The organism is Streptomyces sp. NPDC021096 (genome assembly GCF_040641275.1).
Lineage (GTDB): Bacteria > Actinomycetota > Actinomycetes > Streptomycetales > Streptomycetaceae > Streptomyces.
Genome location: NZ_JBFADG010000012.1, coordinates 1 through 57,094 on the forward strand (window position 1 = coordinate 1; position 57,094 = coordinate 57,094).

Consider the following 57,094-nt stretch of genomic DNA (forward strand, 5'->3'; position numbering starts at 1 on the left):
GGGGCGGGGGAAACCCAATGGGTTTCCCCCGCCCCCGGCGGTTTGTATGAGGGCCGGACCGGGCGGTCAGGCGTCCTCGTGCTGGACGGCACGGCGCGCGTCGGCGTCGAGCACACCCCAGCTGATCAGCTGCTCGGTGAGCACCGAGGGCGACTGGTCGTAAATCACGGCGAGGGTGCGCAGGTCGTCCTGGCGGATCGAGAGCACCTTGCCGTTGTAGTCGCCGCGCTGGCTCTGGATGGTCGCGGCATAACGCTGGAGCGGGCCCGCCTTCTCGGCCGGGACATGGGCGAGACGCTCCAGGTCCAGGACCAGCTTCGGCGGGGGCTCGGCGGCACCGCCGGGCGTGGTGCCGGGCAGGAGTTCCTGCACGGGCACACCGTAGAAGTCGGCCAGCTCGGCCAGGCGCTGCACGGTCACGGCACGGTCGCCGCGCTCGTACGAACCCACTACGACGGCCTTCCAGCGCCCCTGGGACTTCTCCTCGACACCATGGAGGGAGAGGCCCTGCTGGGTGCGGATGGCGCGGAGCTTGGCCCCGAGCTGTTTGGCGTATTCGCTGGACATAAAGCTCCCCGGACGAAGACTGGTAACTCACTGTGAGGTTACGCAGCGTAATCTCGGTTCGTCAAGCCGAATGGTCCATGGCCTGGGCCGTCAGGGGTGGAGGCAAGAGTTCACCGGCGGTCCTGGTACGGTGAAACATGTAAATCCGACGTCCTTTAAAGTCCGTCCTGTGAGGCGGAGAAGGGGGTCCGTTTCGTATGGACGCAATTCCCAGCGCGCGTCCCGTGCTCGAAGCACCGGACATCGCCCGGGTTCTGACCCGTATCGCGCATGAGATCGTCGAACGCGCCAAGGGCGCCGACGACGTCGTACTCCTCGGCATTCCGACCCGTGGCGTCTTCCTCGCCCGTCGGCTGGCCGCCAAGCTCGAGGACATCACCGGTGGCAAGACGCCGGTCGGCTCCCTCGACATCACCATGTACCGCGACGACCTCCGGCTGCGCCCGGCCCGTGCGCTCGCCCGTACCGACATCCCCGGCGAGGGCATCGACGGCAGGCTCGTGGTCCTGGTCGACGACGTGCTCTTCTCCGGCCGCACCATCCGGGCCGCCCTGGACGCCCTGAACGACATCGGGCGCCCGCGCGCCGTCCAGCTCGCGGTCCTCGTCGACCGCGGCCACCGCGAGCTGCCGATCCGTGCCGACTACGTCGGCAAGAACCTCCCCACGTCGCTGCGGGAGACGGTCAAGGTCCACCTCACCGAGGAGGACGGCCGCGACAGCGTGCTCCTCGGCGCGGGCACGACCGCCCCGGCCGACGGGCAGTAGCACCCCTTCCGCGGGCCCGGCGTCCCTCCAGGGCCGCTCCCGCGCCGCCGCATGCCCGGCCACAGCCCCCGCATACCTCCTCAACCACGGAGCAACCGGATGAAGCGCCACCTCATCTCGGCCGCCGACCTCACGCGCGACGACGCCGTCCTGATCCTCGACACCGCCGAGGAGATGGCCCGGGTCGCGGACCGGCCGATCAAGAAGCTGCCCACCCTGCGCGGCCGCACCGTCGTCAACCTCTTCTTCGAGGACTCGACGCGCACCCGCATCTCCTTCGAGGCCGCCGCCAAGCGGCTCTCCGCCGACGTCATCAACTTCTCCGCCAAGGGCTCCTCGGTCTCCAAGGGCGAGTCGCTCAAGGACACCGCCCTGACCCTGGAGGCCATGGGCGCCGACGCGGTCGTCATCCGCCACCACGCCTCCGGCGCCCCCTACCGGCTGGCGAACTCCGGCTGGATCGACGGGGCCGTCGTCAACGCCGGCGACGGCACCCACGAGCACCCCACCCAGGCCCTGCTGGACGCCTTCACCATGCGCCGCCGCCTCGTCGGCCGGGACGCAGGTCTCGGCCGGGACCTGGCCGGCCGCCGGATCACGATCGTCGGCGACGTGCTGCACAGCCGGGTGGCCCGCTCCAACGTGCACCTGCTGCACACGCTCGGCGCCGAGGTCACCCTGGTCGCCCCGCCCACGCTGGTGCCGATCGGCGTCGAGGCCTGGCCGTGTGAGGTCTCCTACGACCTCGACAGCGTGCTGCCGAAGTCCGACGCGGTGATGATGCTCCGCGTCCAGCGCGAGCGCATGAACGCCGCCTTCTTCCCCACCGAGCGCGAGTACGCCCGCCGCTACGGGCTCGACGGCGACCGCATGGCCCGGATGCCGCAGGACGCCATCGTCATGCACCCCGGCCCGATGAACCGGGGCATGGAGATCACGGCCGAGGTCGCCGACTCCGACCGCTGCACCGCGGTGGAGCAGGTCGCCAACGGCGTCTCGATCCGCATGGCCGTCCTCTACCTGCTGCTCGGCGGCTCCGAGCCCGCCGTCACGAACTCCGCCCGTACCGAGGAGAGCAAGTAACCATGACCAAGATCCTGATCCGTGGTGCGAAGGTCCTCGGCGGCGAGCCGCAGGACGTCCTCATCGACGGCGAGACCATCGCCGCGGTCGGCACGGGCCTGAGCGCCGAGGGCGCCCAGGTCGTCGAGGCCGACGGCAAGATCCTGCTGCCCGGCCTGGTCGACCTCCACACCCACCTGCGCGAGCCCGGCCGCGAGGACTCCGAGACCGTCCTCACCGGCACCCGCGCCGCGGCCAGCGGCGGCTTCACGGCCGTCTTCGCCATGGCCAACACCTTCCCCGTCGCCGACACCGCCGGCGTCGTCGAGCAGGTCTGGCGCCTGGGCAAGGAGTCCGGCTACTGCGACGTGCAGCCCATCGGCGCCGTCACCGTCGGCCTGGAGGGCAAGAAGCTCGCCGAGCTCGGCGCGATGCACGAGTCGGCCGCCGGGGTGCGGGTCTTCTCCGACGACGGCAAGTGCGTCGACGACGCGGTGATCATGCGCCGCGCCCTGGAGTACGTGAAGGCCTTCGACGGCGTCGTCGCCCAGCACGCCCAGGAGCCGCGCCTGACCGAGGGCGCCCAGATGAACGAGGGCATCGTCTCCGCCGAGCTCGGCCTGGGCGGCTGGCCCGCCGTCGCCGAGGAGTCGATCATCGCCCGCGATGTGCTGCTCGCCGAGCACGTCGGCTCGCGCGTGCACATCTGCCACCTCTCCACGGCCGGCTCGGTCGAGATCGTCCGCTGGGCCAAGTCCCGCGGCATCGACGTGACCGCCGAGGTCACCCCGCACCACCTGCTCCTGACCGACGAGCTGGTCCGCTCGTACAACCCGGTCTACAAGGTCAACCCGCCGCTGCGCACCGAGCGCGACGTCATGGCCCTGCGCGAGGCCCTCGCCGACGGCACGATCGACATCGTCGCCACCGACCACGCCCCGCACCCGCACGAGGACAAGGACTGCGAGTGGGCAGCGGCGGCCATGGGCATGGTGGGCCTGGAGACCGCCCTGTCCGTCGTCCAGCACACGATGGTGGAGACCGGCCTGCTGGACTGGGCCCAGGTGGCGGAGCGCATGTCCTTCCGCCCCGCCGCCATCGGCCGCCTCGCCGGCCACGGACGGCCCATCGCCGCCGGGGAGCCCGCCAACCTCACCCTGCTCGACTCCGCTTACCGTGGTGTCGTGGACCCCGCGGGCTTCGCCTCCCGCAGCCGCAACACCCCCTACGAGGGCCGTGAGCTGCCGGGTCGCGTCACCCACACCTTCCTGCGGGGCCGGGCAACGGTCGTGGACGGGAAACTCGCGTGACATCTGCACTGATCAATCTGGCGGCCGAGCAGAAGTCTGCCGACGTCACGGACTGGGCCGCGCGCATCGGCTGGGTCGTCGGGCTGCTGCTCTTCGTCGCCCTGCTGTACTGGCTGATGCGCGAGGGCTGGAAGTGGCGCGGCACGCTCCAGGGCGATCTGCCCGAGCTGCCCGCCGCCCCCGCCGAGTCGGGCGAGCCCACCCTGACGATGAGCGGCCGCTACCACGGCTCGACCACCGCCGGGCAGTGGCTCGACCGCATCGTCGCGCACGGCCTCGGCACCCGCAGCCGGGCCGAGCTCACCCTGACGGAGCAGGGCGTGGCCGTCGTACGGCCCGGCGCCCAGGACTTCTTCATCCCCGCCGCCGCCCTGCGCGGCGCCCGCCTCGACAAGGGCATCGCGGGCAAGGTCCTCGCCGAGGGCGGCCTGCTCGTGATCACCTGGCAGCACGGCGAGAAGCTGATCGACTCCGGCTTCCGCTCCGACCGGGCGGCGGAGCACTCGGCCTGGACCGAGGCACTGACCACCCAGCACCACCTGAACCACGACACGGAAGGCGCACGATGACGACCTCCACCCAGGGGACCGGCAAGGTCCCCGCCGCACTCGTCCTGGAGGACGGCCGTACGTTCCGCGGCCGTGCCTACGGGGCCGTGGGGGCGACCTTCGGCGAGGCCGTGTTCTCCACCGGCATGACCGGCTACCAGGAGACGCTGACCGACCCCTCGTACCACCGCCAGGTCGTCGTCATGACGGCCCCGCACGTCGGCAACACCGGCGTCAACGACGAGGACCCCGAGTCCGGCCGCATCTGGGTCGCCGGCTACGTCGTGCGCGACCCCGCCCGCATCCCGTCCAACTGGCGCTCGCGCCGGTCCCTGGACGAGGAGCTCGCCCGCCAGGGCGTCGTCGGCATCAGCGGCATCGACACCCGCGCGCTCACCCGCCACCTGCGCGAGCGCGGCGCCATGCGCGTCGGCATCTTCTCGGGCGACGCCCTGGGCGACGACGCCGCCATGCTCGCCGAGGTCCGCCGGGCCCCCGAGATGAAGGGCGCCGACCTCTCCGCCGAGGTCGCCACCAAGGAGGCCTACGTCGTCCCCGCGATCGGTGAGAAGCGCTTCACCGTCGCGGCGATCGACCTGGGCATCAAGGGCATGACCCCGCACCGCATGGCCGAGCGCGGCATCGAGGTGCACGTCCTGCCCGCCACCGCCACCGCCGAGGACGTCTACGCGGTCGAGCCCGACGGAGTGTTCTTCTCCAACGGCCCCGGCGACCCGGCCACCGCCGACCACCCCGTCTCGGTGATGCGCGAGGTCCTCTCCCGCAAGACGCCGCTCTTCGGCATCTGCTTCGGCAACCAGATCCTCGGCCGCGCCCTCGGCTTCGGCACCTACAAGCTGAAGTACGGCCACCGCGGCATCAACCAGCCCGTGCAGGACCGCACGACCGGCAAGGTCGAGGTCACCGCGCACAACCACGGCTTCGCCGTCGACGCCCCGCTCGACGCGGCGACCGACACGCCCTACGGCCGGGTGGAGGTCTCCCACGTCTGTCTGAACGACGACGTGGTCGAGGGTCTCCAGCTGCTCGACCAGCCGGCATTCAGCGTCCAGTACCACCCCGAGGCGGCCGCGGGCCCGCACGACGCCGCGTACCTGTTCGACCGCTTCGTCTCGCTCATGGAGGGCCAGCGTGCCTAAGCGCACCGATATCCAGTCCGTCCTGGTCATCGGCTCCGGCCCGATCGTCATCGGCCAGGCAGCAGAGTTCGACTACTCCGGGACCCAGGCCTGCCGGGTGCTGAAGTCCGAGGGCCTGCGGGTCATCCTCGTCAACTCCAACCCCGCCACGATCATGACCGACCCGGAGATCGCCGACGCCACGTACGTCGAGCCGATCACCCCCGAGTTCGTCGAGAAGATCATCGCCAAGGAGCGCCCCGACGCGCTCCTGCCCACCCTCGGCGGCCAGACCGCGCTCAACACCGCCATCTCCATGCACGAGAACGGCGTGCTGGAGAAGTACGGCGTGGAGCTCATCGGCGCCAACGTCGAGGCGATCCACAAGGGCGAGGACCGCGACCTGTTCAAGGGCGTCGTCGAGGCCGTCCGCGCCAAGATCGGCCACGGCGAGTCCGCACGCTCGGTCATCTGCCACACCATGGACGAGGTCATCGCGGGCGTCGGGACGCTCGGCGGCTACCCCGTCGTCGTCCGCCCCTCCTTCACCATGGGCGGCGCCGGCTCCGGCTTCGCCCACGACGAGGACGAGCTGCGCCGCATCGCCGGCCAGGGCCTGACGCTCTCCCCGACCACCGAGGTGCTCCTGGAGGAGTCCATCCTCGGCTGGAAGGAGTACGAGCTGGAGCTGATGCGCGACAAGCACGACAACGTCGTGGTCGTCTGCTCCATCGAGAACTTCGACCCGATGGGCGTGCACACCGGCGACTCCATCACCGTCGCCCCGGCGATGACGCTGACCGACCGCGAGTACCAGATCCTGCGGGACGTCGGCATCGCGATCATCCGCGAGGTCGGCGTCGACACCGGCGGCTGCAACATCCAGTTCGCCGTCAACCCCGACGACGGCCGGGTCATCGTCATCGAGATGAACCCCCGCGTCTCGCGCTCCTCCGCGCTGGCGTCCAAGGCGACCGGCTTCCCGATCGCCAAGATCGCGGCGCGTCTCGCCGTCGGCTACACCCTCGACGAGATCCCCAACGACATCACCGAGAAGACCCCGGCGTCCTTCGAGCCCACGCTCGACTACGTCGTGGTCAAGGCGCCCCGCTTCGCCTTCGAGAAGTTCCCGGCCGCCGACGCCACCCTCACCACCACCATGAAGTCGGTGGGCGAGGCCATGGCGATCGGCCGCAACTTCACCGAGGCGCTGCAGAAGGCGCTGCGCTCGCTGGAGAAGAAGGGCTCGCAGTTCGACTTCACCGGCCCGGTCGGCGACAAGGCCGAGCTGCTGGAGAAGGCCGTCGTGCCCACCGACGGCCGCATCAACACGGTCATGGCGGCCATCCGCGCCGGCGCCACGGCCCAGGAGGTCTTCGACGCCACGAAGATCGACCCCTGGTTCGTCGACCAGCTGTTCCTGATCAAGGAGATCGCGGACGGGCTGGCCGCCGCCGAGAAGCTCGACCCCGAGCTGCTGGCCGAGGCCAAGCGCCACGGCTTCTCCGACGCTCAGATCGCCGCGATCCGCGGCCTGCGCGAGGACGTCGTCCGCGAGGTCCGCCACGCCCTCGGCGTCCGCCCGGTCTACAAGACGGTCGACACCTGCGCCGCCGAGTTCGCCGCGAAGACGCCGTACTTCTACTCCTCCTACGACGAGGAGTCCGAGGTCGCGCCGCGCGAGAAGCCCGCGGTCATCATCCTGGGCTCCGGCCCGAACCGCATCGGCCAGGGCATCGAGTTCGACTACTCCTGCGTCCACGCCTCCTTCGCGCTCAGCGACGCGGGCTACGAGACCGTGATGGTCAACTGCAACCCCGAGACCGTCTCCACCGACTACGACACCTCCGACCGGCTCTACTTCGAGCCGCTCACCCTGGAGGACGTCCTGGAGATCGTCCACGCGGAGACCCTCGCCGGTCCCGTCGCGGGCGTCATCGTCCAGCTGGGCGGCCAGACCCCCCTCGGCCTGGCCCAGGCGCTCAAGGACAACGGCGTGCCGATCGTCGGCACCTCGCCCGAGTCCATCGACCTCGCCGAGGAGCGCGGCGCCTTCGGCCGCGTCCTGACCGAGGCCGGGCTGCCCGCGCCCAAGTACGGCACCGCCTACTCCTTCGAGGAGGCCAAGGGCATCGCGGCGGGCATCGGCTACCCCGTCATGGTCCGCCCCTCCTACGTCCTGGGCGGCCGCGGCATGGAGATCGTCTACGACGAGCCCTCCCTGGCCGGCTACCTCGAGCGGCACGCGGGCCTGATCTCCGAGCACCCGGTGCTCATCGACCGCTTCCTCGACGACGCCATCGAGATCGACGTCGACGCGCTCTACGACGGCGAGGAGCTCTACCTCGGCGGCGTCATGGAGCACATCGAGGAGGCCGGCATCCACTCCGGCGACTCCGCCTGCGCGCTGCCCCCGATCACCCTCGGCGGCTTCGACATCAAGCGCCTGCGGGCCTCCACGGAGGCCATCGCCAAGGGCGTCGGCGTGCGCGGCCTGATCAACATCCAGTTCGCCATGGCCGGGGACATCCTCTACGTCCTGGAGGCCAACCCGCGCGCCTCCCGTACGGTCCCCTTCACCTCCAAGGCGACCGCCGTACCGCTGGCCAAGGCCGCCGCCCGCATCTCGCTGGGCGCGACCGTCGCCGAGCTGCGCGCCGAGGGCATGCTGCCCAAGGAGGGCGACGGCGGCACCCTGCCGCTGGACGCGCCGATCTCCGTCAAGGAGGCCGTGATGCCGTGGTCGCGCTTCCGCGACATCCACGGCCGCGGCGTGGACACCGTCCTCGGCCCGGAGATGCGCTCCACCGGCGAGGTCATGGGCATCGACTCCGTCTTCGGCACGGCCTACGCCAAGTCGCAGGCCGGCGCGTACGGCGCGCTGCCCACCAAGGGCCGGGCGTTCGTCTCCGTCGCCAACCGGGACAAGCGCTCGATGATCTTCCCGGCCCGCGAGCTGGTCGCCCACGGCTTCGAGCTGCTCGCCACCTCCGGCACCGCCGAGGTCCTGCGGCGCAACGGCATCAACGCCACCGCCGTACGCAAGCAGAGCGAGGGCGAGGGCCCCAACGGCGAGAAGACCATCGTCCAGCTCATCCACGACGGCCAGGTCGACCTGATCGTCAACACCCCGTACGGCACCGGCGGCCGCCTCGACGGCTACGAGATCCGTACCGCCGCCGTCGCCCGGGCGGTCCCGTGCCTGACCACGGTCCAGGCGCTCGCCGCCGCCGTGCAGGGCATCGACGCGCTGACCCGGGGTGAGGTAGGCGTGCGCTCCTTGCAGGAGCACGCGGAACATCTGACCGCCGCGCGCGAGGCGTAGGGCTCACGGAGGGGGACACCACGAGGTGTCCCCCTCTTCTTGAGCCCCCTCGCCCCGCTCCCTCGCTCAGAAGGCTGGAAATGTACCGTCTCTTCTTCGACCTGATCTTCAAGCGCATGGACCCCGAGAACGCCCACCACCTGGCCTTCCGCTGGATCCGCCTGGCCGCCCGCGTCCCCGTCCTGCGCACCTTCGTCGCGGCCGTCCTCGCCCCGCGCCACACCGCGCTGCGCACCGAGGCCCTCGGCCTGCGCATGCACGGCCCCTTCGGCCTCGCCGCCGGCTTCGACAAGAACGCCGTCGCCATCGACGGCATGGCCATGCTCGGCTTCGACCACGTCGAGATCGGCACGGTCACCGCCCAGCCGCAGCCCGGCAACCCCAAGAAGCGCCTCTTCCGCCTCGTGGCCGACCGCGCGCTCATCAACCGCATGGGCTTCAACAACGACGGCTCCGCGGCCGTGGCGGAGCGCCTGGCGGCCCGCAAGGAGGTCTTCCGGACCACCGTGGGCGTCAACATCGGCAAGACCAAGGTCGTACCGGAGGCCGAGGCCGTCGCCGACTACGTCACCTCCACCGAGCGCCTGGCCGCCCACGCCGACTACCTCGTCGTCAACGTCTCCTCCCCGAACACGCCCGGCCTGCGCAACCTCCAGGCCACCGAGGCGCTGCGCCCGCTGCTGAGCGCCGTCCGCGAGGCCGCCGACCGCACCGTCACCTCGCGCCGCGTGCCGCTGCTGGTGAAGATCGCCCCCGACCTGGCCGACGAGGACATCGACGCCGTCGCCGACCTCGCCGTCGAGCTGGGCCTGGACGGCATCATCGCCACCAACACCACCATCGCCCGCGACGGCCTGGGCCTGAAGACCCCCAAGCGCACCGTGGAGGCCATCGGCGCGGGCGGCCTGTCCGGCGCCCCCCTCAAGGAGCGCTCCCTGGAGGTCCTCGCCCGCCTGTACGCCCGTGTGGGCGACCGGATCACCCTGGTCGGGGTCGGCGGCATCGAGACCGCCGACGACGCCTGGGAGCGCATCCTGGCCGGCGCCACGCTGGTCCAGGGCTACAGCGCCTTCATCTACGAGGGCCCGTTCTGGTGCCGGGCGATCCACAAGGGCCTCGCCGAGCGCCTGGCCGCCAGCCCCTACACCACCCTCGCCGAGGCGGTCGGCGCCGCCACCCGTGCCCGTATCTCCGGAGAAGCGAAGTGACCCAGACGCAGCAGTCCTCCCAGGAGCCCTTCGGCGCCCGCCTGCGCCGCGCCATGGACGAGCGCGGTCCGCTGTGCGTGGGCATCGACCCGCACGCCGCGCTGCTCGCCGACTGGGGCCTGTCCGACGACATCGCGGGCCTGGAGCGCTTCACGCGCACGGTCGTGGAGGCGCTGGCCGACCGGGTCGCCGTGCTCAAGCCGCAGTCCGCGTTCTTCGAGCGGTTCGGCTCCCGCGGCATCGCCGTCCTGGAGCAGGCCGTCGCCGACTCGCGCGCCGCCGGTGCCCTGGTGCTGATGGACGCCAAGCGCGGCGACATCGGCTCCACCATGGCCGCGTACGCCGCGACCTACCTGGACCCGGCCTCGCCGCTGTTCTCGGACGCGGTCACCGTCAGCCCCTACCTCGGCTACGGCTCGCTGCGCCCGGCGCTGGACCTGGCGCGCGAGAGCGGCACGGGCGTCTTCGTCCTCGCCCTCACCTCGAACCCCGAGGGCGCGGAGGTGCAGCACGCGGTGCGGGCCGACGGCGTGAGCGTCGCGGCGACGATGCTGAACCACCTGAAGGCCGAGAACGCCGGTGCGGCCCCGATGGGCTCGTACGGCGCGGTCGTCGGCGCGACGCTGGGGGAGAGCCTCGGTGCGGCGGGTGTGGATCTGGCCATCGACGGCCCGCTGCTGGCCCCCGGCATCGGTGCCCAGGGCGCCACCGCCGCCGACCTGCCGAAGGTCTTCGGTTCCGCCGTGGGCAACGTCGTCCCGAACGTCAGCCGCGGCGTGCTGCGGCACGGTCCGGACGTGGCGGCCCTGCGCCGCAGCGCCGAGCGTTTCGCGGACGAGGTGCGGCAGGCGGTGGCGGGCTGACCCCTCCCGCGCGGAGGCCGTGGGGACTTCGGGGGTCGGCTTAACGCCAAAAGCCGGGAAACCAAGAAATTTGTCGGTCATTATGTCCGGAAAAGTCCTGGTCGAGCGAGTCTGACCAGGACTTTTCGTCTGTTCTCGCTGACTGGAGCGGGATCGGCCGCTAGTCTCCGACGAGAGCGAACGAGCAAGCGCGTTGCTCGTTGCTCCCCAGGTGTGGGCCGACTAGGTTCCTCACCGGTCCTTATCCGACAGTTCGACATCCGAGGTGACGTAGGCGTGGCTCTTCCGCCCCTTACCCCTGAACAGCGCGCAGCCGCGCTCGAAAAGGCCGCCGCGGCTCGCCGGGAGCGCGCCGAGGTCAAGAATCGACTCAAGCACTCCGGCGCCTCGCTGCACGAGGTCATTCAGCAGGGCCAGAAGAACGATGTCATCGGCAAGATGAAGGTCAGCGCCCTCCTGGAGAGCCTGCCCGGTGTGGGCAAGGTCCGCGCCAAGCAGATCATGGAGCGGCTCGGCATCTCCGAGAGCCGCCGCGTGCGCGGTCTCGGCTCCAACCAGATCGCCTCTCTCGAGCGAGAGTTCGGCAACAAGGCGGCCTGACCGCCACCCGGCGGCGGGTCCCGCGTTCCCAGGCACTCCCCGGAACCGGGATAATCGCTGCATGAGTACTGCAGTCTCCCGGGGGACGTCCCCCGTACCCCCGGCCAGACAACCGCGGCTGACCGTGCTCTCCGGCCCCTCCGGGGTCGGCAAGAGCACGGTCGTCGCCCATATGCGCAAGGCCCACCCCGAGGTGTGGCTCTCGGTCTCCGCGACCACCCGCAAGCCGCGACCCGGCGAGCAGGAGGGCGTCCAGTACTTCTTCGTCGACGACGAGCAGTTCGACAAGCTCATCGCCAACGGTGAACTGCTGGAGTGGGCCGAATTCGCGGGCAACCGCTACGGCACGCCCCGCAAGGCCGTGCTCGACCGCCTGGAGGCGGGCGAGCCGGTCCTGCTGGAGATCGACCTCCAGGGCGCCCGGCAGGTCCGCGAGACCATGCCGGAGGCCCAGCTGGTCTTCCTCGCGCCGCCCAGCTGGGACGAGCTGGTCCGCCGGCTCACCGGCCGGGGGACCGAGTCGCCCGAGGTCATCGAGCGCCGGCTGGCCGCAGCGAAGGTCGAGCTCGCCGCAGAGGCCGAGTTCGACACCACGCTGGTCAACACCTCCGTCGAGGACGTTGCGCGCGAGCTGCTAGCCTTGCTTCGCTGAACATCTTTCTTCACCCCCCTTCGGAAGGCAGAGAGTGTCCTCTTCCATCACCGCGCCCGAGGGCATCATCAACCCGCCGATTGATGAGCTGCTCGAGGCGACCGACTCGAAGTACAGCCTGGTGATCTACGCCGCCAAGCGCGCTCGCCAGATCAACGCGTACTACTCGCAGCTCGGCGAGGGCCTGCTGGAGTACGTCGGTCCGCTGGTGGACACCCACGTCCACGAGAAGCCGCTCTCCATTGCGCTCCGCGAGATCAACGCGGGCCTGCTGACCTCCGAGGCCGTCGAGGCCCCGGCGCAGTAAGCGCTGAATTTTTCGGTATGTGACACCACGGGCCCGGCAGGGGCTCCACCCGGCGTTCCGGCCGGGGGAGCGACTGCCGGGCCCGTGGTGTGTCATGGGCCTGTACGGTTCGCACGTACGGACGAGAGCGCGGGGAGAAGCGAGCGATGGAGAAGCCCAAGGTCGTCCTGGGGGTCAGCGGTGGGATCGCCGCCTACAAGGCGTGCGAGCTGCTGCGCCGCCTCACCGAGTCGGGGCACGACGTCCGGGTGGTGCCGACCGCCTCGGCCCTGCACTTCGTCGGTGAGGCGACCTGGTCCGCGCTCTCCGGCCACCCCGCCGTCACCCAGGTGTGGGAGAGCGTGCACGAGGTGCCGCACGTACGGATCGGCCAGCAGGCCGACCTCGTCGTCGTGGCCCCCGCCACCGCCGACATGCTGGCCAAGGCCGCCCACGGCCTCGCCGACGACCTGCTGACCAACACGCTCCTCACGGCCCGCTGCCCGGTCGTCTTCGCCCCGGCCATGCACACCGAGATGTGGGAGAACGCCGCCACCCAGGAGAACGTGGCGACGCTGCGCCGCCGCGGCGCGATCGTCATCGAGCCCGCCGTCGGCCGGCTGACCGGCGTCGACACCGGCAAGGGCCGCTTCCCCGAGCCGGGCGAGGTCTTCGAGGTCTGCCGCCGGGTGCTGGCGCGCGGCGCCGCCTCCCAGGTCGCCGACCTGGCCGGCCGGCACGTCGTGGTGAGCGCCGGCGGTACGCGGGAGCCCCTGGACCCGGTCCGCTACCTCGGCAACCGCTCCTCCGGCAAGCAGGGCTACGCCCTGGCCCGGACCGCCGTCGCGCGCGGGGCCCGCGTCACCCTCGTCTCCGCCAACAGCGAACTTCCCGACCCCGCCGGCGTCGACGTCGTGCACGTGGGGACGGCGGTGCAGCTGCGGGAAGCGGTGCTCAAGGCCGCGACGGACGCCGACGCCGTGGTGATGGCCGCCGCCGTGGCGGATTTCCGCCCCGCGCACTACGCCGAGGGCAAGATCAAGAAGCGGGACGGCGAGGAGCCCGAGCCCGTCGCCCTGGTCCGCAACCCCGACGTCCTCGCCGAGCTCTCCGCCGGGCGCCCCCGCCCCGGCCAGGTCGTCGTCGGCTTCGCCGCCGAGACCGACGACGTGCTCGCCAACGGCCGAGCCAAGCTCGCCCGCAAGGGTTGTGACCTGCTGGTCGTCAACGAGGTGGGGGAGCGCAAGACCTTCGGTTCGGAGGAGAACGAGGCGGTGGTCCTGGCCTCCGACGGCACCGAGATCCCGGTCCCGTACGGCCCCAAGGAGGCCCTCGCGGACACCGTCTGGTCCCTGGTGACCAGGCGCTTCGTCTGAGGCGTCGCGGGCGGGAATAAAGTGGTTGGAGTGGCGGGTGTCACAGTTCAACCGCTCGGTGATGAGGGACGGGATGTCCCGAGCCGGGGAAGGCCGGATAAACTGGCATCCGGATCCGCGTCGAGCGCAGCTCTCGGCCGGGTCCTTCAAATGATCAGCCAGCAGCCGCTGCAACCCCAGGGAGCATTGTGTCCCGTCGCCTTTTCACCTCGGAGTCCGTGACCGAGGGGCACCCCGACAAGATCGCTGACCAGATCAGCGACTCCATTCTCGACGCCCTCCTCAAGGAGGACCCGACCTCCCGCGTCGCCGTCGAGACCCTCATCACCACCGGCCTGGTGCACGTCGCCGGCGAGGTGACCACGAAGGCCTACGCGCCGATCGCCTCGCTCGTGCGCAACAAGATCCTCGAGATCGGCTACGACTCGTCCAAGAAGGGCTTCGACGGCGCTTCCTGCGGTGTCTCGGTCTCCATCGGCGCGCAGTCCCCGGACATCGCCCAGGGTGTCGACACCGCGTACGAGAACCGTGTCGAGGGTGACGAGGACGAGCTCGACAAGCAGGGCGCCGGCGACCAGGGCCTGATGTTCGGCTACGCCTGCGACGAGACGCCCGAGCTCATGCCGCTGCCGATCCACCTGGCGCACCGGCTCTCCCGCCGCCTGTCGGAGGTCCGCAAGAACGGGACCATCCCCTACCTGCGCCCCGACGGCAAGACCCAGGTCACCATCGAGTACGACGGCAACAAGGCCGTGCGCCTGGACACCGTGGTCGTCTCCTCGCAGCACGCCTCGGACATCGACCTGGACTCGCTGCTGGCGCCCGACATCCGCGAGTTCGTCGTCGAGCACGTCCTCAAGGAGCTCGTCGAGGACGGCATCAAGCTGGACACCGAGGGCTACCGCCTCCTGGTGAACCCCACCGGCCGCTTCGAGATCGGCGGCCCCATGGGCGACGCCGGCCTCACCGGCCGCAAGATCATCATCGACACCTACGGCGGCATGGCCCGCCACGGTGGCGGCGCCTTCTCGGGCAAGGACCCGTCCAAGGTCGACCGCTCGGCCGCGTACGCGATGCGCTGGGTCGCCAAGAACGTCGTCGCGGCGGGGCTGGCTGCCCGCTGCGAGGTCCAGGTCGCCTACGCGATCGGCAAGGCCGAGCCGGTGGGTCTGTTCGTCGAGACCTTCGGCACCAACACGGTCGACACCGAGAAGATCGAGCACGCCATCGCCGAGGTCTTCGACCTCCGCCCGGCCGCGATCATCCGCGACCTCGACCTGCTCCGCCCGATCTACGCGCAGACCGCCGCGTACGGTCACTTCGGCCGTGAGCTTCCCGACTTCACGTGGGAGCGCACGGACCGCGTGGACGCGCTGAAGAAGGCCGCGGGTCTGTAGGACCCTCCGCACGGAACACGGCCCCGGACCGACACGTCGGTCCGGGGCCGTCGTGCTCCTGATCCCGGGCATGTCAGTGCCCTCTGGTAGGACTGGAGCCGTGAGCAGCGAGAACGGGGGACCCGGGGCGGAGCCCGCGGGGGAGCAGGCGGAGCAGCTCGCGTTCATTCGCGAGACGGTGCGCAAGGCCAAGGTGCCGCGGGCCAAGCCGCGGACATGGCGGGGCGCCGAGCTGGCCAAGGAGTTGCCCGTCGCGCGCGTGCTGGTGGACAAGGGCCCGGTCCACCTCGACCGGCTCTGGGACTACGCCGTGCCCGCCGAGCTCGACGCCGACGCCCGGCCCGGGACGCGGGTGCGGGTGCGCTTCGGGGCGGGCACCCGCAATGTGCGGGGCGGACGCCGGGAGGGCGGCGGCCTGCTCGACGGCTTCATCGTGGAGCGGGTGGCCGAATCCGACTACCAGGGGCCGCTCGCCGCCATCGCCCAGGTGCTCTCGCCCGAGCCCGTGCTGAGCCCGCCGCTGCTGGGGCTGTGCCGTGCCGTGGCCGACCGGTACGCCGGCTCGCTCGCCGACGTGCTGCAGCTGGCCGTGCCGCCGAGGCACGCCCGTATCGAGGGCGAGCCCTCGCCCGCGCCCCTGTCGCCGCCGCCGGTGCCCGAGCCGGGCAGCTGGGCGCGGTATCCGACGGGGCCGGCCTATCTCGACGCCGTCGCCCGGGGCGACTCCCCGCGCGCGGTGTGGAGTGCGCTGCCCGGCCCGCACTGGCCGGCGGAGCTGGCCCGCGCGGCGGCGGCCGCCCTGGCCTCGGGGCGCGGCGCGCTGATCGTGGTGCCCGACGGCCGGGCCGCCGCCCGCGTCGACGCCGCGCTCGGCGCGCTGCTCGGCGCGGGCCGGCATGTGCTGCTGACCGCCGACACCGGGCCGGAGGAGCGCTACCGCCGCTGGCTGGCGGTCAGCCGGGGCTCGGTGCGGGCCGTGGTCGGCACCCGGGCCGCGATGTTCGCGCCCGTACGGGACCTGGGCCTCGCCGCGATCTGGGACGACGGCGACTCCAGCCACAGCGAGCCGCACGCTCCGCAGCCGCACGCCCGTGAGGTGCTGCTGCTGCGGGCGGCGCACGAGAAGGCGGCGTTCCTGCTCGGCGGCTTCGGCTGCACGGTGGAGGCGGCGCAGCTGGTGGACACCGGCTGGGCCCTGCCGCTGGCCGCCGGCCGGGAGCGGCTGCGGGCCGCGGCGCCGCGGGTCCGCACGGTCGGTGAGGCCGACGAGGCGCGCGACGCCGCCGCCCGCGCCGCCCGGCTGCCCACCGTCGCCTGGGAGGTGGCCCGCGAGGGCCTGAGGCACGGGCCCGTGCTGGTGCAGGTGCCGCGCCGCGGCTACGTACCGCGGCTGGCCTGCGAGCGGTGCCGCGAGCCCGCCCGCTGTGCGCACTGTGCGGGGCCGCTGGAGGCGCGGGGCGAGGACGGGCTGCTGCACTGCGGGTGGTGCGGGCAGGAGGCCCGTGACTGGCACTGCGGCGAGTGCGGCGGCTTCCGGCTGCGGGCCCAGGTCGTCGGCGCGCGGCGCACGGCGGAGGAGCTGGGCCGGGCCTTCCCGGCCGTGCCCGTACGGACCTCGGGCCGCGACCACGTCCTGGACACCGTCCCGGACCGGCCCGCCCTGATCGTCTCCACCCCCGGCGCCGAACCGGTCGCCGAGGGCGGCTACGCGGCGGCCCTGCTCCTGGACGGCTGGGCCCTGCTGGGCCGCCCCGACCTGCGGGCGGGCGAGGAGGCGCTGCGCCGCTGGCTGGCGGCGGCGGCGCTGGTGCGGGGCCAGGAGGCGGGCGGCACGGTGGTGGTCGTGGCCGAGCCGACGCTGCGACCGGTGCAGGCGCTGGTGCGCTGGGACCCGGCCGGGCACGCGATGCGCGAGCTCGCGGACCGGGCGGAGCTGGGCTTTCCGCCGGTGTCCCGGATGGCGGCGGTCTCCGGTCCGCCGGATGCGGTGGCGGAGCTCCTCGCGACGACCGAGCTGCCGGAGGGGGCGGAGGTGCTGGGCCCTGTCCCGCTGCCCGTGCCCCTGCCCGGGCGCCCGCGCCGGGCCGGCGATCCGCCGCCGGGGGAGCGGTGGGAGCGGGCGCTGGTCCGGGTCCGCCCGGGCCGGGGCGCGGCGCTGGCCGCCGCGCTCAAGGCCGCCCAGGCGGTGCGGCTCGCCCGCCGCGAGGGCGAGCCGGTACGACTGCGGATGGACCCGCCGGACATCGGGTGATCGGCGGCCCCGGGGGGCTGGGGCGCAGCCCCAGGAAACGGAGAAAGGGCGGGACCGGGGCCCCTTCCCGCCGCAGCGGCGCTCAGCCGCCATGGTGGAATCCGGCGGTGCCGGACCGGGCCCGGCCCGGTGGGTGCGCCCACAGGGCCGGCGCAGTGGGGCCCGAGGCCCCGTGGGTCAGCCGTTGCGGGGGCCCGGGAAGGCCGAGGCGCGGGGTTCCTCGCGGTGGGCGACCGGCTGGCCGGGGACCGAGCGGGCGGCCGGGACGACGGGGACCGGGGTGGGCTCGGCCGTACGGACCGGCTCGGCGGTCTCGGCGGTGCTCTGGCCGCCCGCCCTGCGGGCGCCGTAGCGGCGGTGCACCGCCTGCTTGGTGACGCCGAGCGCCGAACCCACCGCGTCCCACGAGAAGCCCAGCGAGCGGTCGAAGTCCACCGCCGCCGTGACCAGCGTCTCGACGCTGTCCCGCAGCTCCTGCGCCAGCCGGACGGTCGGCGCGGGGGCGCGGCCGTAGACGACGAAGCCCGCCGAGGGGCCCGTGCGGCGCGGACGGTAGACGTTGCCCAGCTGGGCGGTGAGGGTGCGCAGCGCGTCCACCTGACGGCGGACCCTCTCGATGTCCCGGACCAGGAGATGCAGGCTGGCCCGTGCCTGGGCGTCGTGGGTTGCGTGGTCGGGCATGAACAAGCCTCTCGGACCGGCGGTTAAAGGGACGTAGGAGGACGAGAGTTGACGGGTGGTCGGTAAACAACGCAAGGAAAGCGGACCGTGGTTGCAGCCCGTTTCGGTCAATCTCTCTTGACCCAACGCGCCACGGGCCGCTGGGTCACGGTATGGGGGCGTACATCCGCTGGAATGGGGCGCGCGTCAGCCCGCACGCCCCCTGCGCCGAGGGCGCCTCTAGACTGGAGCGCCGTTCCGCCCGGCGCCCCGCCAGCGCTGTGAGAGCGCTACGAGAGAGGTAGTCCGCCACCCATGAGGCTCGTCTTCGCCGGTACCCCCGAGGTCGCCGTACCCGCCCTCGACGCCCTGATCGCCTCGGACCGCCACGAGGTCGTCGCCGTCGTCACCCGGCCCGACGCGCCCGCCGGACGCGGCCGCCGGCTGGTCGCCAGCCCGGTCGCCGAGCGCGCCGAGGAGGCGGGCATCGAGGTGCTCAAGCCCGCCCGCCCGCGCGACGAGGACTTCCTCGCGCGGCTGCGCGAGATCGCCCCCGACTGCTGCCCGGTCGTCGCCTACGGCGCCCTGCTGCCCAAGGCCGCCCTGGAGATCCCCACCCACGGGTGGGTGAACCTGCACTTCTCCCTGCTGCCCGCCTGGCGCGGCGCCGCCCCCGTGCAGCACGCGATCCTCGCCGGCGACGAGGTGACCGGCGCCTCCACCTTCCTGATCGAGGAGGGCCTGGACTCCGGGCCCGTCTACGGCGTGCTCACCGAGCAGGTCCGCCCCACCGACACCAGCGGCGACCTGCTGACCCGCCTCGCCTTCGCCGGCTCCGGGCTGCTGGCCGCCACCATGGACGGCATCGAGGACGGCACCCTGCGGGCCGTGCCGCAGCCCGCCGACGGCGTCTCGCTCGCCCCGAAGATCAGCGTCGAGGACGCCCGCGTCGACTGGGCCGCCCCCGCCCTGCGCGTCGACCGCGTCGTACGCGGCTGCGCCCCGGCCCCCGGAGCCTGGACGACGTTCCGCGGCGAGCGGCTGAAGGTCATGTCCCTCGCCGTGACGCCCGACCGCACCGACCTCGCCCCCGGCGAGATCGCGGCGGCCAAGAACTCCGTCCACGTCGGCACCGGCTCGCACGGCGTGCAGCTGCAGTGGGTCCAGCCGCAGGGCAAGAAGCCGATGCAGGCCGCCGACTGGGCCCGCGGTGTGCGCATCGCCGCAGGCGAGCGGCTGGGCGAGAAGTAACGGGCGTAGGCTGGAATCCTTCATCACCCCAGCTCCGGAGCACCTTTCGTGAACGATCAGGCGTCTCGCCGCAAGAACGGCCGCCCCGCCAAGCCGTACCGCCGGCCCCAGAAGGACCCGGTACGGATCCTGGCCTTCGAGGCACTGCGGGCCGTCGACGAACGGGACGCCTACGCGAACCTCGTGCTGCCGCCGCTGCTGCGCAAGGCCCGCGAGAAGGGCGACTTCGACACGCGTGACGCCGCCCTCGCCACGGAGCTGGTCTACGGCACGCTGCGCCGCCAGGGCACCTACGACGCGATCATCGCCTCCTGCGTCGACCGGCCGCTGCGCGAGGTCGACCCGCCGGTGCTCGACGTGCTGAGCCTGGGCGCGCACCAGTTGCTCGGCACGCGCATCCCGCCGCACGCCGCGGTCTCCGCCAGCGTCGAGCTGGCGCGGGTCGTCCTGGGCGACGGACGGGCGAAGTTCGTCAACGCCGTGCTGCGGAAGATCACGGCCCACGACCTCGACGGCTGGCTGGAGAAGGTCGCCCCGCCCTACGACGACGACCCCGAGGAGCACCTCGCCGTCGTCCACTCCCACCCGCGCTGGATCGTCTCCGCGCTGTGGGACGCGCTCGGCGGCCCCCGGGCGGGCATCGAGGACCTCCTCGAGGCGGACAACGACCGTCCCGAGGTCACCCTGGTCGCCCGCCCCGGGCGCGCGACCGCCGAGGAGCTGCTGGCCGCGGTCGGCGAGGACTCCGCCCTGCCCGGCCGCTGGTCGCCGCACGCCGTGCGGCTCGCCGAGGGCGGCGAGCCCGGCGCGCTGGACGCCGTGCGCGAGGGCCGGGCGGGCGTCCAGGACGAGGGCAGCCAGCTCGTCGCCCTGGCGCTGGCCGAGGCCCCGCTGGAGGGGCCGGACGGGCGCTGGCTGGACGGCTGCGCGGGCCCCGGCGGCAAGGCCGCCCTGCTGGGCGCGCTCGCCGCGCAGCGCGGCGCCGCCCTGCTGGCCTCCGAGAAGCAGCCGCACCGCGCCCGCCTCGTCGAGCGCGCCCTGGCCGGCAACCCCGGCCCCTATCAGGTCATCGCCGCGGACGGCACCCGTCCGCCGTGGCGCGAGGGCACCTTCGACCGGGTCCTGATGGACGTGCCGTGCACGGGCCTGGGCGCCCTGCGCCGCCGCCCCGAGGCCCGCTGGCGCCGCCGGCCCGAGGACGTGGCCGGCTTCGCGCCGCTCCAGCGCGACCTGCTGCGCGAGGCGCTGCGCGCCGTGCGCGTGGGCGGAGTCGTCGGCTACGCCACGTGCTCCCCGCACCCGGCCGAGACCCGGGCCGTCGTCGACGACGTCCTGCGGGGCCGTGGCGGCCCCGCGGTGTCCGCCGAGTGGATCGACGCACGTCCTCTCATGCAGGGCGTCCCCGGCCTCGGCGACGGCCCCGACGTCCAGCTCTGGCCCCATCTGCACGGCACGGACGCCATGTATCTGGCGCTGCTGCGGCGTACGGGCTGAGGCAGCCGGAACCACGGCCGCGACAAGCCCCGGGTCAAGGCCGCCGGCGCGGCATGGCAGGCTTGGGGTATGGCCGTGCAGATCAACCCCAGCATCCTGTCCGCGGACTTCGCCCGCCTCGCCGACGAAGCGCAGGCGGTGAAGGGCGCCGACTGGCTCCACGTCGACGTGATGGACAATCACTTCGTGCCCAACCTGACGCTCGGCGTACCGATCGTCGAGTCGCTGGCGAAGGCCACCGACACCCCGCTGGACTGCCACCTCATGATCGAGGACCCGGACCGCTGGGCGCCGCAGTACGCCGAGGCGGGCGCCGGGTCGGTGACCTTCCACGCGGAGGCCGCCGCGGCGCCGGTGCGGCTGGCGCGGGAGATCAGGGCCAAGGGGGCGCGGGCGTCCATGGCGCTCAAGCCCGCCACCCCGATCGAGCCGTTCGAGGACCTGCTGCCCGAGCTGGACATGCTGCTGATCATGACCGTCGAGCCCGGCTTCGGTGGCCAGGCCTTCCTCGACATCATGCTGCCGAAGATCCGCCGGACCCGTGAGCTGATCTCGCGGCACGACCTGCAGCTGTGGCTGCAGGTCGACGGCGGCGTCTCGGCCTCCACCATCGAGCGCTGCGCCGAGGCCGGCGCGGACGTGTTCGTGGCCGGATCGGCCGTCTACGGTACGGACGACCCGGCGGCGGCCGTACGCTCGCTGCGCGCGCAGGCGGAGCAGGCCACCGCCCGTGCGCCCTGGGCCTGCGCGCACTGAGCGTCCCGGCGCTGCTCGCCCGAATTGCTGAGGGCGAAGGTCAAGGCCTGATCAAGACGCGGCACATCTGACAGGATGACGTCGAGTCATTAGCTCCACAGCTTGCACACAAGCGTGAACACAGTAGTGAGGAGACCAGGGTGTCGACGGGCCGTTCAGCCACGCCTATGGGGCCCGCCGAGCTGGTGCAGGCGGCGGCGATGGCCCGCCGCTTCTACCTCGAGGGCAAGTCGAAGATCCAGATCGCCGAGGAGTTCGGCGTGAGCCGCTTCAAGGTGGCCCGGGTGCTGGAGACGGCACTGGAGCGCGACCTGGTGCGGATCGAGATCCGGGTGCCGGCGGAGCTGGACGCGGAGCGCTCCGACGCGCTGCGCGCCCGCTACGGCCTGCGCCACGCGGTCGTCGTGGAGTCCCCGGCCGACGCGGCCGACGACGCGCCCGATCCCGAGAACCTCGGCGAGGTGGCAGCCGACCTGCTCGGCGAGCTGGTCCACGAGGGCGACGTGCTCGGCCTCGCCTGGGGCCGCTCCACCATCCACATGGCCGCGGCCCTGCACCGGCTGCCGCCCTGCACGGTCGTCCAGCTCACCGGCGTGTACGACGCGGGCACCGCCGAGCGCGGCTCGGTGGAGGCCGTGCGCCGGGCCGCCCAGGTCTCGGGCGGCGAGGCCCACCCGATCTACGCCCCGATGCTGCTGCCCGACACGGCCACGGCCGCCGCGCTGCGCGGCCAGACCGGCATCGCCCGGGCCTTCGACTACTTCGACAAGGTCACCGTCGCCGCCGTCTCGATCGGCTCCTGGGCGCCGGGCATCTCGACCGTCTACGACATGCTGACCCCGCAGGAGCGCGAGCACTACGCCTCCCTCGGCGCGGCCGCCGAGATGTCCGCGCACCTCTTCGACGCCGAGGGCCGCAGGATCGGCCGTGACCTGGGCGAACGCTGCATCACGGTGGAAGCCGACCGGCTGCGCCGTATACCGGAGGTCGTCGCGATCGCCGGCGGGCTGCGCAAGGCGGCGGCGATCGGCGCGGTGCTGCGCTCCGGGCTGGTCACCAGCCTGGTCACGGACACCGCGGCGGCCGACTACCTCCTGCTGGAGACGGGCCCGGGCCCCCGCCCGGCCCTGGACCGGGCCGACCCGGACGGCTCATAGCCCTGCCGCACGCCGACGGCGCCGGCCACCCCTTCCCGGGGCGGTCGGCGCCGTCGCGTTTGCCCGGCCGCGGCCCGGACGGACCACTTGGGTGAAGCCACAAGCGCTTCTCGCCACCCGCTGGCCGATGTCACAGAATGTGCGCCAAGTTCGCCAGGATCGCTTGCGATCGTGGATGATGGGTCCAGGAACCTCAGCCCGATCCGGTGCTGGCTCGGTGCTGACTCCCCACCCGCTCTGTACGCAAAACCGCAGGTGAGAGAGCCAGTATGCGATTCCTTAACGACCAGAAGCCGGCGTACGACCTGACGTACGACGATGTGTTCATGGTGCCGAGCCGCTCGGCGGTCGGCTCCCGACAGGCAGTGGACCTTTCTTCGCCCGACGGCACGGGCACCACCATTCCGCTCGTGGTCGCCAACATGACCGCCATCGCCGGCCGCCGCATGGCCGAGACGGTCGCCCGCCGCGGTGGCCTCGTCGTCATCCCCCAGGACATCCCGATCGAGGTCGTCACCGAGGTCATCTCCTGGGTCAAGGGCCGTCACCACGTGCTCGACACCCCCATCGTGCTCGCCCCGACCCAGACCGTCGCCGACGCGCTGTCCCTGCTGCCCAAGCGGGCCCACGGCGCCGGCGTCGTCGTCGACGCGGACCACCGCCCCGTCGGCGTCGTCACCGAGCACGACCTGACCGGCGTGGACCGCTTCACCCAGCTGTCCGAGGTCATGTCCACCGAGCTGCTGCTCCTGGACGCCGACATCGACCCGCGCGAGGCCTTCAACCAGCTCGACGCCGCCCACCGCAAGCTGGCGCCCGCCGTCGACAAGGACGGCAAGCTGGTCGGCATCCTCACCCGCAAGGGCGCGCTGCGCGCGACCCTGTACACCCCCGCCACCGACGCGGACGGCAAGCTGCGCATCGCCGCCGCCGTCGGCATCAACGGCGACTTCGTGGCCAAGGCCAAGCAGCTGCTCGACGCGGGCGTGGACACGCTCGTCATCGACACCGCGCACGGTCACCAGGAGTCGATGATCAGCGCGATCAAGGCCGTCCGGGCGCTCGACCCGCAGGTCCCGATCGTCGCCGGCAACATCGTCGCCGCCGAGGGTGTGCGCGACCTCATCGAGGCCGGCGCGGACATCATCAAGGTCGGTGTGGGCCCGGGCGCCATGTGCACCACCCGCATGATGACCGGCGTGGGCCGCCCGCAGTTCTCCGCGGTGCTCGAGTGCGCCGCCGAGGCGAAGAAGTACGGCAAGCACGTGTGGGCCGACGGTGGCGTTCGTCACCCCCGCGACGTGGCCATGGCCCTGGCGGCCGGCGCGTCCAACGTCATGATCGGCTCCTGGTTCGCCGGTACCTACGAGTCCCCCGGTGACCTGCAGCAGACCGCCGACGGGCGCTTCTACAAGGAGTCCTTCGGCATGGCCTCGGCCCGTGCGGTGCAGAACCGCACCTCCGAGGAGTCCGCGTACGACCGGGCGCGCAAGGGCCTGTTCGAGGAGGGCATCTCCACCTCGCGCATGTTCCTCGACCCGGCCCGCCCGGGCGTCGAGGACCTGATCGACTCGATCATCGCGGGTGTCCGTTCGTCCTGCACCTACGCGGGTGCCGGCTCCCTCGAGGAGTTCGCCCAGCGGGCCGTCGTCGGCGTCCAGAGCGCCGCCGGTTACGCCGAGGGCAAGCCGCTGCACGCCAGCTGGCAGTAGTCGCACCAGCCCTGAAGGGGCGCGATCCGGTTCGCCGGGTCGCGCCCCTTTTTTACTGCTCATGTACCGATTCATAACGCGACGTGCAACGATCACCCGTTCTGAGCCCCCGGACGCAATGATCGAACGGGCATACGCAAGAATGGTGCATTACGAGCGCGGGCCCTGACCTCGTAGGGTCTGCGCAGAACGTGGAGTGGCGGGTACCGCTTGCTCGGCGGTACCCCCTCGCTATGGGTTTGCTCTGCCATGCCGGCGCGCCCTGGGTGGCCGCCGTGGGCCGCTGCTTCCGACCGGCACCCCCACCGGCAGTCATGAACGGAGCAACCCCGTGTTGGACCAAGGCACTGCGCCACCCTCCACCGGTCGCAAGCGGCTCTCCCCGCCGCCCGCCGCCGGCTTCGGCGCCCGCCTGATGCGCCGCAAGCCCGTCGAGCGCCTGGTCGCCGAGGGCGGCCAGGGCGAGGGCGGCAGCCTGCGCCGCTCGCTCGGCATGTGGCAGCTGACCATGATCAGCATCGGTGCCACGCTGGGCACCGGCATCTTCGTCGTCCTCGGCGAGGCCGTGCCCGACGCAGGCCCGGCGGTTGTGATCTCGTTCGTCCTCGCGGGCATCACGGCGCTGTTCTCGGCGCTGTCCTACGCGGAGCTGGCCGGCACCATCCCGGTCTCCGGCTCCTCGTACTCGTACGCCTACGCCACCCTGGGCGAGATCGTCGCCTGGGTCTGCGGCTGGTGCCTGATCCTCGAGTACGGCGTCTCCGTCGCGGCCGTGGCCGTCGGCTGGGGCCAGTACCTCAACGAGCTCCTCGACGGGACCATCGGCGTCACCATCCCCGACGCCCTGGCCAACCCGCCGGGCGTCGACGGCGGCATCTTCAACCTGCCCGCCCTGCTCGTCGTGCTGCTGTGCATGGCCTTCCTGATCGGCGGCGCCAAGGAGAGCGCCCGCGCCAACACCATCATGGTGGCCGTGAAGATCGCGGCCCTGCTGCTCTTCTGCGCCGTGGCCTTCACCGGCATCCGCGCCGGCAACTACGCGCCGTTCATGCCGCTCGGCCTCGGTGGCGTGAGCGCCGCCGGCGCCACGCTGTTCTTCTCCTACATCGGCTTCGACGCCGCCTCCACCGCGGGTGAGGAGGCCAAGAACCCGAAGAAGGACCTGCCCAAGGCGATCATGCTGTCGCTGCTGATCGTCACGGCGATCTACGTGCTGGTCGCGGCGATCGCCATCGGCGCCATGCCGTGGGGCGAGTTCAAGGGCTCCGAGGCCGCGCTCGCCGGCATCATGGAGGACGTCACCGGCCAGAGCTTCTGGGCCGTGCTGCTCGCCGCCGGCGCCGTCATCGCCATCGCCAGCGTCGTGCTGACCGTCCTCTACGGACAGACCCGCATCCTCTTCGCGATGTCCCGCGACGGCCTGGTCCCCAAGGCCTTCGCCAAGGTCAACCGCAAGGGCGTGCCGCTGGCGAACACCCTGATCGTCTCGCTGTTCTGCGGGGTCCTGGCCGCCGCGGTCCCGCTCGGCCAGCTCGCCGACGCCACCAGCATCGGCACGCTCTTCGCCTTCGCCCTGGTGAACATCGCCGTCATCGTGCTGCGCTTCACCCGCCCCGACATGCACCGCAGCTTCCGTGTACCGCTTTCGGGTGTGCGCATCACCGTCCGCTCGGTGCAGATCCCGCTCGGCCTGATCTTCCCCGTCCTGGGCTTCGGGATGTGCGTCTACATGATGTGCAACCTGGACGTCATCACCTGGCAGGTCTTCGGCGCCTGGATGGTCCTGGGCCTGCTGATCTACTTCTTCTACGGCATGCGCCGCTCGCGCCTGGCGACGGAGGCCCTGGGCGAGGCCCTGCCGGCCGCGGCGGGTGCCGCCAAGGGCGCCGTCCCGGCGCAGAAGGCGAAGCGGACCGCTCCGAAGGCCGGCGCCAAGGCGGCCGCCGGTACGGCCGCGAAGGCCGCCGCCACGGCGGCGAAGGGCGAGGCCAAGTCCGGTGCCAAGGCCGACGAGAAGGCGGACACGAAGGCCGACGCCAAGGCCGACGCCGAGCCGGCGACGAAGTCCGGCGCCAAGCCGGCCGCCAAGGCCGGCCCCAAGCCCGGTGCGAAGCCGGGCGCCAGGACCGGCGCCAAGGCCGGTTCGCGGAACACGAAGAAGGCCCGCGGCAAGGGCCGGCGCAAGGGCCGCTGAGGCCCCGATCCGGGGGCGGCCGGGCCACCGAGAAGAAATGATCTTCTCCGCGCCGCCCCTATGATCCCTCCCTGCCGGGTCCGCCGTCCGGGGACCCGGCAGACGGGAAGGGATCACATCGGATGAGCAGTCCCCACCTCCTGCTGACCGGCGACAGGCTCGCCCTGGGCATGCCCCGCGACGAGATGCTGACCGAGTACCACAGATGGGAGTGCGACCCCGGGACCATCCTCGGCGCCGGCAGCCGCTTCCCCCGGTCGTGGGAGGCCCGGGCCGACGAGTGGGACCGGGAGCTCGACGACCGCAACCACGCGCGGTTCGAGGTCGTACGCCTGAAGGACAAGCAGTCGGTCGCCCTGACCACGCTGCGCATCGACCCCGGCGAGCGCAGGGCCGAGTTCGCGATCGTCGTCGCCCCGGCCCAGCGCGGCAAGCGCTTCGCCGAGGAAGCCACCCGTCTGACCCTCGACTGGGCGTTCCACCTGGGTGCCATGCGGGCCGTGTGGCTGCGGGTGCTGGAACCCAACCGGGCCGGCATCACCGCCTTCGAGAAGGCCGGATTCCGGCCCACCGGCCGTTTTCGCAGGTCCGGGCACTGGCTGGGCCAGTACGTCGACGAGCTCCTGATGGACGCCCTTCCGGAGGAATTCCCCGGACCTCCCGCCATGTGCACCGCGCTCGGCAGCTGAGGGGGCAGGTCCACGCCCATCGGGTCGGGGGCACGGCCGGGTACGTGATCTACTGCTGGTAGCAGTAGCTGGTTACCCGGAGAAATGTGATCCACCCGCCGTGCGATTGAACGAGCTCGACGAACGCATCGTGCATGCCCTGGCCGAGGACGCCAGGCGCTCCTACGCCGACATCGGCGCGGAGGTCGGCCTGTCCGCGCCCGCCGTCAAGCGGCGCGTGGACAGACTCCGCGCCGAGGGCGCCATCACCGGCTTCACCGTACGGGTGGACCCGGCGGCGCTCGGCTGGGAGACGGAAGGCTTCATCGAGCTCTACTGCCGCCGCAACACCTCGCCCGAGGCCATCCACCGGGGCCTGTCGCGGTACCCGGAGGTGGCGTCGGCCTCCACCGTCACGGGGGAGGCCGACGCCATCGTCCAGATCTTCGCCTCGGACATGCGCCACTTCGAGCGCGTCCTGGAGCGCATCGCGGGCGAGCCCTTCGTGGAGCGCACCAAGTCCGTGCTGGTCCTCTCGCCCCTGCTGCGCCGCTTCAGCTCCGGCGCACCCTCCTGAGCCGCCCGGGCCGACGTCCGGCGCTCCTCGGGACAGCCCCGGAAATGCCCCGGTCGGGCCACCCGCGGCCCCCTGCCGGGCCCCCGCGCAACGAATCGCCGCGGACCCCCGTAAAGGCGCAATGAATCCGCCGTCTGCGCGCAACGTCGGCGCCTTGTCCCGTCGAGATCCCGGACCGTACCGTCGACTCGTTTACACGAACAGGTGTGTGACCCACCCGCCCGACGAGCTACAAGAGGGACGAATGACGCCGCTGCGCATCGCGCTGTACCAAGGCCCCAGCGGCGTTCCCTCCTCCACCGCCGACAGCCTCGACGCCCTGGCCGCCGCCGCCCGGCGGGCCGCGGCCGCCGGTGCCCGGCTGCTGCTCACGAACGAGCTGTACCTGACGGGGTACGCCCTCGGCGAGGCCGTCCGTGACCTGGCCGAGCCCGCCACCGGCCCCGGGGCGCAGGCCGTCGCCCGTATCGCCGCCGAGCACGGGCTGGCCGTCGGCTACGGCTACCCCGAGCGCGACGGCGAGACGATCTACAACTCGCTGCAGCTCATCGGCCCGGACGGGACCCGCCTCGCCCACTACCGCAAGACCCACCTCTTCGGCGCGTACGAGAACACCTACTTCACGCCCGGCGAGGAGCCGGTGGTCCAGGCCGACCTCGACGGCGTCCGGCTCGGGCTGCTGGTCTGCTACGACGTGGAGTTCCCCGAGACCGTACGGGCCCACGCCCTGGCCGGGACCGACCTGCTGCTCGCGCCCACCGCGCTGATGCGGCCCTACGAGATCGTCCCGCAGACGATCATCCCGGCCCGTGCGTGGGAGAGCCAGCTCTACATCGCCTACGCCAACCGCTGCGGAGCCGAGGGCGACCTCGCCTTCGCCGGGCTGTCCTGCCTGGCGGCGCCCGACGGGACCGTACGGGCGCGCGCCGGAGCCGGCGAGGACCTGATCGTCGCCGACGTCGACCCGGCGCTGCTGAAGGCCTCCCGCGCCGAGAACACCTACCTGAGCGATCGCCGCCCCGAGCTCTACGCCTCGCTCATCTGACCCCCGGGCTTCCCCCGCCCCGCCCACACCCCCTGCCAGTAGGAGAGTCCAGCCGATGACGTCCACGGTGCCCACCGCCGTCCACGACGAGCACGAGCAGGCCCAGCCCGTCGAGCCGCCGATCACCATGTTCGGCCCGGACTTCCCCTTCGCCTACGACGACTTCCTCGCCCACCCGGCGGGCCTCGGCCAGATACCGGCCACCGAGCACGGCACCGAGGTCGCGGTCATCGGCGGCGGTCTGTCCGGCATCATCGCGGCGTACGAGCTGATGAAGATGGGCCTCAAGCCCGTCGTCTACGAGGCCGACCAGATCGGCGGCCGCCTGCGCACGGTCGGCTTCGAGGGCTGTGACGCCGAGGGCGACAGCGGGCCGCTGACCGCGGAGATGGGCGCCATGCGCTTCCCGCCGTCCTCCACGGCCTTCCAGCACTACATCGACCTCGTCGGGCTGGAGACCAAGCCGTTCCCCAACCCGCTCGCGCCCGACACCCCCTCCACGGTCGTCGACCTCAAGGGCGAGTCGCACTACGCCGTCACCGTCGACGACCTTCCGCAGGTCTACCGCGACGTGATGAACGCGTGGAACGCCTGCCTGGAGGAGGGCGCGGACTTCTCCGACATGAACCGCGCCATGCGCGAGCGCGATGTGCCGCGCATCCGGGAGATCTGGGCGAAGCTCGTCGAGAAGCTCGACAACCAGACCTTCTACGGCTTCCTCTGCGAGTCCGAGGCCTTCAAGTCCTTCAAGCACCGCGAGATCTTCGGCCAGGTCGGCTTCGGCACCGGCGGCTGGGACACCGACTTCCCCAACTCCATCCTGGAGATCCTGCGCGTCGTCTACACCGAGGCGGACGACCACCACCGCGGCATCGTCGGCGGCAGCCAGCAGCTGCCCCTGCGCCTGTGGGACCGCGAGCCGGAGAAGATCATCCACTGGGCGCAGGGCACCTCGCTGTCCTCGCTGCACGGCGGCGCCCCCCGCCCGGCCGTCACCCGGCTGCACCGCACGGCCGGCAACCGCATCACGGTCACGGACGCGACCGGTGACATCCGTACGTACCAGGCGGCCATCTTCACCGCCCAGTCGTGGATGCTGCTGTCGAAGATCGCGTGCGACGACACGCTCTTCCCCATCGACCACTGGACGGCGATGGAGCGCACCCACTACATGGAGTCGTCCAAGCTGTTCGTGCCTGTGGACCGGCCGTTCTGGCTGGACAAGGACGAGGAGACCGGCCGTGACGTCATGTCGATGACGCTCACCGACCGGATGACCCGCGGCACCTACCTCCTGGACGACGGCCCGGACAAGCCGGCCGTCATCTGCCTCTCGTACACCTGGTGCGACGACAGCCTCAAGTGGCTGCCGCTGTCGGCGAACGAGCGGATGGAGGTCATGCTCAAGTCGCTCGGCGAGATCTACCCCAAGGTCGACATCCGCAAGCACATCATCGGCAACCCGGTGACGGTCTCCTGGGAGAACGAGCCCTACTTCATGGGCGCGTTCAAGGCCAACCTGCCGGGTCACTACCGCTACCAGCGGCGTCTGTTCACCCACTTCATGCAGGACCGTCTGCCCGAGGACAAGCGCGGCATCTTCCTCGCCGGCGACGACATCTCCTGGACCGCCGGCTGGGCCGAGGGCGCCGTCCAGACCGCGCTCAACGCGGTGTGGGGCGTGATGCACCAGTTCGGTGGCTCCACGGACGCCACCAACCCCGGTCCGGGCGACGTCTACGACGAGATCGCGCCCGTCGAGCTGCCGGAGGACTGAGCCCGGGGGCTGACGCACGGGCGTCCGTGCGTCAGCCCAGGGGCGTGAGGAGACAGCGGCCGACCATGCCGACGCTCGCGTCGACGCGGTCGGTGAGCTCCTCCACCAGATCGGGCAGCTCCCGCATGGCCCACAGCGCGCGGAACGAGGCCCACGCCGCGTTCCGCGCGGCCTCCAGCGTCCACGAGCCGACCAGGTGGGTCAGCGGATCGGCGACGTCCAGCAGATCCGGCCCCGGCATCAGCTCCTCGCGGATCCGCTCCTCCATGGCGACGAGCATCGACCCGATGCGGTGGAAGTCGCCCTCGAGGGCGCGCGGCTCGACGTCCAGCGCCCGGCAGGTCTCGGTCAGGGCCAGGGCCAGGTCATGGCCGATGTGGGCGTTGATCCCGGCCAGGGCGAACTGCAGGGGCTGCACCGCCGGATGCCCCCGCAGCTGGAACAGCGGCCGCCAGCAGGCGGGCAGCAGACGGCCCATGGACGCCTGGTCGACGGCGTGCAGATAGCGCTTGGCGAAGCGCACGTCGAGGTCGGCCGCGGCGTGCCGGTCCCGGAAGCCCCCCGCCGCCACCCGGCGGCCGATCTCCTCCGTGACCGTCAGATAGACCCGGTTGAAGACCGCCACCCCGTCCCTCGGCGGCAGTGCGGCGTCGAGCCCCCGCATCCGCGCCAGTACCCAGTCGATGCCGGCGGGCACCGCCGGCTGCGCCCGCGTCATCGTCATACGCACAGAGTGACACCCGAATACGGAGCGTAGGCGAATCCCCGGGAGAGTTAACCAGAACGGGTGAACGAGGGCCGTGTCCTCGCCGGATTGTCACGCTCCGTATTCGGCGGCTCGCGTCGTCACGCTTGGTTTGTCCCTGCCATGGCGATCGACTATTAATCGCTTGGTCTCTGCGGCGCGCAGGGCCTTGCGAAATGGAGAGTGGTCATGGCGGGCGTCGGGTGGAAGCTGCACGGCGATGGCAAGCACCTGAAGCCCGGGGAGGTGGTCAAGCCGGGGGAGCGGCTGTCGTGGGGCCGCACCGTCGGGCTCGGTGCGCAGCACGTGGTCTCGATGATCGGGGCGTGCTTCGTCGCGCCGATCCTCATGGGGCTGGACCCCAATCTGGCGCTGATGGCGTCGGGCGTGGCGACGGTGCTGTTCCTGCTGATGACGCGCGGGCGCGTGCCCAGCTACCTGGGGTCCTCGCTCTCCTTCGTCGGAGTGTCCGCGGTCATCGCGGGCCAGGGCGGGGACGCCGGCACACTGACCGGCGCGATGCTCGTGGTGGGCGCCGCCCTCGTCGGCTGCGGCGTGGTCATCCAGGTCCTCGGCCCGCGGGTCATCCACGCCGTCCTGCCGCCGGCGGTGACCGGTGCGGTCGTCATGCTCATCGGCTTCAACCTCGCCCCGGTGGCGGCGGGGACGTACTGGCCGCAGGACCAGTGGGCCGCGCTCGCCACGATGCTGTTCACGGGCCTCGCGCTGGTGGTGCTGCGGGGGTTCTGGTCGCGCATCGCGATCTTCCTGGGCCTCGTCTTCGGCTATGCGCTGTCCTGGATCCTCGACCGGACCGCGGGCAAGATCCACTCGGCGGACGGCTCTGGCAAGGTGACGGACCACTGGCGCATCGACTTCTCCGGCGTCGCCAAGGCGGACTGGATCGGCGTGCCGACCTTCCACGCCCCGAACTTCTCGGCCTCGGCGGTCCTGGTCGCACTGCCGGTGCTGGTGGCGCTGGTCGCCGAGAACGCGGGCCACGTCAAGGCCGTGGGCGAGATGACCGGTGACCCGCTCGACGACAAGATGGGCATGGCGATCATCGCGGACGGCAGCGCGACCGTGCTCTCCACCGCGGTGGGCGGCCCGGCCACCACCACGTACGCGGAGAACATCGGCGTGATGGCGGCGACGCGCGTCTACTCGACCGCCGCGTACTGGGCCGCCGCCGGCTTCGCGCTGCTCTTCGGCCTGTGCCCCAAGTTCGGCGCGGTCGTCGCCGCCATTCCCGGCGGCGTGCTCGGCGGGATCACTGTCATCCTCTACGGAATGATCGGCCTGCTCGGCGCCCAGATCTGGGTGCGGAACAAGGTCGACTTCGCCCAGCCGCTCAACCTCGTGCCGACGGCCGCGGGCGTCATCATCGGCATCGGCGGCGTCTCGCTGAAGTTCACCGACAACTTCGAGCTCAGCGGCATCGCACTGGGCACCCTCATCGTGCTCACCGGCTATCACGCCCTGCGCTGGCTCTCCCGGGCCGCCGACCGCCGGGAGCCCGCCCTCCTGGACGGTGGCACCACCGACTACGACCGCGGCACGGGCGACGCGTCCTGAGGCGGGTTCGGGGGCCGGGAGGTCCGGCCCCCCGGGGGCTTGGGCGGGTCCCTCTTTCGCGTTGCTGCGATCGGCGCAATTAACACCTCGTAGGGCTGTATGGCCACGACCGCCGGATGTTTATCGGTTCATGCGAGGTATGCGTGGGGTGTCCGATTTCCTGCAATTCAGGAGACACACATGCGCAAGCTCGTCGGCCGCACCGCGGCCGCCGCGATCCTCGCCGGCGCCACCGTTGTTCCGGTGGCCGGCCTGGCCCAGGCCGCGCCGCAGGTCGCGTCCGGCAACCAGGCGCTGACCTGGGACGACGACCACGGTGACCGGGACAAGGGCCGCGACCGGGACCGGGACAAGGACAAGAAGAAGGACAACGGCCGCGACAAGAAGAAGGACCACGGCCGCGACAAGGACTGCGACCGGGACAAGGGCCGCGACCGCGACCGCGACCGTGACCGCGACAAGGACTGCGACCGCGGCCGCGACCGTGACCGCGACAAGGACTGCGACCACGGCCGCAAGGACCGTGACCGCGACTGCGACCACGACGACCACCACCGCAGCTACAGCCGCCACAGCTACCACGACTGGACCAGCTGGGGCAACAACTGGGGCAACCACTGGGGCAACAACTGGGGTGGCATCTGGATCGGCAAGTGGAAGAACAACGGCTGGGGCGGCCACGGTGGTTGGGGCGGCTGGAACGGCGGCCACAACGACAAGTGGGGCGGCGGCCATGACAAGTGGGGTGGCGGCCACGACGGCTGCGACCGCTGGGGCGGCGGCCACGACAAGTGGGGCGGCGGCCACAACGACAAGTGGGGTGGCGGCCACGACGGCTGCGACCGCTGGGGCGGCGGCCACGACAAGTGGGGTGGCGGCCACGACAAGTGGGGTGGCGGCCACGACCGTGACTGCGACCACCACAACAAGCACCACGGCGGCGGGCACGGCTGGGCCATCGTGATCTGATCCAGAAGCGCCTGACGGTTCCCCTCCACCGCGGGCCGTGGCCGACCCCCTCGGGGTTCGGAACACGGCCCGCGGCGGCGTGTGCGCTCAGCGCCTGGCCGCCGGGGCCCCACGGGAGAGGGCGGTGTCCCGGGCCGGGGCCCGCAGCACGCCCGCGCCGGCCACCAGCCCCGCCGTCAGCACGGTCACCAGCGCGAAGGACACCACCAGCGACGTGGCGTTCGCGATCTGCCCGATGGCGGCCGGCGCGATCAGTGCCGAGGTGTAGGTGATCGTAGCGACGCCCGCGATCGCCTGGCTGGGATCCTTCCCGCTGCGCCCCGCCGCCGCGAAGGCCAGCGGTACGACGACGGCGATGCCCAGCCCCAGCAGGCCGAACCCCGCGACGGCCGGCAGGGGATCGTCCGCCAGGACCACGAGCACCCCGCCCGCGGTCGCCAGCACGCCCCCCGCCCGTACGGTCCGCACCGGGCCGAACCGCCGCACCGCCGCGTCGCCCGCCAGCCGGGCCACCGTCATCGTGCAGGCGAAGGCCGTGGTGCAGGCGGCGGCCACGCCCGGGTCGGAGCCGATGACGTCGCGCAGGTAGACCGCCGACCAGTCCAGGCTCGCCCCCTCGGCGAAGACCGCGCAGAAGCCGACCGCGCCGATGACCACCGCCGAGCGCGGCGGCAGGGCGAACCGCGGCGGCGGATGCTCCGCGACGCCGGTGCGCACGTCCAGCACCCAGCGGCAGGCGACCGAGCCGAGCACGACGAGCAGGCCGGCCGCCACCCCGAGATGGAGGCGGGCATCCGTGCCGGCGTGCGCGGCGACCGTGCCCGCCGCGGAGCCGGCGAGCGCACCGGCGCTCCACATGCCGTGCAGCCCCGACATGATCGAACGGCCCAGCCGGTCCTCGGTCTCCACGCCCAGCGCGTTCATGGCCACGTCCGCCATTCCGGACGTCGCCCCGTACACCGCCAGTGCCGCGCAGAGCGCGAGCATGCCGGGGGAGAGGGCGGGCAGCGCCAGGGACGCGCACCACAGGGCGAGCAGGCCGCGCAGCGCCGTGCGCGAGCCGAAGCGGTGGACGACCCTCCCCGCGAGCGGCATCGCGAGCGACGCGCCGATCGCGGGAAAGACCAGCGCGAGGCCGAGGCGTCCCGTGCTGATGTCCACGTGTTCCTGGATCCAGGGGACGCGGGTGGCGAACGTGCCCGTGACCGCGCCGTGCACGGCGAACACCGCCGCCATCGCGATCCGCGCCCGGCGCACCCGGGGATCCGTACGGTCCGCGGTGCCCGCGCCGCCCGTGCTGTCGCCCATTCCGCTCCCTACCGGCTTCCGGCCAGTGTGCCGGTGCTCAGTGCATCAGCAGGAGCCCAGGTCCTGCCAGACCCCCCACTCGCCGGTGGTGCCGGGTTCCTCGCCCCGGGTCCACCACTTGGCCTTCCACGAGCGGGACTTCCACGAGACGGTGGCGCCGCCGTTGTAGGCGGTCGCCCCGTCCCAGGACGGCGCGGTGCAGGCGCCGCCGGTGGGGGTGCCCGTCGGGGTTCCGGTCGGGGTGGGCGTGGGGCCGCCCGGGTCGACGACGGCCGTGCCGCGGGCCAGATCGCCGGCCAGGGCGTAGGTGCGGCCGCCGAAGGTCACGGTCCAGTTGGAGGGCGTCGACGTCGGCAGGTAGTAGACGAAGTCGATGTCCGCCGAGGCGCCCGGCGCGAGCGGCTGCGAGGCCGGCAGCTTCACCGAGACCCGGTGGTAGTCGCCCTTGAGGCCGCCGATGTTGTTGGGGGCCAAGTGGTCGCTGCGTACGACCTTGAGTCCCCAGCCCGACTGGTCCTTGGCGTTGCCGGGCGCGGAGGTGGCGTAGTCGAACTGGAACTCCGCGCCGCCGGGGACCGTGGTCTTGGTGTTGTTGGTGAGATGAATCTTGGGGTTGATGGGGTAGTTGGAGTCGCCGAGGGGGAACTGGGTGAAGCCCACCTGGATGTCGACGGCCTGGCCGGGGACGTCGGTCGTCGCCCGCTTCGCCCCGTAGGCGGGGGCGGACCTGAACGCGTCGTACATCGTGGTGGTGAGCGTGGAGCCGGGCTCGTACTGTCCCTTGCCCGCGTTCCAGCCGTAGTCGCCGGCGAGCTCCCAGACCATCGTGCCGCCGAGTCCCTTGTCCACCACGTACTGGGCCTTGGCCTTCACGGACTGCTCGTCCTCCGTGGAGAGGAAGACCTTCTTGTCCGCGTTCCACAGCCAGGGGGCGGTCAGCGTGGCGTCGTAGCGGCGGGCGTAGGTGCCGGTGGGCCTGGTGCCGGCGGGGAAGCCGTACGCGCCGAGGTAGTCGCCGGCGACGCCCTTCTCCAGGTTCTTCGCGTGCCACATCGGGTTGGACCCGGCGGGGGACTCCTTGCCGGCGTCGTCCTTGTCGTGCCAGAGGTTGTCAATGCCGACCGCGCCGTCGCCGCAGGTCGTCAGGCCCGAGCCGGCGGGACAGGTGGCGGCCTTGGCCGTTCCCCACAGCCCGTCGGTGCCGCCGGTGACGTTCTTCCAGCCGCGCGTGTAGTACGGCAGGCCGAGGTTGATCCGCCCGGCGGGCAGCGCGCCGCGGAAGTAGTGGTAGGCCCAGTCGCCGTTGAGGTAGCCGACACCGCCGTACTGGGCGGCGCCGTAGACGCCCCACTTGGCGAGTTCGGCGTCCTTTCCGTCGTCGTACAGCGCGGCGTTCGGGCCCACGAATTCGTTCCAGGCCCCGTGCAGGTCGTACGACATCACGTTGACGTAGTCCAGGTATTTCGTGCTCTGGTACGTCTCCATGCCGCGCAGCAGATAGCCGGAGGAGGGGGCGGCGACGGACAGCAGATAGTGCTTTCCGTCCGCCGCGCCGGCCCGGTCGAGCTTTTCGCGCAGCGTCTTCATCAGGGCCGCGTAGCCCTTGTTGAGCCCGCCGCGCCGGGCGTTGGCCAGCGTCCAGTCCTTGGGGTGGCCCGCGTCCTTCATCGAGGTCGGGTACTCGTAGTCGATGTCGACGCCGTTGAAGCCGTATTTCTTGACGAAGGCGACGGCCGAATCGGCGAAGGTGTCGATCCCGGCCTGGTTGACCGATCCGTCGGCGTTCGTCGCCGTTTTGTAGAAGCCGCCGGAGTCGACGCGTTTGCCGTTCTCGTCGATATAGCCGCCGGTCTCCGCCCAGCCGCCCACGGAAATGAGCGTCTTCACCTGCGGGTGCTGCTTCTTGAACTTGTTCAGGAGGTTGAAATGGCCCTGGTAGGGGAGTGCGGGGTCCATTTCGGCGCCGGGGACGGACGGCCAGGTCATCCCGGTGGCGGGATTGGCGGTGCCGTCCGCGCCGACGGAGATCCTGTCGTCCGGGCCGACGTGGGCGAAGGCGTAGTTGAGGTGGGTGACCTTGTCCCAGGGGATGTCGGGGGCGAGATAGGCGGGGGTGCCGTCCTTGCCGGTGCGCCAGCCGGTGAAGTAGCCGATGACGCGGCGCTGGTGGTCGGCGCCCATCTTCTCGCGGCCCGCCGCGTCGTAGACCGAACAGTAGGGGACGTCGACGCCGGGGGTGGCGTAGAGGCCGTCGGGGCGGCAGGCGGACTGGTCCTCGGCGTGCGAGGCGGTCGCGGACAGGGTGCCCACGAGCAGAGAGGCCAGGGCGGTGCCCGCCGATGCGAGGGCGACGCTCCTGCGGGCACGGGGTCTGAGGGGTCTCTTGCGGAACAACACGATCGGGTCCTCCAGTGGGGGGCTCAAAAGAGCGTTGCGTGGGGGGTGTGCGACGTGCTGTGGCCCGTGGTGCGCGCGTACCGGCGGGCCGTACTCCTCGGAGGTGTGGCAGAGGTTAAGAGGACTAGACCAGTGCGTCAATAGGTATGGACCAAACCCGTGGGCGGGGCCGCCCGGCCCGGCGTACGGCGGGTAGCAGCAGGTGTGTGAGGCCGCGCACTCTGTCAAGTCCCCGTGGACACCGCGGCGCCGCCCGGCGTACGCTCGGACTCGTCGGAGCTGCGGAGGATGAGAAGCCGCAGGTCAGGCACCTGTACCATTGATGATCCATTTGATACGCAGCGCACTCCGGGGTCGGTGAAAGTCCGAACCGGCGGTTACAGTCCGCGACCCGTCCGCAGCCAGCGGCCGGTTGACCAGGTGAAATTCCTGGACCGACGGTTAAAGTCCGGATGGGAGGCAGTGCGCGGCGGGCACGCATCGGCACACCGTCACCGGTGACGCGGATGGGTGGCAGACGTCCCGGTCTTCCGGGACCCTTCCCGGGACCCTCCGGGATCGGGCCACCCCCTCCTCGCGTCCCCGGTCCCATGGTCACCGCTGCGGCGTACCCGCTCATTCGTCGTCCCGTACGACAGCCCCGGAGTCCGTGCCCGAAGAGGCAGGAGGACCCCGGTGGCCACCGCGACCGAAGCCGACGCGATGCGACGCGCCATCGCGCTCGCCGCCCGCGCCCTCGGTTCGACCAGCCCCAACCCCGTCGTCGGCTGCGTCCTCCTGGACGACGCCGGCCGCACGCTCGGCGAGGGATGGCACCGCCGCGCCGGTGGCCCGCACGCCGAGGTCGAGGCCCTGCGCGCCGCCGCCGACGCCGGCCACGACGTCCGGGGCGGCACCGCCGTCGTCACCCTGGAGCCCTGCAACCACACCGGCCGCACCGGCCCCTGTGCCCAGGCCCTCCTGGACGCCGGCATCGCCCGCGTCGTCTACGCCGTCGCCGACCCCAACCCGGCCGCCACCGGCGGCGCCGCCACCCTCGAGGCGGCCGGCGTCGACACCGAGGGCGGACTGCTCGCGGACGAGGCCGCGGCCGGCAACGCCGCCTGGCTCACCTCCGTGCTGCACGGGCGCCCCTTCGTCCTGTGGAAGTACGCCGCCACCCTCGACGGCCGCAGCGCCGCCGCCGACGGCACCAGCCGCTGGATCTCCTCCGCCGCCTCCCGCGCCGACGTGCACCGGCTGCGCGCCGAGGCCGACGCCGTCGTCGTCGGCTCCGGCACGCTGCGCGCGGACGACCCCCACCTGGCCGTCCGCGGCCCCGTACCCGACCGGGACCCCGTCACCCAGCCGCTGCGCGTCGTCGTCGACACCCGCGCCACCGTCAAGCCCGGCGCCCGGGTCCTGGACGACGCGGCACCGACCCTGATCGTCGTCGGCGAGGACGCCGACACCGCCCACCTGCCCGGCGTCGAGATCGCCCGCCTGCCCGCCGACGCGACCGGCATCGACGTCCACGCCCTGCTCGCCGAGCTCTACGCACGCGGCGTGTACTCCGTCCTGCTGGAGGGCGGCTCCACCCTCGCCGGCGCCTTCCTGGCCGCCGGTGCCGTGGACCGCGTCGTCGGCTACCTCGCCCCCGCCCTGCTGGGCGCCGGGCCCTCCGCCCTCGGCGACGCCGGAATCGGCACGATCGCGCAGGCGTTGCGCCTGGACGTCACCGACGTCGCCCGCGTCGGCCCCGACCTGCGGATCACCGCCACCCCCATCGCCCCCGTACCCGTTCCCGTCTCCGCCACCGAGGAGAGCTGAAGTGTTCACCGGAATCGTCGAAGAGCTGGGTGAGGTCGTCGCCGTCGAGAATCTCGGCGACTCCTCGCTGCTGCGGCTGCGCGGCCCCGTCGTCACCGAGGGCGCCAAGCACGGCGACTCGATCGCCGTCAACGGCGTCTGCCTGACCGTTGTCGAGACCGCGGACGGCGAGTTCACGGCCGACGTCATGGCCGAGACCCTGAGCCGCTCCAGCCTGGGCGCCCTCGTCCCCGGCTCGCGCGTCAACCTCGAGCGCCCCATGGCGCTCGGCGGGCGCCTCGGCGGCCACCTCGTCCAGGGCCATGTGGACGGCACCGGCCGCCTCGTCGAGCGGGTGCCCGGCGAACACTGGGAGATCGTCAAGATCGCCCTGCCGGACGGGCTCGCCCGCTACGTCGTGGACAAGGGCTCCATCACCGTCGACGGAGTGAGCCTGACCGTCGTCGAGGCCGGCGACGACCACTTCACCGTCAGCCTCATCCCCACCACCCTCGACCTCACCACCCTCGGCATCAAGCAGGCCGGCGACCCGGTCAACCTCGAGGTGGACGTCCTCGCCAAGTACGTCGAGCGCCTCCTGGGGCAGCGCGGCACGAAGGAGCCCGTCGCATGAGCGCCCTCGACTGGCTCAACGGCGAGGCCTTCGCCGCCTTCGGCCAGCACGTCATCTGGTCCGACATGATCGGCAACACCGTCGGCCTCGTGGCCCTCGCCCTCGGCTGGCGCCGCTCCATCTGGACCTGGCCGGCCCAGTTCGTCTCCGGCGTCATCCTCGTCGCCGCCTACGCCTCCGCCCACCTCAGCGGCGGCATCGGCAAGCAGCTCCTGGTCATCGCCGTCGCCCTGTGGGGCTGGCGGCAGTGGGCGGGCGGGCGGCGCAGCGCCCAGGACGGCTCCATCGCCGTCCGCTTCGCCTCCTGGCGCGAGCGCGCCCTGCTGCTCGCCGGCACCGCCGTCGGTACCCTCGCCGTCGGCTCCCTGTTCACCGCCGTACCCGAACTGTCCTGGAACCCCTGGCCGGACGCGTACATCTTCGTCGGCACCCTCGCCGCGATGGTCGCCCAGGCCCGCGGGCTCGTGGAGTTCTGGTTCGCCTGGCTGCTGGTCGACGTGGTCGGCGTCCCGCTCGCCTTCGACAGCGGGCTCGCCTTCTCCGGCCTCGTCTACATCGTCTACCTCGTCCTGGTCCTGTGGGGCCTGCGCGACTGGTGGCTGCGTTCGCGGGCGAGCGCCCGGACCGCGGCCGTTCCGGAAGGAGTAACGGCATGACCGCCGTTCAGAGCTGGTACGACACCGACAACGGTGACGCCGACGTGCTGACCCTCGACCCCGTCGAGCGGGCGATCGCCGACATCGCGGCGGGCCGGCCCGTCGTCGTCGTGGACGACGCCGACCGCGAGAACGAGGGCGACCTGATCGTCGCCGCGGAGAAGGTCACCACCGAGATCGTGGCCTTCATGATGAGCGAGTGCCGCGGCCTGATCTGCGTGCCCATGGAAGAGCACGACATCGACCGGCTCGACCTGCCCCAGATGGTCGACCACAACACCGAGTCGATGCGCACCGCGTTCACCGTCTCCGTCGACGCCGGCCGCGACCACGGCACCGACACCGGCATCTCCGCCGCCGATCGCGCCGTCACCATCCGCCTGCTGGCCGACCCCGCCGCCGTCCCCGGCGACTTCGTCCGCCCCGGGCACGTCTTCCCGCTGCGCGCCAAGCCCGGCGGCGTCCTGGTCCGCAACGGCCACACCGAGGCCGGCATCGACCTCGCCCGCCTCGCAGGTCTCCGCCCGGCCGCCGCCATCGTGGAGATCGCCGGCGAGGACGGCGCCATGCTGCGCCTGCCCGAGCTGGTGCCCTTCGCCCGCAAGCACGGCCTGTCGATCATCTCCATCGAGGACCTGATCGCCTACCGCAAGTCCAGCGAGCCCACCGTCCGCCGCGAGGCCACCACCCGGCTGCCCACCGCATTCGGCGACTTCCGGGCCCACGGCTACCGCTCCACCGTCGACGGCGTCGAGCACATCGCCCTCGTCGCCGGCGACCTCGGCGACGGCGAGGACGTGCTGGTGCGCGTCCACTCCGAGTGCCTGACCGGCGACATCTTCGGCTCGCTGCGCTGCGACTGCGGCCCCCAGCTGCACGCCTCCCTGGAGCGCATCACCGCCGAGGGCCGCGGCGTCGTGCTGTACCTGCGCGGCCACGAGGGCCGCGGCATCGGCCTGCTGCCCAAGCTGCGCGCCTACGAGCTGCAGGAGGACGGCCGCGACACGCTCGACGCCAACCTCGAGCTCGGTCTGCCGGCCGACGCCCGCGACTACGCCGCCGGCGCCCAGATCCTCTCCGACCTCGGCGTGCGCTCCCTGCGCCTGCTGACCAACAACCCCGACAAGACCGCGGCCCTGGTCCGGCACGGCCTCAAGGTCACCGGCCGCGAGCCGATGCCCGTCCAGGCCGGCGAGCACAATCTGCGCTACCTGCGCACCAAGCGGGACCGCATGGGACACGATCTTCCCTGGCTGGACGCCGAGCACATCTCGGCCTGCGGCAACCAGTGACCGACACCGAGCACCACCGATCCAGAGACCGACGTACCCCGAACGACGTACCGAACGAGGAGAGCGACACGTGAGCGGCAAGGGCGCACCCGAGCTGAGTGTGAAGAACTGCCAGGACCTGCGGGTGGCCGTCATCGCCGCGCAGTGGCACGAGAAGGTCATGGACGGCCTCGTCGACGGCGCCCTGCGCGCCCTGCACGACCTGGGCATCGACGAGCCCACCCTGCTGCGCGTGCCCGGCAGCTGGGAGCTCCCGGTGGTCGCCAAGGTCCTCGCCGGCCGCGGCTACGACGCGGTCGTCGCCCTGGGCGTCGTCATCCGCGGCGGCACCCCGCACTTCGACTACGTCTGCGAGGGCGTGACCCAGGGGCTCACCAAGGTCTCCGTCGACACCGGCGTCCCCGTCGGCTTCGGCGTACTGACCTGTGACACCGAGGAGCAGGCCCTGGACCGCGCCGGACTCGAGGGCTCGGCCGAGGACAAGGGCCACGAGGCGGTCACCGCGGCCGTCTCCACGGCGATGATCCTGCGCTCGGTGTCCGAGCCCTGGCACTGACCCACCGGGTGGACCCCGTAGGGTAGGACCACCATGTCCAAGAAGACGTTCGAGGAGCTCTTCGCCGAGCTCCAGCAGAAGGCCTCCGGCGACCCCGCCACCTCCCGCACTGCCGAGCTGGTGGGCAAGGGCGTCCATGCCATCGGCAAGAAGGTCGTCGAGGAGGCCGCCGAGGTGTGGATGGCCGCCGAGTACGAAGGCGCCGAGGCCACCGCCGAGGAGATCTCCCAGCTGCTGTACCACCTTCAGGTGATGATGGTGGCCCGGGGGATCTCCCTCGACGACGTATACGCTCACCTCTGACCCCGAACCACCGCACCATTCCCTTTCAGCACCGCACTCCACGCACAAAGGAAAACGACCTCATGCTGCGCATCGCCGTCCCCAACAAGGGTTCTCTCTCCGAGCCTGCGTCGGCGATGCTCCATGAGGCCGGCTACCGCCAGCGCAAGGACCGCAGGGAACTCGTCCTCGTCGACGCCGGCAACGAGGTCGAGTTCTTCTTCCTGCGCCCCCGCGACATCGCGGTCTACGTCGGCTCCGGCAAGCTCGACATCGGCATCACCGGCCGCGACCTGCTGCTCGACTCCGGCTCCCGCGCCGAGGAGATCATGCAGCTCGGCTTCGCCGGGTCGACCTTCCGCTACGCCACCCGCCCCGGCACGGCCAAGGACGTCACCGAGTTCGGCGGCATGACGATCGCCACGTCCTTCTCCGGCCTGGTCACCAAGCACCTCGCCGACAACGGCGTGGACGCCTCCGTCGTCCACCTCGACGGTGCCGTCGAGACCGCCATCCAGCTCGGCGTCGCCGAGGTCATCGCGGACGTCGTCGAGACCGGCACCACCCTGCGCAACGCCGGCCTGGAGATCATCGGCGAGCCGATCCTGAAGTCCGAGGCCGTCGTCATCCGCCGCCACGGCGCCCCCGCCGACGACCCCAAGGTGCAGCAGTTCCTCCGTCGCATGCAGGGCGTCCTCGTCGCCCGGCGCTACGTGATGATGGACTACGACATCCGCGTCGAGCAGGTCGAGCGCGCCGTCGCCCTGACCCCCGGCCTGGAGTCGCCGACCGTCTCCCCGCTGCACCACGAGGGCTGGGTCGCGGTCCGCTCGATGGTCCCCTCCCAGGACGCCCAGCGCATCATGGACGAGCTCTACGAGCTGGGCGCCCGCGCCATCCTCACCACGGGCATCCACGCCTGCCGCCTCTGAGCGCCCCCTTTCACCGTCCGGCCCGTATCCGCACGAAGGCGACCCACGACGTGTCCACCCCCGAGCTGCCCGTCACCTTCCGCCCGACCCGTACCCGGGTCGTGCTGCTGAGCATCGGCGGCGCCCTGCTCGCCGTGCTCACGGCGCTCTCGCTGATGCTGGAGTCGTTCACCACGGGGGACCGGATCACCTTCATCTGCACCGGGCTGCTCGGCCTGGGCGTGCTCGGGCTGCTCAGCCGCCCCAAGGTCGTCGCCACCGAGGACGGTGTCACCGTCACCAACCTCACGACGACCCGGCGGCTGGCCTGGCCGCAGATCGTGCGGGTCAATCTGCGCGCCGGCGACCCGTGGGTCTACCTCGACCTCTCCGACGGCACCAGCCTGCCCGCCATGGGCATCCAGACCGGCATCGCCAAACAGCAGGCCATCGCCGACGCCCGCGCCCTGCGGGCGCTCGCCGAGGCGCACGGCACGGGCCGGTCCACGACCTGAATCGGTGCACCTCCGGGTTCCATGATTACTCTGGTGTCACGGGCACACACGTGCCCCGCCCCCGCACCGGGGCACCTGCGAACCGAGGAGTGACTTACTCCGGCAATGGACGGACCGTCCTGTAGTACCTGCGCCGCCCCCCACAGCGAGGCGGCGTCATGAGTATCACCGTGTCTCTTCTGCTGCTCGCGGCAGCGCTGCTCCTCATCCTCGCGAACGGCTTCTTCGTCGCCGCCGAATTCGGCCTGGTGACCGTGGAGCGGCCGGAGGCCGAGCGGGCCGCCGCCGACGGCGACCCCCGGGCCCGCACCGTCGTCGCGTCGCTGCGCGAGCTCTCCTTCCAGCTCTCCGGCACCCAACTGGGCATCACCATCACCTCCTTGGTGGTCGGCATGCTCGCCGAGCCCGCGCTCGGCCGGCTGCTCACCGGCCCCCTCACCGCCGCCGGGCTCCCGGACGGCGCCGCCCCGGGCGTCGCCGTCGTGACCGGCATGCTGGTCGCCTCCGCCGTCCAGATGGTCGTCGGCGAGCTGGTGCCCAAGAACTGGGCCGTCTCCCGGCCGCTGCAGGTCGCGCGGTTCGTCGCCGGCCCGCAGAGCCTGTTCGCCCACTTCTTCCGGCCCGTGATCACCTTGCTCAACGCCGTCGCCAACCGGCTCGTACGGGCCATGGGCGTCGAGCCCGCCGAGGAGCTGGCATCCGCCCGCACCCCCGGCGAACTCGTTTCGCTCGCCCGGCACTCGGCCCGGGCCGGCGCGCTCGAGCAGGACACCGCCGACCTGTTCGTCCGCACCCTGTCGCTGGGCGGGCTGACCGCCCAGCACGTGATGACGCCCCGGGTGAAGGTCAGCGCCCTGCAGTCCACCGCGACCGCGGAGGACGTCCTCAACCTCACCCGTGCCACGGGCCTCTCGCGCTTCCCTGTCTACCGGGAGCGGCTCGACGAGGTCGTGGGCATGGTCCACCTCAAGGACGCGCTCGCCGTACCCGGCCACGAACGGCTGCGCACCCCCGTCGGCCGGATCGCCGTCGCCCCCATGCTGATCCCCGGGACCCTGCCCGTCCAGCCGCTGCTGGAGCGGCTGCGCAGCGAGCAGCCGATAGCCGTCGTCGTCGACGAGTACGGCGGCACGGCCGGAGTGGTGACGCTGGAGGACATCGTCGAGGAGCTCGTCGGCGAGGTCCGCGACGAGCACGACGCCGCGGACGCGGGCCGGCCGCAGCTGGCCCCGGTGGCCTGCGAGGACGGCCGCCAGGTGTGGGAGGCCGACGGCGGCTGCCGTGTCGACGCGCTGCGCCGCATCGGCCTCGAGGCGCCCGACGGACCGTACGAGACGGTCGCCGGGCTCGTCGCCGGCCTGCTGGGCCGCATCCCCGCCCCCGGGGACGGCGCCGAGCTGCCCGGCTGGCGGCTCTCGGTGCGCCGGGTCGGACACCACCGTGCCGAGCGCGTGCGGTTCGTCCGTGCCGATGCCCGTGCCGACGTCCGTACCGACGGCCTGACGGGGGCGCGGCGATGAGCGTGCTGCAACTCCTCTTCGCGGTGGTCCTGGTCCTCGCCAACGGCTTCTTCGTCGGCGCCGAGTTCGCGCTCGTGTCCGTGCGCCGCAGCCAGATCGAGCCGAAGGCCGCCGAGGGCTCGGGCCGGGCCCGCAAGGTCCTGACGGGGCTGGAGAGCCTGCCGCAGATGATGGCGGCGGCCCAGTTCGGCATCACCGTCTGCTCGCTGACGCTGGGCGCGGTGGCCGAGCCGACCGTGGCCAAGCTGCTCGAACCGCTCTTCCACGCGGTGGGGCTGCCCGAGGGGCTCATCCATCCGCTGGGCTATGTGATCGCGCTGGCCCTGGTGGTCTTCCTGCACCTGGTCATCGGCGAGATGGTGCCGAAGAACCTGGCCATGTCGGCGCCCGACCGGGCGGCGCTGTGGCTGGGGCCGGGGCTGGTGACCTTCGCCCGGCTGTGCCGGCCGGTCACCCGGCTGCTGGGCGCGTGCGCCCACGGCGTGCTGCGGCTCTTCCGCGTCGAGCCCAAGGACGAGGTGGAGGCGGTCTTCACGAGTGAGCAGCTGACCCACCTCGTGGAGGACTCCCGCCAGGCCGGGCTGCTGGAGCCGGAGCAGCAGGAGCGGCTGGAGGACGCGCTGGGGCTGGGCAGCCGCCCGGTCACGGACGTCCTGCTGGACCCGGCCACGCTGGTGACGGTCGACCCGTCGGTCACGCCCCGCCAGGTCGAGGAGCTGACGGTACGGACCGGCTACTCCCGCTTCCCGATATGCGCCTCGGGCCGTCCCGGCAGCGCCGTGATGGGCTACCTGCACGTCAAGGACGTGCTGGACCTGGAGGACCGGGACCGGGCGGTGCCGCAGCACATCTGGCGCCGCGTCGAGACGCTCCGGGCGGAGCTGCCGCTCGACGACGCCCTGACGGTGATGCGCCGGGCCGCCGCCCATCTGGCGGCGGTGACGGACGCGTCAGGGCGCGTACTGGGGCTGGTGGCGCTGGAGGACGTGCTGGAGAAGCTCGTGGGCGAGGTCCGCGACCCGGCACACCGGGAGCCTGCGCCCGCGCCGGCCGTCCGCGTCACGGATCCGCGCGTACCGCAGGCCGAGGAGGCGATGGCGGGCTGAGCCCGCCGCCGGACGGGCTGAATTTCAGCCCGTCCGGCGATTGAGGACACCGCCCGTCAGGGCGCCGGATCCTGGGGGTCGCGGGCGTCGCCCTGGCGGCGGCGGGGGGAGCCCCAGCCGGGGCCCGAGAGGACCTCGCCGTAGGCCTGCATCAAGTCCGGCAGGCGCAGCGTGGCCAGGTCGTCGCGCGTGGGCGTGCCCGGATAGGCCGACAGACGCAGGTCGCGGTACGCGCAGCTCTTCTCGTACAGGGTGCGCAGGAAGCGGCCGTTGCCGAGCTCGTCGATCCAGCCCTGTTCGACGACGTGGCCGCTGATGCTGCGCAGCTCCTCCAGGGCCTCCTCGTCCCAGGCGTCGCCGTTCTCCGCGGCCAGTACCTCGCCGATGCTGGTGAGTTCGGCGGGGCGGTAGCTGGGGAAGTCGACGCGGGTGGTGAAGCGGGAGTGGAGGCCGGGGTTGGCGGCGAGGAGGCGGTCCATGCCCTCGGGGTAGCCGGCGAGGATGACGACGAGGCGGTCGCGGTTGTCCTCGGCGCGCTTGAGGAGGACCTGCAGGGCCTCGTCGCCGTAGGCGTCGCCCTTGCTGTAGCCGGTGTTGGAGAGGCTGTAGGCCTCGTCGACGAAGAGCACGCCGCCGAGGGCGGAGTCGATCAGCTCGTTGGCCTTGACGGCGGTCTGGCCCAGGAACTCCCCGACCAGGTCGGCCCGCTGGGCCTCGACGAGGTGGTCGCCGCCGAGCAGCCCGAGGGCGTAGAAGACGCGGCCGAGGATGCGGGCGACCGTGGTCTTGCCGGTGCCGGAGGGGCCGGAGAAGACGAAGTGCCGCTTGGGGGGTTGGACGGGCAGCCCCTGGCCGGCCCGTAGGCGGGCCATGTGCAGCTGGGCGGACAGCGCCCGCACCTGCCGCTTGACCGGTTCGAGGCCCACCATCCGCTCCAGCTCGGCCAGGGCCTTGGCGAGCAGGACGGGGTCGGAGCGGCCGGGCAGCGGCGGGGGGCCGGGCTGGGCGGGTACGCGCAGCTTCTCGCGGACGCCGTCGGCCTCCACGGGGGCGCCCGCGGTGGGGGCGGGTCCGGGCGCGGTGCCGGGTCCGGTGCCGGTGAGGACGTCGCGGCCCTCGAGCGGGTCGGGGGCGGTCTGGCCCTCCGGCTCGAGGCCGGCGTCGACCGGGTCGGGGAAGGAGGCGCCGAGCGGCACGGGCGGCAGGTCCACGTGCTCGTCGTCGAGCCCGTCGCCGTCGGCGATGGCGGTGAGCCGGGCCGAGGTGTCCATGAACGAGGGGTCGACGCGGTGCACGGCGCGGTAGAGGGGCAGGGCGGCGGCGCTGCGGCCGGTGCCCTCGTGGGCACGGGCGAGCCAGTAGCGCAGCTCCTTGCGCTGCGGCTGTTCGCTGCGGCAGCGCATCAGGGCGGCGGCCAGCAGCGGTTCGGCCTGCCCGTACATCTCCAGCCGCACCCGGGCCATGCCGCCGAAGAGCCCCGCCTCGATGCCGAGCAGCGGGTCGTCGAGGAGGGGTTCGGTGTGGCGTACGAGCTGTTCCCAGTCCTTGACGAGATAGGCGCGGCAGGCGTGCAGGAAGCGCACCTGGGGGTCGGTCTCCACGGGCGGGCAGCCGGCGAGGGCCCGGTCGAGCTCGGGGACGTGGCGACCGTCGAGCCAGTGCGAGGCGTGGGCGAGCAGCAGGTCGCGGTGGGTCTCCAGGACCGGCTGCACCCACCAGCCGAGCCAGTACCAGGAGTTGAGCGGGCGGCGGTGGCGGGAGCGCTGTTCGCCGAACCGGTCGCGGTGGCGGTACATGCGCAGCAGCGCGGTGGTGGTCTCCGCGCGCAGCGCGTGCAGGCCGAGCCAGGCGTCGGCCATTCCGGGGTCGACGCGGACGGCGACCCTGAACTCCTTCTCGGCCTCGGTGTACGCGCCCATGGTGTAGGCGTCGACGGCGCGCAGCCAGGCGAGATCGGCCGGGGCGGGCGGGCCCTGCATGCCGAGATCCATCACGTCCCCCACAAACCTGCCCCCGTAGCGTGCCGTGCCGCCGGGCGAGTGCCTTGGCCGCGCCTTTCCGAACTGCTGTGCTGTGGACGGGAGTTGCCGGCCGTACCGGCGCGGTCCCGTCGGGGGTGTCCGGGGGATGCCCGGGAGCTGCCCGCCGATGGGTGCGCCGCCTCGCATCGTACCTGCGCGGTCGGGGTCGGCCGAAGGGTGCGGGGGCGCAGATCACCGCGCGAGCGTGAGCCGGGGGCGGTCGCGAATGCGACCCGGAGAGTGGTCACCGAGGGTGACGCGCTGGGAGGGGTTCGCGGAACAAAGGGCTCAAATCGCTGCGTGGGGCGCAGTACGAAGCCCCCGATCACGGGGGAACAACCGGGGGCTTCGCTGCTGCAAGCGGCTTTCGTCCGCCGCACATTGAGAACGTAAGTCCTGTACGCCCCCCGGGTCAAGCCGAGTTGGGGCACTCGGCGGGGAATGCTCGCAGGTGGGGAGCGGACCGACGGCGGGCGTTCACTGAGGGTGAGGGACGTCGTGGATCAGTCGGTTTTCTGAGGCCCCGGCAGCAACATGCATCCCTCCTGTCCCTGCAGCACCAGGAGTTCGGCGTACGGGCGGGTGGGGTCGGTTGTGAAATGCGCGCGCTCCGCTCGCTTCCAGCCGTCCCAGAATTCGGTCAGTTCGGGACCGTCGCGGAGTTGACCCCTTTCCCAGGAGCCTTCATCCGTCAACTCCATCCACAACAGGCATGCCAGATAAGGGCGGAGCGCACGCCGTCCCGCGCCCACGCCCTCCACCAGCACGACCGGCGCGGCCTCAAGGACGCGCTCCTCGGTGAAGGCCCGCGCCACCCAGTCGTAGGTGCGGTACCGGGCGTCCTCCCCGCGCGCGAACGGCGCCAGGATCCACTCCCGCAGCCGCCCGATCCACTCGAACAGCTCCTGGTGCGTCGCCAGGTCGTCCAGGTGCAGCACGGGTACGCCGCCCAGCGCCACCGCCAGCCGCCCGGCGAAGGTGGTCTTGCCCGACCCCGCGTGGCCGTCCACGGCCACCAGCCGCACCGGGCCGACGGAGGGCGGCAGCGCCCGCAGCCGGCGGGCGAGGTCGTCGAGCGGGCCGGGGGAGGGGTGTGCGGGGTCCGGACCCGGGCCGTGGGGATCGTTCACCGCACCACCCTAGGACCGGTCCCCGGCCGCCCGGGCATTGAGGGCGCGCCGCACGGGGAATCACTGGCCTGGACCGTCCGCGCGGCGCGATAGTGGTCCGGCCCCGACCGGCCGGAGCGCGCCCGCAGCCCCATCCACCCACGACTGGGGGACCACCGTCATGTCCAGCAGACCCACACCCCGCCGCACCGTGCTCGCCGCAGCCCTCGCCGTCACGGCCGCAGCATCGCCCCTGTCCTCGGCTCCCTCCGCCTTCGCGGCGGCGCGCGGCGGCGGCCGGGAGCGGCCGGCCGGCACCGTCGACTACCGGGCCTGGACCACCTTTCCCCAGTGGGCGGGCGGCCGGGGCGCCGGCACCCGCGTCCTGGGCGGCGACCGCCCCGGCCTGGTCCTCGACCGGCCGATCGGCACCCTCGAATACACGGACCCGCACACGGGCACCACGGCGCGCTGGGAGTACGCCACCTGGCTGTCGCCCGTCCGCACCCTGCCCGCCCCCGCGACCGAGATCGTCGTGTCCTGGAACGCCCGCACCCCCGCCGGCACCTGGCTCCAGAGCGAGCTGCGCACCGCGTACTCCGACGGCACCCGCTCGCCCTGGTACGTGATGGGCCGCTGGACGTCCGGGGACGCGGCCGGGGACATCCGCCGCACCAGCGTCGACGGGCAGGGGGACAAGAAGAGCAACGTCTCCACCGACACGCTCGCCGTCGACGACCCGGCGAGCGGGCTGCGCCTGGTCTCCTACGAGCTGCGGCTCACCCTCCACCGCAGGCCGGGCACCCGTCTGACGCCCACCGTCTGGCGGCTGGGCGCCATGGGCTCCGACATCCCCGACCGCTTCACCGTGCCCGCCTCGCGGCCGGGGGAGGGGGCCGGCCACAAGCTGAGGGTGCCCCGCTACTCCCAGGAGATCCACAAGGGTCAGTACCCGGAGTACGACAACGGCGGGGAGGCGTGGTGCAGCCCCACCTCCTCCCAGATGGTCCTGGAGTACTGGGGCCGTGGGCCCACCGCCGAGGACCTCGCCTGGGTCGACCCCTCCTACGCCGACCCCCAGGTCTGCCACGCCGCCCGCCACACCTACGACCACCAGTACAAGGGCTGCGGCAACTGGCCCTTCAACGCCGCGTACGCCGCCACGTACCACGACCTCCAGGGGGTGGTGACGCGGCTGCGCTGCCTGGGCGAGGCCGAGCGGCTCGTGCGGGCCGGGATCCCGCTGATCACCTCCCAGTCCTTCCTCGCCTCCGAGCTCGACGGGGCCGGCTACGGCACGGCCGGCCACCTGATGTGCGTGGTCGGTTTCACCGAGGACGGCGACGTGATCGCCAACGATCCGGCCAGTCCGTCGAACGCGGCGGTCGAAAGGGTCTACAAGCGCGCACAATTCGAGAACATCTGGCTGCGCACCAAGCGCCACAACGCCCAGGGAGAGGTCAGAAGCGGCACGGGAGGCATCTGCTACCTCTACTTCCCCGTGCGCCCGACCACCCGTCAGGCGCGGGCACTGGCCTCGGTGGGGGTGCGCTGAGGCGGGTCGCGGCGTTCGCGCAGTCCGGAGGAGACGCATCTCACGTGGGGGGAGGGTTTCGGGCGGTCGTGAGGGGCACCCCGCAAGGGTGAACACGGGTGTTGGCTGAATGCGGATGACCCATTTCCGCTTGTTGCTTCCATTCGAACGGACGATCAGTAGCCTTCGCTCAACACCCCACGACATTCCTGCGATTGAGCTGGAGACACACTCTGATGGAGCGTCCCACCCCGGCCCCCCGGGGCGTCGACCTGTCCGTGCGCGGCTACCGCGCGGTCGGTTCTCCGTGGCTGACGAGCCCTCGTGAGAACGCCGTGCGACCAGGCGCCGCGCACGGAAATCCGGCGAAAGCCGGGCTCACGGGGGTGGGGTGGCGGCCATGACCGGAATGTCCAGTGGCAGAATGCTGTCCGTGGATCAAACCGTCACCCCGGTTTCGTATGGCGCCGTGGACTCGGCCGTGGGCACCGCCATGGCCGTGGGCAAGGCCGGCCCCGGCTTCCGGGACGACCGGCTGCGGAGGTTCGCCGCCATCTGGAGCCGCGCGGTCTATCCGGCCACCGCGGGCGTCATGGTGCGCCCCATGACCCGGGCCCAGTTCGAGCGTTACCTCATGCCCCTGGCCGCCGTGCTGCGCGAGACGCTGTACGCCCGCCCCTTCGACCCCCGGCCCGCCACCGAGGTCGGCGCGGCACTGGTCCGTGCGCACTGCACCGACCCCGAGGCCCTGCCCCTGATACTCGGCGTCATCGACGCCTACCTCGTCCTCTACCTCCCGCCCGACCAGCCCATGCCCGCCGAGGAGACCCGCGCCCGCTGCTCACGCGTGCAGCACGCCGTCGCCACCGGCTTCGCCCGGGCCCTGGCCGAACGCGCCCGCGCCGAGCAGGCGGCCGTCTCCCGCACCGCCCGCGCCGCGCAGGGCGAGACCGAACGGGCCCTGCACGCCAGCGAGGCACGCTTCCGCGCGATCTTCGAGGGCAGCGCCGTCGGCGTCGGCATAGCGGACGTCGACGGCCGCATCATGGACGTCAACGAAGCGCTGATGCGGATGTTCCGCAGCCCCGGCCGCAAGGCCAACGGCCGCAACGTCGGCGAGTTCGTCCACCCCGACGACTCCCCCGAGATCTGGGGCCTCTACCGCGAGCTCGCCCGCGGCGACCGCGACCACTACCGCGTGGAGAAGCCGTTCTACCGCAGCGACGGCAGCGTCCTGTGGACCGAACTGTCCGTCTCCCTCCTGCGCGACGCCGCCGGCGAACCCCAGTACCAGATCGCCCTCCTGGAGGACATCACCGAGCGCCGGCAGCTCCACGAGCGCCTGCGCTACGAGGCCACCCACGACGCCCTCACCGGCCTGCCCAACCGCACCCTGTTCTTCGAGCGCCTCGACGACGCGCTGGGGGACGGGGACGAGGACGGGGGGAGCGGCAAGAGCGGAACCGGCCGCTTCGGTCTGTGCTACCTCGACCTCGACGGCTTCAAATCCGTCAACGACAGCCTCGGCCACACCGTCGGCGACCGGCTGCTCGTCGCCGTCGCCGACCGGCTGCGCGCCTGCGCCACCGCCCCGCACGAACTCGTGGCCCGCCTCGGCGGCGACGAGTTCGTGGCCCTGACCACCGGCCCCGGCGCCGCGGACGACGTGACCGCCCTCGCCGGCCGTATGCTCGCCGCCCTCGCCGAGCCTGTCCGCCTCGACGGCCGGGACCTGTCCGTACGCGCCAGCATCGGCGTCGTCGACGGCCGCGGCGGACAGCTCGGCGCGGCAGAGGTGCTGCGCAGCGCCGACATCACCATGTACCGGGCCAAGGCCGCCGGCGGGAACCGCTACGAACTCGCCGACGCCGACTGCGACGCCCGCGTCATCGCCCGGCACAGTCTCACCAACTGCCTGCCCGCCGCCCTCGACAACGGCGAGTTCTTCATCGAGTACCAGCCACTCGTCCGCCTCGACGACGGCACCGTACGGGGCGCGGAGGCCCTCGTGCGCTGGCTGCACCCCGTGCACGGCGTGCTCGGCCCGGACCAGTTCATCCCGCTCGCCGAGAGCACCGGACTGATCGTGCCGCTGGGCCGCTGGGTCCTGCAGGAGGCCGCCCGCCAGGCCCGCTCCTGGCACACCCAGGACGACAGCCGCGCCCCCATGCGCGTCAACGTCAACCTCTCGCCCTCCCAGCTGCGCTACCCCTCCCTGGTCGCCGACACCGTCGCCGTCCTCGCCGACGTGGGCCTCGACCCCTCCGCCCTGTGCCTGGAGGTCACCGAGAACGCCCTCATCGGCGCCGACGAGGCGGAGCTGCGCCCCCTGCGCCAGCTCGCCGACCTCGGCGTCGACATCGCCCTCGACGACTTCGGCACGGGCTACTCGAACCTGTCGTACCTGCGCAGGCTGCCGGTCAGCACGCTCAAGCTCGACCGTTCCTTCACCCGCGGCATGCAGTGCGCGCCGGCCGACCCCGTCGACGTCAAGATCGTCGAGGGGATCGTCTCCCTGGCCCACACCCTCGACCTGTCGGTCACGGTCGAGGGCGTGGAGACCGGCACCCAGGCCGACCACCTGCGGTTACTGGGCTGCGACACGGCTCAGGGCTGGTACTACGCCCGTCCGGGGCCGCCGGAGCGCCTGCACACGCTGTCGCTGGTGGACGCGGCGTCGTAGGGGCTACGGGCGCGGGAGGGCCGGCCGTAGAGGTCAGGTCCGCCGGCTGCCGGGCACGCGTGCTTCCCGTTCACCGGGCACGCGTGCCTCGCGTCCGTCGAGCAGGCGGGCCTCCTCGTCGGTCAGCAGCCGCGAGCGGATGAGGAACCGCACTCCCTCGGGCGCCTCGAGCGAGAAGCCGCTGCCGCGCCCCGGCACCACGTCCACCGTCAGGTGGGTGTGGCGCCAGCGCTCGAACTGCTCGGCCGACATCCAGAACCCGACCGGCTCGTCCACGTCCTCCACGGCCAGCTCCGCCAGCAGCACGTCGGAACCGCCCGTGCGGAACTCACCGCGCGAATAGCACATGGGCGAGCTGCCGTCACAACAACCGCCCGACTGATGGAACATCAGCGGTCCGTGCTTCGCCCGCAACTCACGGATGAGCCGGGCGGCGGCGGGAGTCAGCGCGATGCGGGAGACGCCCTCGTTGCCCTCGTTCATGAGAGGTGCCCGGGCGTCTGGGATAAGTGCGAAGTCATGGAATATCCCTCCTCGATGTGCTGGGGGACGACAGCCTGCCCCTGCCGCGAGCTGATCGCCAGGGGTACGACGCGGCCCCGCGCGGTAATGCGGTGGCACACGCGGGCCGGCTACCCCATTCTGTCGGCGTGAAAGAACTACAGGTCACAGAGGAACGGATCGTCGGAGAGGCCCCGCAGGAGGCGGAGCCGAGGTACCGGATACGGGCCCTCCACACGGCGGACACGGTGACCGTCTACCAGGCCTACGCTCCTGGGATCGGACTGCCGGCGGCGCGCGACGGCCGCTTCCCGGCCGCCTGGAAGCGGGACCGGATGACATGGATCAAGCCGTCGTTCCTGTGGATGATGTACCGCTGCGGCTGGGGCACCAAGGAGGGCCAGGAGACCGTCCTGGCCGTGGAGATCAGTCGCGAGGGATTCGAGTGGGCCCTGCGCAACGCCTGCCTGTCCCACTACGAACGCGGCCTCCACGCCGACCAGGCCGCATGGAAGCAGCAGTTGAAGGCCGCGCCGACGAGGGTCCAGTGGGACCCCGAACGGGACCTGCGCCTGCGGCCGTTGCCGTACCGCTCGCTGCAGCTGGGCCTGTCGGGCGAGGCGGCCCGCCGCTACGCCGACGAGTGGACGGTCGCCATCAGGGACGTCACCCCGCTCGCGACGCGCATCCGCCGCCTCGTGGGGGAGGGTGCCGTGGACGAGGCGGCCCGGCTGCTGCCGGAGGAGCGGCCGTACCGGGTGGCCGACGAGGACGGGGTGCTGGCGCGCATACGGCCTTGAGGCCGGGCCGGTCGGGTGGTTGATGGACCGGTCGTCGCTCAGGTCGCCGCGCGCGGTTCGTCGGACGGGTCTGCCGTGCCTGCCGACCCGGAGCCCGACCCCGTCCCTGTCCCCGGGTCGGAGCCGAGGCCGGATCCCGGGCCGGTCCCCGGGGCGCGCGGCATGCGGGTGCTGGGGGGCAGTTGGCCGGCTCCGGTCAGGTATGCGGAGACGACCACGTTGGCGGTGTACTCGTGCTGGGCGCGGTTGTAGTCCCCGCCGCATGTGATCAGGCGCAGCTCGGCGCGCTTGAGGTCGGGCGCGCCGTAGACCTTGTCGGCGTCGAACTTGTCGTTCTCGATGGTCGTGACGCTCTCGACGGTGAACTCGGCGACGGTTCCGTCCGTGCGTGTGACGTTGATCTTCTGGCCGCGCTTGACGTTGCTGAGCTCGTAGAAGACGGCGGGGGACTTCTTGGTGTCGACGTGGCCCACGAGGACGGCGGCGCCACTGCTGCCGGGTTGTGGCCCGTCCTGGTACCAGGCGACCGCGTTGGGCCGCTCGTACGGCGGTGCCTCGACGCCGCCCAACGCGTCGAGCCCGTGCGCCTCGATGGGGGCCCGCAGCCCGAGGGCCTTGATGACGAGCGCCTGGGGGCCTGCCCCCGGCAACGGTTCGTGTGCCGGGGGCAGGGAGTGCGCGGGAGGGCGGCCTGCGGTGGCGACGTCACCGGTCTTCGGAGCCGTGGTTATCGGCTCCTCGGTGTTGCCGTTGCCCAGTAGCCACAGGGCCGTGAGCAATGCCGCCCAGGCCACCCTTGTCAGCAGGCGGCTGTAGCCGCCTGTGCGCACCTCTGACATATCGCGGATTCGCTTTCTGTCACTGCTTGGCCGCGTTGGCGCGACGGCGGTACCAGATCAGCCCACCTGCGATACCCACCGTGGCACCTGCGAAGGCGAGTGCCGGGGTGTCGAGAGCCGAGGACTCCGAAGCGGCCACGTTGGCGGTGGCGCCACCACCCGCGTGGGCGTGGTGACTCGGCCGGCCGTGGTGCTCCTTGCCGCCGTCGTGGTGTTCGCGGCCGCTGTCGTGGTCGCGTCCGCCGTCGTGGCCGTGTCCACCGTTGTGGTGTTCGCGGCCGTGGTCATGGTCGCGGCCCTTGTCGTGGTCGCGGCCCTTGTCGTGGTCTTCGTGGTCGTCCTTGTCCTTGTCGTGGTCCCGGCCCTTGTCGTGGTCGTCCCGGTCGTGGTGCTTGCGACCGTGGTCGTCGTCCCGGCCGTGGTCGTCGTCGCAGTCGTCGTCGTCCTTGTCGTGACGGCCCTTGTCGTGCTTGCCGCCGCCGTCGTGGTCGTCGTCGCAGTCGTCGTCGCGACCGTCGTGATGGTCGCGGCCGTGGTGCTTGCGACCGTGGTCGTCGTCGTCGCAGTCGTCATCGTCGTCGTGATGCCCGGTGGCGAGACGAGTGTCGACCTTGGACAGCTCAACCGTCCCGGCCTTGGCGGCCGGGTCGTTGAGGGCGTAGGCGGCGGGGGCCGCGCAGACGGCAACTGCCGTAAGAGTGCCGCAGAGTG

At 72.2% G+C, this 57,094-nt stretch carries 49 protein-coding genes and 1 riboswitch (1 of these 50 cut by a window edge); of the genes, 39 read left to right on the top strand and 10 right to left on the bottom strand.

Annotated elements, in window-relative coordinates; genetic code table 11:
* Positions 1-66 precede the first annotated feature (66 nt).
* Complete coding sequence (gene bldD, locus AB0G59_RS17575; protein ID WP_004948690.1) at positions 67-567, bottom strand: transcriptional regulator BldD; 501 nt, start codon at positions 565-567, stop codon at positions 67-69.
* A gap of 197 nt (positions 568-764) precedes the next feature.
* On the opposite strand from bldD, the gene pyrR reads away from it, so the two are divergent.
* From pyrR to AB0G59_RS17645, 14 genes are all read left to right on the top strand, one after another.
* The gene (pyrR, locus tag AB0G59_RS17580; RefSeq protein WP_360912496.1) at positions 765-1,334 is read left to right on the top strand and encodes a bifunctional pyr operon transcriptional regulator/uracil phosphoribosyltransferase PyrR; all 570 of its coding nucleotides are present in this window, start codon (positions 765-767) and stop codon (positions 1,332-1,334) included.
* Between the two features lie 99 nt (positions 1,335-1,433).
* Positions 1,434-2,417: an aspartate carbamoyltransferase catalytic subunit gene (locus AB0G59_RS17585; protein WP_071966189.1), complete on the top strand. Its 984-nt coding sequence runs from the start codon at positions 1,434-1,436 to the stop codon at positions 2,415-2,417.
* 2 nt (positions 2,418-2,419) lie between these two features.
* Positions 2,420-3,706 (top strand): dihydroorotase, encoded by a 1,287-nt coding sequence (locus AB0G59_RS17590; RefSeq protein ID WP_360912499.1) that lies wholly within the window; start codon positions 2,420-2,422, stop codon positions 3,704-3,706.
* Entirely contained in the window at positions 3,703-4,275 is a 573-nt protein-coding gene (locus AB0G59_RS17595) for a hypothetical protein (protein WP_360912501.1), read from the top strand. The genes AB0G59_RS17590 and AB0G59_RS17595 overlap by 4 nt, the downstream gene beginning before the upstream one ends.
* Entirely contained in the window at positions 4,272-5,414 is a 1,143-nt protein-coding gene (carA, locus tag AB0G59_RS17600; protein ID WP_360912503.1) for a glutamine-hydrolyzing carbamoyl-phosphate synthase small subunit, read from the top strand. Before AB0G59_RS17595 ends, carA begins: the two co-directional genes overlap by 4 nt.
* A complete protein-coding gene (gene carB / locus AB0G59_RS17605) occupies positions 5,407-8,718 on the top strand; it encodes a carbamoyl-phosphate synthase large subunit (protein ID WP_360912505.1) in 3,312 nt (1,103 codons plus the stop codon). The genes carA and carB overlap by 8 nt, the downstream gene beginning before the upstream one ends.
* Positions 8,719-8,798: 80 nt before the next feature.
* Positions 8,799-9,926, top strand: a complete 1,128-nt coding sequence (locus AB0G59_RS17610) for a quinone-dependent dihydroorotate dehydrogenase (RefSeq protein WP_071966184.1) — start codon at positions 8,799-8,801, stop codon at positions 9,924-9,926.
* Complete coding sequence (pyrF, locus tag AB0G59_RS17615) at positions 9,923-10,789, top strand: orotidine-5'-phosphate decarboxylase (protein ID WP_360912507.1); 867 nt, start codon at positions 9,923-9,925, stop codon at positions 10,787-10,789. The genes AB0G59_RS17610 and pyrF overlap by 4 nt, the downstream gene beginning before the upstream one ends.
* 276 nt (positions 10,790-11,065) lie before the next feature.
* Entirely contained in the window at positions 11,066-11,389 is a 324-nt protein-coding gene (locus AB0G59_RS17620) for an integration host factor (protein WP_071966183.1), read from the top strand.
* Between the two features lie 61 nt (positions 11,390-11,450).
* Positions 11,451-12,041 carry a guanylate kinase gene (gene gmk / locus AB0G59_RS17625; RefSeq protein ID WP_360912509.1) on the top strand — a complete coding sequence of 197 codons (591 nt, stop codon included), beginning with the start codon at positions 11,451-11,453 and terminating at the stop codon, positions 12,039-12,041.
* A gap of 34 nt (positions 12,042-12,075) precedes the next feature.
* Entirely contained in the window at positions 12,076-12,348 is a 273-nt protein-coding gene (gene rpoZ / locus AB0G59_RS17630) for a DNA-directed RNA polymerase subunit omega (protein ID WP_030360466.1), read from the top strand.
* Between the two features lie 146 nt (positions 12,349-12,494).
* Positions 12,495-13,703, top strand: coding sequence for a bifunctional phosphopantothenoylcysteine decarboxylase/phosphopantothenate--cysteine ligase CoaBC (gene coaBC, locus AB0G59_RS17635; RefSeq protein WP_360912512.1), 1,209 nt, complete (start codon positions 12,495-12,497; stop codon positions 13,701-13,703).
* A gap of 188 nt (positions 13,704-13,891) precedes the next feature.
* Positions 13,892-15,100, top strand: a complete 1,209-nt coding sequence (gene metK, locus AB0G59_RS17640) for a methionine adenosyltransferase (protein ID WP_360912514.1) — start codon at positions 13,892-13,894, stop codon at positions 15,098-15,100.
* Between the two features lie 100 nt (positions 15,101-15,200).
* Positions 15,201-17,351, top strand: coding sequence for a primosomal protein N' (locus AB0G59_RS17645; RefSeq protein ID WP_360912516.1), 2,151 nt, complete (start codon positions 15,201-15,203; stop codon positions 17,349-17,351).
* Between the two features lie 177 nt (positions 17,352-17,528).
* Here the strand turns inward: AB0G59_RS17645 and AB0G59_RS17650 are convergent, their stop codons facing one another.
* The gene (locus tag AB0G59_RS17650) at positions 17,529-18,032 is read right to left on the bottom strand and encodes a hypothetical protein (RefSeq protein ID WP_360912518.1); all 504 of its coding nucleotides are present in this window, start codon (positions 18,030-18,032) and stop codon (positions 17,529-17,531) included.
* Positions 18,033-18,326: 294 nt separating this feature from the next.
* Between AB0G59_RS17650 and fmt the strand changes: the two genes are divergently transcribed.
* The 10 genes from fmt to AB0G59_RS17700 all read left to right on the top strand — a co-directional run bounded on the left by fmt (position 18,327) and on the right by AB0G59_RS17700 (position 30,642).
* Positions 18,327-19,262, top strand: a complete 936-nt coding sequence (fmt, locus tag AB0G59_RS17655) for a methionyl-tRNA formyltransferase (RefSeq protein WP_360912520.1) — start codon at positions 18,327-18,329, stop codon at positions 19,260-19,262.
* Between the two features lie 48 nt (positions 19,263-19,310).
* The gene (locus tag AB0G59_RS17660) at positions 19,311-20,756 is read left to right on the top strand and encodes a transcription antitermination factor NusB (RefSeq protein ID WP_360912522.1); all 1,446 of its coding nucleotides are present in this window, start codon (positions 19,311-19,313) and stop codon (positions 20,754-20,756) included.
* A gap of 69 nt (positions 20,757-20,825) precedes the next feature.
* Positions 20,826-21,512 (top strand): ribulose-phosphate 3-epimerase, encoded by a 687-nt coding sequence (gene rpe / locus AB0G59_RS17665; protein ID WP_360912524.1) that lies wholly within the window; start codon positions 20,826-20,828, stop codon positions 21,510-21,512.
* A 167-nt stretch (positions 21,513-21,679) separates the two neighbouring features.
* The gene (locus AB0G59_RS17670; RefSeq protein ID WP_360912525.1) at positions 21,680-22,669 is read left to right on the top strand and encodes a sugar-binding domain-containing protein; all 990 of its coding nucleotides are present in this window, start codon (positions 21,680-21,682) and stop codon (positions 22,667-22,669) included.
* A gap of 269 nt (positions 22,670-22,938) precedes the next feature.
* A complete protein-coding gene (locus AB0G59_RS17675; RefSeq protein ID WP_360912527.1) occupies positions 22,939-24,381 on the top strand; it encodes a GuaB1 family IMP dehydrogenase-related protein in 1,443 nt (480 codons plus the stop codon).
* Positions 24,382-24,712: 331 nt separating this feature from the next.
* Complete coding sequence (locus AB0G59_RS17680) at positions 24,713-26,575, top strand: amino acid permease (protein WP_360912529.1); 1,863 nt, start codon at positions 24,713-24,715, stop codon at positions 26,573-26,575.
* 122 nt (positions 26,576-26,697) lie between these two features.
* Positions 26,698-27,264 (top strand): GNAT family protein, encoded by a 567-nt coding sequence (locus AB0G59_RS17685; protein ID WP_360912531.1) that lies wholly within the window; start codon positions 26,698-26,700, stop codon positions 27,262-27,264.
* 100 nt (positions 27,265-27,364) lie between these two features.
* Positions 27,365-27,820, top strand: a complete 456-nt coding sequence (locus AB0G59_RS17690) for an Lrp/AsnC family transcriptional regulator (protein WP_086572781.1) — start codon at positions 27,365-27,367, stop codon at positions 27,818-27,820.
* A gap of 244 nt (positions 27,821-28,064) precedes the next feature.
* Positions 28,065-28,865: a carbon-nitrogen hydrolase family protein gene (locus tag AB0G59_RS17695; RefSeq protein ID WP_360912533.1), complete on the top strand. Its 801-nt coding sequence runs from the start codon at positions 28,065-28,067 to the stop codon at positions 28,863-28,865.
* A gap of 55 nt (positions 28,866-28,920) precedes the next feature.
* Positions 28,921-30,642: an NAD(P)/FAD-dependent oxidoreductase gene (locus tag AB0G59_RS17700; RefSeq protein ID WP_360912535.1), complete on the top strand. Its 1,722-nt coding sequence runs from the start codon at positions 28,921-28,923 to the stop codon at positions 30,640-30,642.
* A gap of 31 nt (positions 30,643-30,673) precedes the next feature.
* Here the strand turns inward: AB0G59_RS17700 and AB0G59_RS17705 are convergent, their stop codons facing one another.
* Entirely contained in the window at positions 30,674-31,366 is a 693-nt protein-coding gene (locus AB0G59_RS17705) for a DUF5995 family protein (RefSeq protein WP_360912537.1), read from the bottom strand.
* 210 nt (positions 31,367-31,576) lie between these two features.
* Here AB0G59_RS17705 and AB0G59_RS17710 point away from each other — a divergent pair, with 210 nt between their 5' ends.
* A complete protein-coding gene (locus AB0G59_RS17710; RefSeq protein WP_360912539.1) occupies positions 31,577-32,962 on the top strand; it encodes a solute carrier family 23 protein in 1,386 nt (461 codons plus the stop codon).
* 180 nt (positions 32,963-33,142) lie between these two features.
* A complete protein-coding gene (locus AB0G59_RS17715; protein ID WP_360912541.1) occupies positions 33,143-33,931 on the top strand; it encodes a hypothetical protein in 789 nt (262 codons plus the stop codon).
* An 87-nt stretch (positions 33,932-34,018) separates the two neighbouring features.
* Here the strand turns inward: AB0G59_RS17715 and AB0G59_RS17720 are convergent, their stop codons facing one another.
* Both AB0G59_RS17720 and AB0G59_RS17725 read right to left on the bottom strand, forming a co-directional pair.
* Positions 34,019-35,239, bottom strand: a complete 1,221-nt coding sequence (locus AB0G59_RS17720) for an MFS transporter (RefSeq protein WP_360912543.1) — start codon at positions 35,237-35,239, stop codon at positions 34,019-34,021.
* Between the two features lie 45 nt (positions 35,240-35,284).
* Positions 35,285-37,636, bottom strand: coding sequence for a glycosyl hydrolase family 18 protein (locus AB0G59_RS17725; protein WP_360912545.1), 2,352 nt, complete (start codon positions 37,634-37,636; stop codon positions 35,285-35,287).
* A 339-nt stretch (positions 37,637-37,975) separates the two neighbouring features.
* A riboswitch (FMN riboswitch) is annotated at positions 37,976-38,106 on the top strand.
* Between the two features lie 205 nt (positions 38,107-38,311).
* Here AB0G59_RS17725 and ribD point away from each other — a divergent pair.
* The 10 genes from ribD to AB0G59_RS17775 all read left to right on the top strand — a co-directional run bounded on the left by ribD (position 38,312) and on the right by AB0G59_RS17775 (position 46,896).
* Complete coding sequence (ribD, locus tag AB0G59_RS17730; protein WP_360912547.1) at positions 38,312-39,445, top strand: bifunctional diaminohydroxyphosphoribosylaminopyrimidine deaminase/5-amino-6-(5-phosphoribosylamino)uracil reductase RibD; 1,134 nt, start codon at positions 38,312-38,314, stop codon at positions 39,443-39,445.
* Between the two features lies 1 nt (position 39,446).
* A complete protein-coding gene (locus AB0G59_RS17735; protein ID WP_360912549.1) occupies positions 39,447-40,058 on the top strand; it encodes a riboflavin synthase in 612 nt (203 codons plus the stop codon).
* Entirely contained in the window at positions 40,055-40,714 is a 660-nt protein-coding gene (locus AB0G59_RS17740) for a nicotinamide mononucleotide transporter family protein (RefSeq protein WP_360912551.1), read from the top strand. The genes AB0G59_RS17735 and AB0G59_RS17740 overlap by 4 nt, the downstream gene beginning before the upstream one ends.
* The gene (locus tag AB0G59_RS17745; RefSeq protein ID WP_360912553.1) at positions 40,711-42,006 is read left to right on the top strand and encodes a bifunctional 3,4-dihydroxy-2-butanone-4-phosphate synthase/GTP cyclohydrolase II; all 1,296 of its coding nucleotides are present in this window, start codon (positions 40,711-40,713) and stop codon (positions 42,004-42,006) included. Before AB0G59_RS17740 ends, AB0G59_RS17745 begins: the two co-directional genes overlap by 4 nt.
* 70 nt (positions 42,007-42,076) lie before the next feature.
* Positions 42,077-42,562 (top strand): 6,7-dimethyl-8-ribityllumazine synthase, encoded by a 486-nt coding sequence (gene ribH / locus AB0G59_RS17750; RefSeq protein WP_071963645.1) that lies wholly within the window; start codon positions 42,077-42,079, stop codon positions 42,560-42,562.
* 33 nt (positions 42,563-42,595) lie between these two features.
* On the top strand, positions 42,596-42,865 hold the full coding sequence (locus AB0G59_RS17755; protein ID WP_071963644.1) for a phosphoribosyl-ATP diphosphatase: 270 nt from the start codon (positions 42,596-42,598) through the stop codon (positions 42,863-42,865).
* Between the two features lie 62 nt (positions 42,866-42,927).
* The gene (gene hisG, locus AB0G59_RS17760; protein ID WP_071963643.1) at positions 42,928-43,776 is read left to right on the top strand and encodes an ATP phosphoribosyltransferase; all 849 of its coding nucleotides are present in this window, start codon (positions 42,928-42,930) and stop codon (positions 43,774-43,776) included.
* A 50-nt stretch (positions 43,777-43,826) separates the two neighbouring features.
* Positions 43,827-44,270: a PH domain-containing protein gene (locus AB0G59_RS17765; protein WP_360912556.1), complete on the top strand. Its 444-nt coding sequence runs from the start codon at positions 43,827-43,829 to the stop codon at positions 44,268-44,270.
* A gap of 158 nt (positions 44,271-44,428) precedes the next feature.
* Positions 44,429-45,790 (top strand): hemolysin family protein, encoded by a 1,362-nt coding sequence (locus AB0G59_RS17770; RefSeq protein ID WP_360912558.1) that lies wholly within the window; start codon positions 44,429-44,431, stop codon positions 45,788-45,790.
* On the top strand, positions 45,787-46,896 hold the full coding sequence (locus AB0G59_RS17775; protein WP_360912560.1) for a hemolysin family protein: 1,110 nt from the start codon (positions 45,787-45,789) through the stop codon (positions 46,894-46,896). Before AB0G59_RS17770 ends, AB0G59_RS17775 begins: the two co-directional genes overlap by 4 nt.
* A gap of 56 nt (positions 46,897-46,952) precedes the next feature.
* Here AB0G59_RS17775 and AB0G59_RS17780 read toward each other — a convergent pair whose 3' ends face one another.
* Both AB0G59_RS17780 and AB0G59_RS17785 read right to left on the bottom strand, forming a co-directional pair.
* Positions 46,953-48,887: an AAA family ATPase gene (locus tag AB0G59_RS17780; RefSeq protein ID WP_360912562.1), complete on the bottom strand. Its 1,935-nt coding sequence runs from the start codon at positions 48,885-48,887 to the stop codon at positions 46,953-46,955.
* Between the two features lie 533 nt (positions 48,888-49,420).
* Complete coding sequence (locus AB0G59_RS17785) at positions 49,421-50,047, bottom strand: hypothetical protein (RefSeq protein WP_360912564.1); 627 nt, start codon at positions 50,045-50,047, stop codon at positions 49,421-49,423.
* Positions 50,048-50,207: 160 nt separating this feature from the next.
* Here AB0G59_RS17785 and AB0G59_RS17790 point away from each other — a divergent pair, with 160 nt between their 5' ends.
* Positions 50,208-51,581, top strand: coding sequence for a peptidase C39 family protein (locus AB0G59_RS17790; RefSeq protein ID WP_360912566.1), 1,374 nt, complete (start codon positions 50,208-50,210; stop codon positions 51,579-51,581).
* Positions 51,582-52,053: 472 nt separating this feature from the next.
* Positions 52,054-54,243: an EAL domain-containing protein gene (locus AB0G59_RS17795; protein WP_360912741.1), complete on the top strand. Its 2,190-nt coding sequence runs from the start codon at positions 52,054-52,056 to the stop codon at positions 54,241-54,243.
* Between the two features lie 33 nt (positions 54,244-54,276).
* Here the strand turns inward: AB0G59_RS17795 and AB0G59_RS17800 are convergent, their stop codons facing one another.
* Positions 54,277-54,726, bottom strand: coding sequence for a DUF779 domain-containing protein (locus tag AB0G59_RS17800; protein ID WP_360912568.1), 450 nt, complete (start codon positions 54,724-54,726; stop codon positions 54,277-54,279).
* A gap of 197 nt (positions 54,727-54,923) precedes the next feature.
* On the opposite strand from AB0G59_RS17800, the gene AB0G59_RS17805 reads away from it, so the two are divergent.
* Positions 54,924-55,544, top strand: coding sequence for a DUF4291 domain-containing protein (locus tag AB0G59_RS17805; RefSeq protein ID WP_360912743.1), 621 nt, complete (start codon positions 54,924-54,926; stop codon positions 55,542-55,544).
* Between the two features lie 38 nt (positions 55,545-55,582).
* On the opposite strand, the gene AB0G59_RS17810 is transcribed toward AB0G59_RS17805, so the two are convergent.
* Entirely contained in the window at positions 55,583-56,383 is an 801-nt protein-coding gene (locus AB0G59_RS17810; protein WP_360912570.1) for a class F sortase, read from the bottom strand.
* Between the two features lie 19 nt (positions 56,384-56,402).
* Positions 56,403-57,094 carry the 3' portion of a hypothetical protein gene (locus AB0G59_RS17815; RefSeq protein WP_360912572.1) on the bottom strand. 19 nt of this gene lie beyond the right edge of the window, so 692 of the gene's 711 nt are visible here — the last part of the coding sequence; its start codon lies beyond the right edge, outside the window — the gene reads right to left on this strand; it ends in the stop codon at positions 56,403-56,405.

Excerpts from the sequence above, each read along its gene's own strand:
- AB0G59_RS17755 (WP_071963644.1), top strand. The coding sequence starts at position 42,596 with ATGTCCAAGAAGACGTTCGAGGAGCTCTTCGCCGAGCTCCAGCAGAAG.
- AB0G59_RS17585 (WP_071966189.1), top strand. The coding sequence starts at position 1,434 with ATGAAGCGCCACCTCATCTCGGCCGCCGACCTCACGCGCGACGACGCC.
- hisG (WP_071963643.1), top strand. The coding sequence starts at position 42,928 with ATGCTGCGCATCGCCGTCCCCAACAAGGGTTCTCTCTCCGAGCCTGCG.
- AB0G59_RS17810 (WP_360912570.1), bottom strand. The coding sequence starts at position 56,383 with ATGTCAGAGGTGCGCACAGGCGGCTACAGCCGCCTGCTGACAAGGGTG.
- AB0G59_RS17670 (WP_360912525.1), top strand. The coding sequence starts at position 21,680 with ATGGGGCCCGCCGAGCTGGTGCAGGCGGCGGCGATGGCCCGCCGCTTC.
- gmk (WP_360912509.1), top strand. The coding sequence starts at position 11,451 with ATGAGTACTGCAGTCTCCCGGGGGACGTCCCCCGTACCCCCGGCCAGA.
- AB0G59_RS17800 (WP_360912568.1), bottom strand. The coding sequence starts at position 54,726 with ATGAACGAGGGCAACGAGGGCGTCTCCCGCATCGCGCTGACTCCCGCC.
- AB0G59_RS17650 (WP_360912518.1), bottom strand. The coding sequence starts at position 18,032 with ATGCCCGACCACGCAACCCACGACGCCCAGGCACGGGCCAGCCTGCAT.
- rpe (WP_360912524.1), top strand. The coding sequence starts at position 20,826 with ATGGCCGTGCAGATCAACCCCAGCATCCTGTCCGCGGACTTCGCCCGC.
- AB0G59_RS17770 (WP_360912558.1), top strand. The coding sequence starts at position 44,429 with ATGAGTATCACCGTGTCTCTTCTGCTGCTCGCGGCAGCGCTGCTCCTC.
- bldD (WP_004948690.1), bottom strand. The coding sequence starts at position 567 with ATGTCCAGCGAATACGCCAAACAGCTCGGGGCCAAGCTCCGCGCCATC.
- AB0G59_RS17715 (WP_360912541.1), top strand. The coding sequence starts at position 33,143 with ATGCGCAAGCTCGTCGGCCGCACCGCGGCCGCCGCGATCCTCGCCGGC.
- AB0G59_RS17790 (WP_360912566.1), top strand. The coding sequence starts at position 50,208 with ATGTCCAGCAGACCCACACCCCGCCGCACCGTGCTCGCCGCAGCCCTC.
- AB0G59_RS17710 (WP_360912539.1), top strand. The coding sequence starts at position 31,577 with ATGGCGGGCGTCGGGTGGAAGCTGCACGGCGATGGCAAGCACCTGAAG.
- AB0G59_RS17795 (WP_360912741.1), top strand. The coding sequence starts at position 52,054 with ATGGCCGTGGGCAAGGCCGGCCCCGGCTTCCGGGACGACCGGCTGCGG.
- AB0G59_RS17610 (WP_071966184.1), top strand. The coding sequence starts at position 8,799 with ATGTACCGTCTCTTCTTCGACCTGATCTTCAAGCGCATGGACCCCGAG.
- AB0G59_RS17745 (WP_360912553.1), top strand. The coding sequence starts at position 40,711 with ATGACCGCCGTTCAGAGCTGGTACGACACCGACAACGGTGACGCCGAC.
- AB0G59_RS17700 (WP_360912535.1), top strand. The coding sequence starts at position 28,921 with ATGACGTCCACGGTGCCCACCGCCGTCCACGACGAGCACGAGCAGGCC.
- carA (WP_360912503.1), top strand. The coding sequence starts at position 4,272 with ATGACGACCTCCACCCAGGGGACCGGCAAGGTCCCCGCCGCACTCGTC.
- AB0G59_RS17775 (WP_360912560.1), top strand. The coding sequence starts at position 45,787 with ATGAGCGTGCTGCAACTCCTCTTCGCGGTGGTCCTGGTCCTCGCCAAC.
- AB0G59_RS17685 (WP_360912531.1), top strand. The coding sequence starts at position 26,698 with ATGAGCAGTCCCCACCTCCTGCTGACCGGCGACAGGCTCGCCCTGGGC.
- AB0G59_RS17590 (WP_360912499.1), top strand. The coding sequence starts at position 2,420 with ATGACCAAGATCCTGATCCGTGGTGCGAAGGTCCTCGGCGGCGAGCCG.
- AB0G59_RS17720 (WP_360912543.1), bottom strand. The coding sequence starts at position 35,239 with ATGGGCGACAGCACGGGCGGCGCGGGCACCGCGGACCGTACGGATCCC.
- AB0G59_RS17780 (WP_360912562.1), bottom strand. The coding sequence starts at position 48,887 with ATGGATCTCGGCATGCAGGGCCCGCCCGCCCCGGCCGATCTCGCCTGG.
- AB0G59_RS17695 (WP_360912533.1), top strand. The coding sequence starts at position 28,065 with ATGACGCCGCTGCGCATCGCGCTGTACCAAGGCCCCAGCGGCGTTCCC.
- fmt (WP_360912520.1), top strand. The coding sequence starts at position 18,327 with ATGAGGCTCGTCTTCGCCGGTACCCCCGAGGTCGCCGTACCCGCCCTC.
- pyrR (WP_360912496.1), top strand. The coding sequence starts at position 765 with ATGGACGCAATTCCCAGCGCGCGTCCCGTGCTCGAAGCACCGGACATC.
- AB0G59_RS17740 (WP_360912551.1), top strand. The coding sequence starts at position 40,055 with ATGAGCGCCCTCGACTGGCTCAACGGCGAGGCCTTCGCCGCCTTCGGC.
- AB0G59_RS17675 (WP_360912527.1), top strand. The coding sequence starts at position 22,939 with ATGCGATTCCTTAACGACCAGAAGCCGGCGTACGACCTGACGTACGAC.
- AB0G59_RS17705 (WP_360912537.1), bottom strand. The coding sequence starts at position 31,366 with ATGACGATGACGCGGGCGCAGCCGGCGGTGCCCGCCGGCATCGACTGG.
- coaBC (WP_360912512.1), top strand. The coding sequence starts at position 12,495 with ATGGAGAAGCCCAAGGTCGTCCTGGGGGTCAGCGGTGGGATCGCCGCC.